Origin of the sequence: Saccharopolyspora sp. NPDC002686 (genome assembly GCF_040295745.1) — a bacterium.
In the GTDB taxonomy this organism is placed as follows: Bacteria; Actinomycetota; Actinomycetes; order Mycobacteriales; family Pseudonocardiaceae; genus Saccharopolyspora; species Saccharopolyspora oryzae.
This window is the reverse complement of the sequence record NZ_JBEOVY010000012.1, coordinates 1-46,857: the sequence shown is the minus strand read 5'-3', so window position 1 is coordinate 46,857 and position 46,857 is coordinate 1. Positions and strand designations below refer to the sequence as shown.

43 protein-coding genes, 2 tRNA genes and 1 pseudogene are annotated in these 46,857 nt (G+C 69.5%); 16 read left to right on the top strand and 30 right to left on the bottom strand.

Going from position 1 to position 46,857, the window contains the following annotated elements; genetic code table 11:
• Positions 1-163 precede the first annotated feature (163 nt).
• Positions 164-319 (bottom strand): hypothetical protein, encoded by a 156-nt coding sequence (locus ABTZ89_RS03310; RefSeq protein WP_270952017.1) that lies wholly within the window; start codon positions 317-319, stop codon positions 164-166.
• Positions 319-1,140: a class E sortase gene (locus tag ABTZ89_RS03305; protein ID WP_351039516.1), complete on the bottom strand. Its 822-nt coding sequence runs from the start codon at positions 1,138-1,140 to the stop codon at positions 319-321. The genes ABTZ89_RS03310 and ABTZ89_RS03305 overlap by 1 nt, the downstream gene beginning before the upstream one ends.
• A gap of 196 nt (positions 1,141-1,336) precedes the next feature.
• Between ABTZ89_RS03305 and crgA the strand changes: the two genes are divergently transcribed.
• Positions 1,337-1,603: a cell division protein CrgA gene (gene crgA / locus ABTZ89_RS03300; protein ID WP_270952019.1), complete on the top strand. Its 267-nt coding sequence runs from the start codon at positions 1,337-1,339 to the stop codon at positions 1,601-1,603.
• Between the two features lie 161 nt (positions 1,604-1,764).
• Entirely contained in the window at positions 1,765-2,172 is a 408-nt protein-coding gene (locus ABTZ89_RS03295; RefSeq protein WP_351039512.1) for a PH domain-containing protein, read from the top strand.
• A gap of 63 nt (positions 2,173-2,235) precedes the next feature.
• Here ABTZ89_RS03295 and ABTZ89_RS03290 read toward each other — a convergent pair whose 3' ends face one another.
• Together ABTZ89_RS03290 and ABTZ89_RS03285 are read right to left on the bottom strand one after the other, a co-directional pair.
• A complete protein-coding gene (locus tag ABTZ89_RS03290) occupies positions 2,236-3,165 on the bottom strand; it encodes a rhomboid family intramembrane serine protease (RefSeq protein ID WP_270952022.1) in 930 nt (309 codons plus the stop codon).
• Between the two features lie 34 nt (positions 3,166-3,199).
• Positions 3,200-3,748, bottom strand: coding sequence for a peptidylprolyl isomerase (locus tag ABTZ89_RS03285; protein WP_270952023.1), 549 nt, complete (start codon positions 3,746-3,748; stop codon positions 3,200-3,202).
• Positions 3,749-3,851: 103 nt separating this feature from the next.
• On the opposite strand from ABTZ89_RS03285, the gene ABTZ89_RS03280 reads away from it, so the two are divergent.
• Entirely contained in the window at positions 3,852-4,421 is a 570-nt protein-coding gene (locus ABTZ89_RS03280) for a BAR domain-containing protein (RefSeq protein WP_270952024.1), read from the top strand.
• A 118-nt stretch (positions 4,422-4,539) separates the two neighbouring features.
• Positions 4,540-5,034: an SRPBCC family protein gene (locus ABTZ89_RS03275; RefSeq protein WP_351039507.1), complete on the top strand. Its 495-nt coding sequence runs from the start codon at positions 4,540-4,542 to the stop codon at positions 5,032-5,034.
• A gap of 7 nt (positions 5,035-5,041) precedes the next feature.
• On the opposite strand, the gene ABTZ89_RS03270 is transcribed toward ABTZ89_RS03275, so the two are convergent.
• From ABTZ89_RS03270 to dnaA, 12 genes and pseudogenes are all read right to left on the bottom strand, one after another.
• Complete coding sequence (locus tag ABTZ89_RS03270) at positions 5,042-6,289, bottom strand: MFS transporter (RefSeq protein WP_351039504.1); 1,248 nt, start codon at positions 6,287-6,289, stop codon at positions 5,042-5,044.
• Positions 6,290-6,697: 408 nt separating this feature from the next.
• A tRNA-Ala gene (locus tag ABTZ89_RS03265) sits at positions 6,698-6,770 on the bottom strand.
• A 110-nt stretch (positions 6,771-6,880) separates the two neighbouring features.
• A pseudogene (locus ABTZ89_RS03260) lies at positions 6,881-6,988 on the bottom strand (DLW-39 family protein); the annotation flags it as partial.
• Between the two features lie 66 nt (positions 6,989-7,054).
• A tRNA-Ile gene (locus ABTZ89_RS03255) sits at positions 7,055-7,128 on the bottom strand.
• A 115-nt stretch (positions 7,129-7,243) separates the two neighbouring features.
• Positions 7,244-8,011, bottom strand: a complete 768-nt coding sequence (locus tag ABTZ89_RS03250; protein ID WP_270951505.1) for a DUF3566 domain-containing protein — start codon at positions 8,009-8,011, stop codon at positions 7,244-7,246.
• A 51-nt stretch (positions 8,012-8,062) separates the two neighbouring features.
• On the bottom strand, positions 8,063-10,558 hold the full coding sequence (gene gyrA, locus ABTZ89_RS03245) for a DNA gyrase subunit A (protein ID WP_351039500.1): 2,496 nt from the start codon (positions 10,556-10,558) through the stop codon (positions 8,063-8,065).
• Positions 10,559-10,608: 50 nt separating this feature from the next.
• Positions 10,609-12,582 carry a DNA topoisomerase (ATP-hydrolyzing) subunit B gene (gene gyrB, locus ABTZ89_RS03240; protein ID WP_351039497.1) on the bottom strand — a complete coding sequence of 658 codons (1,974 nt, stop codon included), beginning with the start codon at positions 12,580-12,582 and terminating at the stop codon, positions 10,609-10,611.
• Positions 12,583-13,020: 438 nt separating this feature from the next.
• On the bottom strand, positions 13,021-13,569 hold the full coding sequence (locus ABTZ89_RS03235) for a DciA family protein (RefSeq protein ID WP_270951507.1): 549 nt from the start codon (positions 13,567-13,569) through the stop codon (positions 13,021-13,023).
• A gap of 91 nt (positions 13,570-13,660) precedes the next feature.
• Complete coding sequence (recF, locus tag ABTZ89_RS03230; protein WP_270951502.1) at positions 13,661-14,836, bottom strand: DNA replication/repair protein RecF; 1,176 nt, start codon at positions 14,834-14,836, stop codon at positions 13,661-13,663.
• A 251-nt stretch (positions 14,837-15,087) separates the two neighbouring features.
• Positions 15,088-15,981, bottom strand: coding sequence for a phosphogluconate dehydrogenase (NAD(+)-dependent, decarboxylating) (gene gnd, locus ABTZ89_RS03225; RefSeq protein ID WP_270951501.1), 894 nt, complete (start codon positions 15,979-15,981; stop codon positions 15,088-15,090).
• A 169-nt stretch (positions 15,982-16,150) separates the two neighbouring features.
• Positions 16,151-17,275 carry a DNA polymerase III subunit beta gene (gene dnaN / locus ABTZ89_RS03220; protein ID WP_270951500.1) on the bottom strand — a complete coding sequence of 375 codons (1,125 nt, stop codon included), beginning with the start codon at positions 17,273-17,275 and terminating at the stop codon, positions 16,151-16,153.
• A 1,372-nt stretch (positions 17,276-18,647) separates the two neighbouring features.
• A complete protein-coding gene (gene dnaA, locus ABTZ89_RS03215; RefSeq protein WP_270951499.1) occupies positions 18,648-20,432 on the bottom strand; it encodes a chromosomal replication initiator protein DnaA in 1,785 nt (594 codons plus the stop codon).
• Between the two features lie 643 nt (positions 20,433-21,075).
• On the opposite strand from dnaA, the gene rpmH reads away from it, so the two are divergent.
• The 8 genes from rpmH to ABTZ89_RS03175 all read left to right on the top strand — a co-directional run bounded on the left by rpmH (position 21,076) and on the right by ABTZ89_RS03175 (position 26,583).
• A complete protein-coding gene (gene rpmH, locus ABTZ89_RS03210) occupies positions 21,076-21,219 on the top strand; it encodes a 50S ribosomal protein L34 (RefSeq protein WP_270951498.1) in 144 nt (47 codons plus the stop codon).
• A gap of 12 nt (positions 21,220-21,231) precedes the next feature.
• Positions 21,232-21,675 carry a ribonuclease P protein component gene (gene rnpA, locus ABTZ89_RS03205; protein WP_351039489.1) on the top strand — a complete coding sequence of 148 codons (444 nt, stop codon included), beginning with the start codon at positions 21,232-21,234 and terminating at the stop codon, positions 21,673-21,675.
• Positions 21,675-22,004, top strand: coding sequence for a membrane protein insertion efficiency factor YidD (gene yidD / locus ABTZ89_RS03200; RefSeq protein ID WP_270951496.1), 330 nt, complete (start codon positions 21,675-21,677; stop codon positions 22,002-22,004). Before rnpA ends, yidD begins: the two co-directional genes overlap by 1 nt.
• Before the next feature lie 5 nt (positions 22,005-22,009).
• Positions 22,010-22,954, top strand: coding sequence for a membrane protein insertase YidC (gene yidC, locus ABTZ89_RS03195; RefSeq protein WP_270951495.1), 945 nt, complete (start codon positions 22,010-22,012; stop codon positions 22,952-22,954).
• Positions 22,955-22,986: 32 nt separating this feature from the next.
• A complete protein-coding gene (locus ABTZ89_RS03190) occupies positions 22,987-23,520 on the top strand; it encodes a Jag family protein (protein WP_270951494.1) in 534 nt (177 codons plus the stop codon).
• Between the two features lie 440 nt (positions 23,521-23,960).
• Positions 23,961-24,584: a 16S rRNA (guanine(527)-N(7))-methyltransferase RsmG gene (gene rsmG, locus ABTZ89_RS03185; protein ID WP_351039519.1), complete on the top strand. Its 624-nt coding sequence runs from the start codon at positions 23,961-23,963 to the stop codon at positions 24,582-24,584.
• Between the two features lie 101 nt (positions 24,585-24,685).
• Entirely contained in the window at positions 24,686-25,582 is an 897-nt protein-coding gene (locus ABTZ89_RS03180) for a ParA family protein (protein WP_270951493.1), read from the top strand.
• A complete protein-coding gene (locus ABTZ89_RS03175; protein ID WP_270951492.1) occupies positions 25,579-26,583 on the top strand; it encodes a ParB/RepB/Spo0J family partition protein in 1,005 nt (334 codons plus the stop codon). The genes ABTZ89_RS03180 and ABTZ89_RS03175 overlap by 4 nt, the downstream gene beginning before the upstream one ends.
• 110 nt (positions 26,584-26,693) lie before the next feature.
• Here the strand turns inward: ABTZ89_RS03175 and ABTZ89_RS03170 are convergent, their stop codons facing one another.
• A complete protein-coding gene (locus ABTZ89_RS03170) occupies positions 26,694-27,644 on the bottom strand; it encodes a D-alanine--D-alanine ligase family protein (RefSeq protein WP_270951491.1) in 951 nt (316 codons plus the stop codon).
• Between the two features lie 82 nt (positions 27,645-27,726).
• Entirely contained in the window at positions 27,727-29,052 is a 1,326-nt protein-coding gene (locus ABTZ89_RS03165) for an aminotransferase-like domain-containing protein (protein WP_270951490.1), read from the bottom strand.
• 260 nt (positions 29,053-29,312) lie between these two features.
• Here ABTZ89_RS03165 and ABTZ89_RS03160 point away from each other — a divergent pair, with 260 nt between their 5' ends.
• Positions 29,313-29,939, top strand: coding sequence for a GNAT family N-acetyltransferase (locus ABTZ89_RS03160; protein WP_270951489.1), 627 nt, complete (start codon positions 29,313-29,315; stop codon positions 29,937-29,939).
• 132 nt (positions 29,940-30,071) lie between these two features.
• On the opposite strand, the gene ABTZ89_RS03155 is transcribed toward ABTZ89_RS03160, so the two are convergent.
• The 9 genes from ABTZ89_RS03155 to ABTZ89_RS03115 all read right to left on the bottom strand — a co-directional run bounded on the left by ABTZ89_RS03155 (position 30,072) and on the right by ABTZ89_RS03115 (position 40,925).
• On the bottom strand, positions 30,072-31,220 hold the full coding sequence (locus tag ABTZ89_RS03155; RefSeq protein WP_270951488.1) for an N-acetylmuramoyl-L-alanine amidase: 1,149 nt from the start codon (positions 31,218-31,220) through the stop codon (positions 30,072-30,074).
• 289 nt (positions 31,221-31,509) lie between these two features.
• Positions 31,510-31,836 carry a thioredoxin gene (gene trxA, locus ABTZ89_RS03150; RefSeq protein WP_270951487.1) on the bottom strand — a complete coding sequence of 109 codons (327 nt, stop codon included), beginning with the start codon at positions 31,834-31,836 and terminating at the stop codon, positions 31,510-31,512.
• Positions 31,837-31,866: 30 nt separating this feature from the next.
• Positions 31,867-32,853 carry a thioredoxin-disulfide reductase gene (gene trxB / locus ABTZ89_RS03145; RefSeq protein WP_351039479.1) on the bottom strand — a complete coding sequence of 329 codons (987 nt, stop codon included), beginning with the start codon at positions 32,851-32,853 and terminating at the stop codon, positions 31,867-31,869.
• Between the two features lie 182 nt (positions 32,854-33,035).
• The gene (locus ABTZ89_RS03140; RefSeq protein ID WP_351039476.1) at positions 33,036-33,827 is read right to left on the bottom strand and encodes an RsmA family anti-sigma factor; all 792 of its coding nucleotides are present in this window, start codon (positions 33,825-33,827) and stop codon (positions 33,036-33,038) included.
• Entirely contained in the window at positions 33,824-34,432 is a 609-nt protein-coding gene (gene sigM / locus ABTZ89_RS03135) for an RNA polymerase sigma factor SigM (protein ID WP_270951484.1), read from the bottom strand. Before sigM ends, ABTZ89_RS03140 begins: the two co-directional genes overlap by 4 nt.
• A 63-nt stretch (positions 34,433-34,495) precedes the next feature.
• Positions 34,496-36,070: a protein kinase family protein gene (locus ABTZ89_RS03130; protein WP_270951483.1), complete on the bottom strand. Its 1,575-nt coding sequence runs from the start codon at positions 36,068-36,070 to the stop codon at positions 34,496-34,498.
• A gap of 99 nt (positions 36,071-36,169) precedes the next feature.
• On the bottom strand, positions 36,170-38,032 hold the full coding sequence (gene murJ / locus ABTZ89_RS03125) for a murein biosynthesis integral membrane protein MurJ (RefSeq protein ID WP_351039471.1): 1,863 nt from the start codon (positions 38,030-38,032) through the stop codon (positions 36,170-36,172).
• A 101-nt stretch (positions 38,033-38,133) separates the two neighbouring features.
• On the bottom strand, positions 38,134-40,371 hold the full coding sequence (locus tag ABTZ89_RS03120; RefSeq protein ID WP_270951481.1) for a DUF6049 family protein: 2,238 nt from the start codon (positions 40,369-40,371) through the stop codon (positions 38,134-38,136).
• Positions 40,368-40,925 carry an NUDIX hydrolase gene (locus ABTZ89_RS03115; RefSeq protein ID WP_270951480.1) on the bottom strand — a complete coding sequence of 186 codons (558 nt, stop codon included), beginning with the start codon at positions 40,923-40,925 and terminating at the stop codon, positions 40,368-40,370. Before ABTZ89_RS03115 ends, ABTZ89_RS03120 begins: the two co-directional genes overlap by 4 nt.
• 266 nt (positions 40,926-41,191) lie before the next feature.
• On the opposite strand from ABTZ89_RS03115, the gene ABTZ89_RS03110 reads away from it, so the two are divergent.
• Together ABTZ89_RS03110 and ABTZ89_RS03105 are read left to right on the top strand one after the other, a co-directional pair.
• Positions 41,192-42,682, top strand: coding sequence for a CCA tRNA nucleotidyltransferase (locus tag ABTZ89_RS03110; protein ID WP_270951479.1), 1,491 nt, complete (start codon positions 41,192-41,194; stop codon positions 42,680-42,682).
• Between the two features lie 139 nt (positions 42,683-42,821).
• Positions 42,822-43,394 (top strand): YqgE/AlgH family protein, encoded by a 573-nt coding sequence (locus tag ABTZ89_RS03105; protein WP_270951478.1) that lies wholly within the window; start codon positions 42,822-42,824, stop codon positions 43,392-43,394.
• 101 nt (positions 43,395-43,495) lie between these two features.
• Here the strand turns inward: ABTZ89_RS03105 and ABTZ89_RS03100 are convergent, their stop codons facing one another.
• Complete coding sequence (locus ABTZ89_RS03100; protein ID WP_351039466.1) at positions 43,496-44,461, bottom strand: magnesium and cobalt transport protein CorA; 966 nt, start codon at positions 44,459-44,461, stop codon at positions 43,496-43,498.
• A gap of 58 nt (positions 44,462-44,519) precedes the next feature.
• Positions 44,520-44,933 carry an SdpI family protein gene (locus tag ABTZ89_RS03095; RefSeq protein WP_270951476.1) on the bottom strand — a complete coding sequence of 138 codons (414 nt, stop codon included), beginning with the start codon at positions 44,931-44,933 and terminating at the stop codon, positions 44,520-44,522.
• A gap of 221 nt (positions 44,934-45,154) precedes the next feature.
• On the opposite strand from ABTZ89_RS03095, the gene ABTZ89_RS03090 reads away from it, so the two are divergent.
• Positions 45,155-46,222, top strand: coding sequence for an esterase-like activity of phytase family protein (locus tag ABTZ89_RS03090; RefSeq protein WP_351039462.1), 1,068 nt, complete (start codon positions 45,155-45,157; stop codon positions 46,220-46,222).
• A 1-nt stretch (position 46,223) separates the two neighbouring features.
• Here the strand turns inward: ABTZ89_RS03090 and ABTZ89_RS03085 are convergent.
• Positions 46,224-46,857, bottom strand: a 634-nt coding sequence (locus ABTZ89_RS03085; protein ID WP_351039459.1) for a restriction endonuclease subunit S, incomplete at its 5' end; no start/stop codon positions are given.

Genomic DNA, 46,857 nt, shown 5'->3' with positions numbered 1-46,857 from the left:
CACCCCCGCAGCTTGCACCGCCGCGGGTTCTCAGCGTTCGCCTGGCGAGGACGGCCCGACTGCCGTGTATTGGCATACATAAAGTCGGGCACCCGCAGACCAGGCGGGCGCTGAGGTTCCGCTACTTGCACCGCCACGCAAAACGAGTGCTTCAGACAGGCGCCTACTGCGTGGTCACGTCGTTGAACGGCAGCAGCGGGTCGATCCACGGGAACACCACGAACAGCAGCAGCGCGACGGCCGCGACCACCAGCAGCAGGGCCTGCACCGCCTTCGCGGCAGTGCCGCCGGGCAGGTGCCGCCAGATCCACCCGTACATCAGCGTTCCTCCAGCTCAGCGGGCCGCAGCTCCGGGTGCGCCGGGTCCTTCGGGTACTCCGTGGTGAGCACGCCGTGCACGATCAGCCGCTGCTCGGCGGAGAACTCCGGGTGGCAGGTGGTCAGCGTGATCAGCCTGGTGCGCTGGTCCGGGGGCAGCAGGTCGACCGGCTGGCCGGGAACCGGGTGGATCACCTCGCCCTGCGTCGGCAGCACGATGCGCCGGCCGTGCACCTGCTCGTACGGCCCGCCGATCGGCGCCACGCCCTGGCAGCGCTGGTCACCGCCGTGCCCGTTCCACCCGGCGACCTCGTCGGCCATCGGCAGCACCCGGTAGACGTACCAGCGGGTCGCGGTCTCCACCACGATCGGATCGCACGAGTCGAGCTTGTCCAGGTCGTTGAACGGGGCGCCCTTGCCGATCCGGTGCCCGGCCACCGCGAAGTTGCCCTGCTCGCCGGGCCAGGCGGTGCCGACGTAGTGGCCCGGACCGGCGGAGAGCGTCTCGCCGTCGGTGCCTTCCAGCACCGCGAACCGGAAGTCCGGCCCGAACTCCGGCAGGTACAGCTGGGCGAAGCCCTCACCGGTGCTGGGCGGCGGTGGCGGCGCGGCCGGTGCCGGCTGCTCCCACCGGGTCTGCAGCTGGTCGGTGGCCTCGGCCTGCTTGCGGGCGGTGGACCAGTCGGTCACGTAGACCGCGTAGAACACGAAGAGCAGCAGCACCAGGCCCGCGGTGATCAGCAGCTCGCCGACCACGCGCAGCGCGGAGCGGACGCGTCGACGATCCGGCGGCGGGGCCTCCGGGTGCTCGGGGGATGCCACGGTTGCGCTCTCCGTCACGGCTCGTTCGCGGGGTCCGGGTGGTCTCCGGGCAAAATGATCACGGCCGGGCTCTAGATCGGCTCTGTGATTACGTTAACGTGGTACCTGGAACAACGAGCCGATCCGCAGCTGGTTTCGCGGGTCTGCCACGCCCGAGCACGCGGCTCCCGCGGCCGCACCACCTGGCGAGGACACCATGCCCAAGTCCAAGGTCCGCAAGAAGGACTCACCCACCCCGGTGACCGATCGCCGCACGCCGGTGAAGGCGAAGGCGCTCGGCCCATCACACCCCATCTACGTCGCAGTGATGCTGGGGATGATGATCATCGGGCTGCTGTGGCTGGTGGTCAACTACATCGCGGGCGAGAAGATCCCGTTCATGACCGACCTCGGCGGCTGGAACTTCGCCGTCGGGTTCGCCTTCATGATCGTCGGCCTGCTGATGACGATGCGTTGGCGCTGACCCACCGCAGCGATTCGCGTGGAGGCCCGGAGGGCGCAATCCCTTCGGGCCTCACTCATCCCGATGGCGGATTGACTCCGGGTCGTCGAACGACATGGGTGTAACTCATCCCCAGTGGGGATAACTCCTGTGGATAACTCATCGGTAGCGGGTGGATAACGGTGGACGAGGCGAACGAATCGCAGCAGTGGGCCACCCCGGTGGGACTGGTGGTGGTCGGCTGGGTGCTCACCGCAGCGGCCGTCACCTGGTGGTTCGCCACCGAGTCCCCGGTGGACGGCCTGTTCGTCGGCGTCCTGGTGCTCGCCCTCGCCGCTGCCTCCGCGCACGCCACCATCTGCCGCCCGCGCCTGAGCGCGAACCGCGACGGCGTCACCATCCGGAGCCTGCGCGGCCGACGGCACTGGCCTTGGCCGGCCGTGGCGATCAGGGTCCGCGAGCACCACCGCTTCGGCCGCGAGGTGCAGTCCCTCGAGCTCGACGCGGACGTCCTGGTCATCCTGACGCGCCTGGACCTGGGCGCGGACCCGCAGGACGTCGCCGACGCCCTGCGCACCTGGCGGAGCTGAGCAGGAATCAGCCCCGGCGCAGTCGTAGCCGGGGCTGATCGAAGTCCTTGCTACTACTCGCTATTACGATCCGAGCACTCCGCAGCGCGCCTGCGAACCGGAGCCGAAGCACACCAGGTTGCCGAACTGCGCGTCCCGCGTGACCAGCACGGCGACCAGCACCACCAGCAGCGCGGCCAGCGCACCGGCCTGGATCAGCGCCTGCCGGTTCCGGGGCGCGTAGACCAGCGCACCGGTCGCGAGCACGCCGAGCACCAGCCCACCGAGGTGGCCGAGCAGCGAGATCCCGGGGATCACCACGCTGGCGGCGATGTTCAGCCCGATGACCAGCAGCACCGGCCGCAGGCTCACCTTCAGCCGCAGCGCGGCGATGGCGATCCCGCCCATCAGCCCGTACACGGCGCCGGACGCGCCAGCCACCGGGGCGATCTCCTCGCCGAACAGGAACACTGCGGCGCCGCCGCCGAGCAGCGACAGCACGTACACCGCGGCGAACCGCCAGCGCCCGAGCAACAGCTCCAGGTCACGGCCGATCACCCACAGGGCGATCATGTTCATCGCCAGGTGCAGCAGCCCGATGTGCAGGAACCCGGAGGTCACCAGCCGGTACCACTGCCCGCCTGCGACCAGGATCGGCCACAGCGCGAACTCGTCGAAGAGCGGCGCCGTGAAGTTCGCGCCGATGCTGCCGGCCTGGATCGCGGTGATCGCGAAGACCACCACGTTGACCGCGATCAGCAGCGGCACCAGGATCGGCTTGTCGGACAGCTTGGCACCGGCGACCGTCACGGCCTGCCGCTGCCCGCGCTGCCCCTCCGCGACGCAGTCCACGCAGTGCTGGCCGACGGAGGCGTCGCGCAGGCATTCCGGGCACGCCGGACGCTCGCACCGGGTGCAGCGCAGCCCGGTGGGGCGGTCCGGGTGCCGGACGCAAGTCGGCAGCTGCGGCGGCGCTCCGTCCGCCCCTGGCTGGGATCCGGGCGGAACAGTCACGTGTGGGACCTGCTCCCTGCTCGGTTGGCGGGTCTCAACCGCGCTCGATCGAGACCTTCTCGATGATGATGTCGTTGACCGGGCGGTCGCCCTGTCCGGTCGCAGTCGTCGCGATCGTGTCGACCACGTCGCGGGACGCCTGGTCGGCGACCTCGCCGAAGATGGTGTGCTTGTAGTTCAACCAGCTGGTCGCAGCCACCGTGATGAAGAACTGCGAACCGTTGGTGCCGGGCCCGGCGTTGGCCATGGCCAGCAGGTACGGGCGGTCGAACTGCAGGGTCGGGTGGAACTCGTCGCCGAACTTGTAGCCCGGGCCACCGCGGCCGGTGCCGGTCGGGTCACCGGTCTGGGCCATGAAGCCCTCGATGACGCGGTGGAAGATCACGCCGTCGTAGAACGGGCCGGACTTCTCGCCCTTCGCGTTCGGCTCGGTGTATTCCTGGGTGCCTTCGGCAAGACCGACGAAGTTCTTCACGGTCTTGGGCGCCTGGTCGGGGAACAGGTTGATCCGGATGTCTCCCTGCGAGGTGTGCAGGGTCGCGGTCACCGTCGTCCCAACGAGCGATCCATTGTCTTCAGCCACCCGACCATCCTGCCATCGAACAGGCCGATACCGGTTTCTGGGTGCAATATGGGCCACGACGCGGCCCAGAAGTCGACCGGTGAAAGCCCGGCCCAGGAGGCAGATGATGGACGAGGTGAAGGCGATGGCCCGAGCTGGCGAGAGCGTGGGCAAGGCGGTGGGGACCGGTATCAAGTCCGCCCGTCGCGGCGCGAAACGTGCGAGCGAGGTGGGCGTGGCGTTCTCCAAGCACGCCGCCACGCTGGCCGAGCAGGAACTCGCCAACCGGGGCATTTCGACCGACGAGCTGCAGGAGAAGATCGCGCAGCGCACCACCGGGATGTCCCGCAAGGAGCTCTCCAAGCGCAGTCGCAAGGCGCGCAAGCAGTGGGAGAAGAAGGCCGCCGAGTCCCGCAAGCAGCTCGCCAAGAACACGGTGGCGGCCCGCAAGGAGCTGGCCGAGCGGATCAGCCCGAAGCCGAAGCGCCGCAAGTGGCCTTGGGTCCTGCTGATCCTGGGCGGTCTGGCCGCGGCAGCCGCGGTCGCGTTCTCCCGCCGCCCGGAAGAGCTCCCCGTGGCTTCCGCGGAGAGCGACTTCTCCCGGCGCGACACCCCGGCCCGCCACCGCGCGGACCACTACGAGGTGCCGTCCCAGTCCGACCACCAGCACCCCGCGGCTGAGCGCTCCCACTGAGGTAGATCACCCGAACGCGTGAAGGGCATCTTCGACCGGCCAGGTCGAAGATGCCCTTCACTTTGGGGTGGTCCGCATCACAGAGTGGGAGACCGGTTCGCGGGGCGAGGATGCTGACATGACTGAACCGACGAGTTTCGATTTGCACGCCACCGCCGAGGTGGCCGCGACCGCGGACGTGGTGTACCGGGTCGCCAGCGACATCACGCGCATGGGCGAGTGGAGCCCGGAGTGCACCGGCGGCGAGTGGACGACCGGAGAACCGGGTGCGGTCGGCGCCCACTTCAAGGGGCACAACCGGTTCCGCGACGACACCTGGACCACCGAGTGCGAGGTGGTCGCGGCCGAGCCGGGGCGCCGGTTCGCCTGGGCGGTGCTCGCCCAGCCCGACCCCTCGGAGAACCCGGTGTGGTCCTTCGAGATCGAGCCGACCGCCGACGGCTGCCGGCTGACCCAGCGCTTCGTGATGACGTCCCCGCCGAGTCGGCTGCTGGCGATCCGGGACAGCCTGCCGCCGGAGAAGGCCGCGACGTTCCTGGAGTTCCGCCGCGGCCGCCTCCAGGAGGCCATGCAGCAGACGGTGGACCGGATCAAGGCAGCCGTCGAGGGCTGAGCCGCAGCTAGGCGTGCTGGGAGTTGTCGGCGTTGAGCTCCTGCTCCTGCACGACCCCGGGTTTCCCGACCATCGCGGCCCCGACAGCTCCCAGCGCGCCGACCGCGGCGAAGGCGTAGAAGCCCCACGGGTAGGCGATGCCCGCCGTGAGCATCGCGCCGCCGAGCAGCGGACCGCAGATCGCACCGATGCGCCCGATCCCGGCGGACCAGCCGAGCCCGGTGGCCCGGTTCGCCGCCGGGTACACGCGGCCGATGTAGGCGTACACGAGCACCTGCGAGCTGAACACGAAGCAGCCGGCGATCAGCACCGCGACGTACACGCCGATGCCGGGCAGCTTGATGCTCAGTGCGGCCAGGAACACCGCGGAGGCGGCGAACCAGGCGATCGTCGACGGCCGCGGCCCGATCCGGTCGGCGACCGCACCGGCGACCAGCAGCCCGATCACCGCACCGATGTTCAGCGTCAGCAACAACCCCAGCGCGGCTCCGAGCGGGTACCCGGCGGACTTCATGATCTGCGGCAACCAGGTGTTGAGCCCGTAGACGAGCAGCAACCCCATGAAGGACGTGACCCAGAAGGCGATGGTGGCCCGGCCGAGCCCACCGCGGAACAGCGAAGCAACGGCCTCTGCCCCACCGCGCGAACCGCGTTCGGCCTTGACCTGCTCGAAGGACTCCGATTCGGGCAGGTACCGGAGCATCAGCGGCACGAGCACCAGCGCGGGCGCGGCCCCGATGACGAACATCGCCCGCCACCCCAGGCCGGGCAGAACCGCGATCCCGAGCAGCGCGGTCAACACGGCCCCGACGTGGTACCCGGTCATGATCGACGTGGTGGCGCTACCGCTCTTCCCGGCCCGAGCGTGCTCGGTGACCAGCGCGATCGCGGTCGGCAAACACCCACCAAGACCCAACCCGGCGAGGAACCGCAGCACCCCGAAGACGAACACCGAAGGCGCCACAGCGCACAGCGCGGTCAGCAGGGAAAAGCTGGTCACGGCGAAGATCAAGGCCTTGCGCCGCCCGATGACATCGGTAACGGTCCCGATCGCCAACGCCCCGATGGTCATCCCGACCAACCCGACGGTCGAAACGACGGAAGCACTAGCAGGAGTCAACCCCCACTGCTGCGTCTCGAGCAGCACGGGCAGCACGGACCCGAGCACAACGAGGTCGAACCCGTCCAGCAGAACGGCGGTCCAGCACAACCCGAGCGCCCAACCCCCACGCCCGCCAAACCCAACCCCACCCATAAAACCTCCCTGCAAAGCTGCAAAAACCAACCCCAACAGCAGAAGCAAGGATGCTCACCCAACAACCCCCAAACCCCACCAAACCCCCTTCCACCCAGCGAAAACCCAACCAAGACCCCGAAAACCCGAGAAGGAGGAGGAAAAACGAGCAGCAAAACGCCGAACCCGAGCAAGCTCGAGGTGCGAACAGCCATAACTCAAGGGGCAAGAGACGCGGGCGGAGCACCGAGCCGCAAGCCCCCGGAGGGCTGGTGGGTGAGCAGGCCCGGAAGGCTCCCCACCGCAAGGAGCAGATACAAAAAAGACCCCCGCACCGTAGGGGGGCTTGGGGGGAGTCGCTTCCCCCAAAATAATGACGAGAAGTTCAGGCCAACGCCTTCCGTTGGCACACCTCGCCCAAACTTCGAGTGGAGACGAGGGGAATCGAACCCCTAACCCCCGCCTTGCAAAGGCGGTGCTCTGCCAATTGAGCTACGTCCCCTGGTCGTCGCCGCTCCGGGTCAGCTGACCGGTGGGGCTGGCGACGAGAACAGCCCGGCGCGGCGAACCGGACCGGGCTGGTTCAAGAACTTCGCCGGAGGATCAGGCCTCGGCGGTGGCCTCGCGCCACAGGTCGGCCTCGGCCTTGGCGGCACGGTTGCGCCGGACGACGAACAGGACGACTCCAGCAACTGCGGCGAGTGCGAGCAGCTTCTTCACTTCCGGTCGCCTCCTTGCACGCGGCGCTCGGGCCCGTGACGTCTCGGGTATTGAAAGGGTTACCAGTGGGCCTAGAAGGACTTGAACCTTCGACCTCTTCGTTATCAGCGAAGCGCTCTAACCGCCTGAGCTATAGGCCCTTGTTGTGATTCAAAGACTACAGGACGCCTTCCGGCGTCTGAACGGGGGGGTGGCTTCTGGGCCGGAGGACGTGGCGATTCCGGCCTGCTGGACCGGAATCGCCACGTCAGCGGCTCACTCCCGCTCGGACAGGGTGATCTCGACGCCGCCGGCGAAGTCGGCGGCCACGTTGTAGATGAACGCGGCCACCGTCGCCAGCGCGGTCACCAGCACGATGTTGATCGCGCCGATGATCGATGCGACCCCGAACACCCTGGCGGCGCTGATCAACGGCTCGGCGGCCGCGTCGTCGGGCTGGGTCAGCTCGCTGAAGGTGCCGTTGAGCTGCTCCCACACGCCCATGCCGTCGAGCACGCCGTAGAGCACCGCCACCGCGATCATCCAGACGAAGAACAGCGCCACGCTGAGCACCAGCGCGAGCTTCAGCACCGACCACGGGTCGACCCGCTTGACCTGCAGGCTGGCCCGGCGCGGTCCCCGGCTGGGGCGTCGCGCCGACGGGGTCGACGCGTTGCGCGCGCTGCTCCCGGACCCGGCGCCGGCCCCGGTGAACGACACCGTGGTCCGGGCCGACTGCGGCACCTTGGTGCGCACGGTCTCCTGGTCCGCGAACTGCTTCGGGATGGTCTGCGTGTCGTCGACGTCCGGCACCGGGGTGCCCGGGGTGGAATCGGTGCCTTCCGCCCCGGACGCCGACGCCGACGCGCGCTGCCACGGCGGCGGCGTTTCCGTGCCGTTCAGCTCCTCACCGCTGGCGGCCTCCGCGGCCGCCGAGCCGGATTCGGTGTCCGCCTCGGCGGTGCTGTCGACTGTCTGCGTGCTGACCGAAGCCTGGTCCGCGTCCTGCGGGCCCGAGGACTCCGGCTTCTCGGAAGATGTCACGAGCGATCCTTCGGTGATCGTCGGCGGTGTGCGGCGTGGTCTCCCACAGTGTTACTTCTGCTGCTCCGGCCCCGCAGCGTCCGGGTCGACGGCTTCGTCGGCGTTGCGCGCGATGGCCACCAACGCGGAACCCTCGTCGAGGTTCATCAGACGAACCCCCTTCGTCTGCCTGCCGGCCTTGCGCACCTCCTTGGCGGTGGTGCGGATGACCCCACCGCTCGAGGTGATCGCGTAGAGCTCGTCGTCGAGTTCGACGATGAGCGCCCCCACCAGCCTGCCACGCTTGTTGTCGTGCTGGAGAGTCAGCACACCCTTTCCGCCGCGGCCCTGCACCGGGTAGTCGTCGATCTGGGTGCGCTTGGCGTAGCCCCGATCGGTGGCGACCAGCACGTACCGGTCCTCGCGCACGACGCCCATGGCCAGCAGCTCGTCGCCGTCGTTGAACCGCATGCCCAGCACACCCGAGGTGGCGCGGCCCATCGGGCGCAGCGCGTCGTCGGTGGCGTGGAACCGGATCGACTGGCCTTCGGCGGATACCAGCAGCAGGTCGTCGTCGGAGGAGCACAGCACCGCGCCGACCAGCTCGTCGTCCTCCTTCAGGTTGACGCCGATGAGACCACCCGATCGGTTGGAATCGAAATCGGTCAGCCTGGACTTCTTGACGAGCCCCTTCTTGGTGGCCAGCACCAGGTACGGGGCCGCGGTGTAGTCCTTGATCTGCATGACCTGGGCGATCTGCTCGTCCGGCTGGAACGCCAGCAGGTTCGCCACGTGCTGGCCGCGGGCCGTGCGGTTGGCCTCCGGCAGCTCGTAGGCCTTCGCCCGGTAGACCCGGCCCTTGTTGGTGAAGAACAGGATCCAGTCGTGGGTCGAGCAGACGAAGAAGTGCGACACGATGTCGTCCTGCTTCAGCGCCGCCCCCTGCACGCCCTTGCCGCCGCGCTTCTGCGCCCGGTACAGGTCGGTGCGGGTCCGCTTCGCGTACCCGGTGCGGGTGATGGTGACGACCACGTCCTCTTCGGCGATGAGGTCTTCCATGGAGACCTCGCCCTCGAACGGGACGATCTTGGTGCGCCGGTCCTCGCCGTACTTGTCGACGATCTCCATCAGCTCGTCGCGGATGATCTGCCGCTGGCGCTCGGGCTTGGCGAGGATGTCCTTGAGGTCCTCGATCTCCCGCTCGATCTCGGCCAGCTGGTCGATGATCTTCTGGCGCTCCAGGGCGGCCAGGCGGCGCAGCTGCATCTCCAGGATCGCGTTGGCCTGGATCTCGTCGACGTCGAGCAGCTCGATCAGGCCGGTGCGCGCGTCGTCCACCGTGGGCGAGCGCCGGATCAGGGCGATGACCTCGTCCAGCATGTCCAGCGCCTTGACCAGACCGCGCAGGATGTGGGCGCGCTCCTCGGCCTTCTTCAGCCGGTACTTGGTGCGCCGGACGATGACCTCGACCTGGTGCTTGACGTAGTACCGGATCGTCTGGTCGAGCCGCAGCGTGCGCGGCACGCCGTCGACCAGGGCCAGCATGTTGACGCCGAAGGTCGTCTGCAGCTGGGTGTGCTTGTAGAGGTTGTTCAGCACCACCTTCGGGATCGCGTCGCGCTTGAGCGTGACGACGATCCGCATGCCGCGGCGGCTGTTGGACTCGTCGGCGATGTCCGAGATGCCGGTGATCTTGCCTTCCCGGTGCATCGAGGCGATGTTCTCGATGAGGTTGTCCGGGTTGACCTGGTAGGGCAGCTCGGTGACGACCAGCGTGGTGCGCCCCTTGCTGTCCTCCTCGATGGTGACGACGGCCCGCATCTTGATGGAGCCGCGGCCGGTGCGGTAGGCGTCCGCGATGGCGTTGGTGCCCAGGATCTGGGCGTGGGTCGGGAAGTCCGGCCCCTTGATCCGCGCCATCAGGGCCTCGAGCAGCTGCTCGTCGTCGGCCTCGGGGTTCTCCAGCGCCCAGACGACGCCGTCGGCGACCTCGCGCAGGTTGTGCGGCGGGATGTTGGTCGCCATTCCGACCGCGATCCCGCCACCGCCGTTGACCAGCAGGTTCGGGAACCGCGACGGCAGCACGTCGGGCTCCTGGGTGCGCCCGTCGTAGTTGTCGGAGAAGTCGACGGTGTCCTCTTCGATGTCGGCGAGCATGTGCATCGCCAACGGGGCCAGCCGCGACTCGGTGTACCGCATGGCCGCGGCCGGGTCGTTGCCGGGCGAACCGAAGTTGCCCTGCCCGTCGATCAGCGGGTGGCGCATCGACCACGGCTGGGCCAGGCGGACCAGGGTGTCGTAGATCGCCGAGTCGCCGTGCGGGTGGTAGTTGCCCATCACGTCGCCGACGACGCGGGAGCACTTCACGTACCCGCGGTCCGGGCGGAAGCCCGAGTCGTACATCGCGTACAGCACGCGCCGGTGCACCGGCTTGAGCCCGTCGCGCACGTCCGGGAGGGCGCGCGCGACGATGACGCTCATCGCGTAGTTGATGTAGGAGTTCTGCATCTCCTGCTGGAGTTCGACCGGTTCGATCCGGCCGTGTTCCGGCGGCAGGATTTCCGTCATGCTCGTCCCTTGCTATTCGGAGAGTTCGGTGGTTGGCCTGCGCGTCGGCGTCACACGTCGAGGAAGCCGGCGTCCTTGGCGTTGCGGGTGATGAACGAGCGCCGGGCTTCGACGTCCTCGCCCATCAGCACGCTGAACAGCTCGTCCGCGGTCGCCGCGTCGTCCAGCGAGACCTGCAGCAGCAGCCGGGTCTCCGGGTTCATCGTGGTGTCCCACAGCTCGTCGGCGTTCATCTCGCCGAGACCCTTGTAGCGCTGGATGCCGTCGTCCTTCGGCAGCTTGCGGCCGGCGGCGGCACCTGCCTCGAGCAGCGCGTCGCGCTCGCGGTCGCTGTAGGCGTACTCCGGCTCCGAGCGCGGCCACTTGATCTTGTACAGCGGCGGCTGCGCCAGGAAGACGTGGCCGTTCTCGATCAGCGGGCGCATGAAGCGGAACAGCAGGGTGAGCAGCAGGGTCCGGATGTGCTGGCCGTCGACGTCGGCGTCGGCCATCAGCACGATCTTGTGGTACCGCAGCTTGGACAGGTCGAACTCGTCGTGGATGCCGGTGCCCAGCGCGGTGATGATCGCCTGGACCTCGTTGTTCTTGAGGACCTTGTCGATCCGCGACTTCTCCACGTTGATGATCTTGCCGCGCAGCGGCAGGATCGCCTGGAAGCGCGACTCGCGGCCTTCCTTGGCCGAGCCACCCGCGGAGTCGCCCTCCACGATGTAGAGCTCGCACTCCTCCGGGCTGTTGGACTGGCAGTCCTTCAGCTTGCCCGGCAGGCCGCCGATGTCCATCGCGCTCTTGCGGCGCACCAGCTCCTTGGCCTTGCGCGCGGCCATCCGCGCCTGCGCCGAGGAGACCGCCTTGTTGACGATGACCTTGGCCTCGGCCGGGTTGCGCTCGAACCAGTCGGTCAGCCACTCGAACGCGGTGGTCTGCACGAACGACTTGACCTCGGTGTTGCCCAGCTTGGTCTTGGTCTGGCCCTCGAACTGCGGCTCGCGGACCTTCACCGACACGATCGCGGCCAAGCCCTCGCGGACGTCGTCACCGGTGAGGTTGCCGTCCTTCTCCTTGATGAGCTTCTTGTCCCGCGCGTAGGCGTTGACCACGCGGGTCAGCGCGGAGCGGAAGCCCTCCTCGTGGGTGCCGCCCTCGTGCGTGTTGATGGTGTTCGCGAAGGTGTAGACCGACTGGTTGTAGCCGGAGTTCCACTGCATCGCGATCTCGAGCTCGTGCCCGTTCCCGGACGCGGTGAAGGCCACCACCTTCTTGTGGATCGGCTCCTTGGTGGCGTTGATGTGCCGGACGAAGTCCTCCAGACCGCCCGGGTAGTGGAAGGTCCGCTCCTTGGCGCGGGCGGTGGTGCCGCTGGCGTCCTCGCCTGCCGCGTCCTCCTCCTCGACCCGCTCGTCGCGCAGGATGATGGTCAGGCCCTTGTTCAGGAAGGCCATCTCCTGCAGGCGGCGCGAGATCGTCTCGGCGTTGTACCGGGTGGTCTCGAAGATGTTCGGGTCGGCCCAGAAGGTGATGCTGGTGCCGGACTTGTCGGTCTTCTCCCCGCGCTCGATCTCCGAGACGGGCTTGGAGTCCTCGTAGCGCTGCCGCCACACGGTGCCGCCGGTGTGGATCTCCGCTTCCAGCGCGGTGGACAACGCGTTGACCACCGAGACGCCGACGCCGTGCAGACCACCGGAGACCGCGTACGCGTCGCTGTCGAACTTGCCGCCCGCGTGCAGCACGGTCAGCACGACTTCCAGGGTCGGCTTCTTCTCCACCGGGTGGATGTCGACCGGGATTCCTCGGCCGTCGTCGACCACGCGCACACCGCCGTCGGGGAGCAAGGTCACCTCGACGGTGGTCGCGTACCCGGCCATCGCCTCGTCGACCGAGTTGTCCACGACCTCCCACACCAGGTGGTGCAGACCGCGTTCACCGGTCGAACCGATGTACATGCCCGGACGCTTGCGGACGGCCTCAAGGCCCTCAAGAACGGTGATGGACGAAGCGTTGTATTCGCTCTTCTTCGGTGCCACGGGCCTCGATTTCTCCTTGAGCCGACTGTGCTGTCAGGGTGATCGGTCGATGCCGGTTCGAACGCGCCACGTCCCGCACCGCTGACCACTTCGGGGCGACTCTCGTCTGCTGGCGCCGCACCGGCCGGTCGGCCGGTTCCGCGCACCACACCGATGCGCTGTCTGGTGGACGCCTCGGCCACACCCGGTTTGATTCTACTGGTCTCCCCGGACAGAAGTGGGGCAAGGACACCCCTGACTTGCTCACAGAGCGAAGAACTCGAATCAATCCACCATCCGAGAGCCGCGAGCGGCGCCTGTGGGATCTCGGCGGCGATCGGCCGCCCGTCCGGCCGCTCCGGCGCTGGGGCCCGCTCCCCGCCCCCGGCGATCGCGCCGGAACCGGGCGTCGCCACCGCCCCAGCAGCGCGATCACCTGCACCTCCGGCGCTGACCGGATCAACCGTAGGTGTCTCGCGGGCCGCGGCCGGGGACGTGCCGCGGGCCGTGTCGCCAGCTGGGCGCCGCCGGTCCCTGCACCTTGATGCGGCGGACCACGTCGCGGCCGACTCCGTCGCTGATCCGCTTCAGGATCTGCCGCTGCAGCAGCCGCAGCTGGGTGGCCCAGGCGGTGGACTGGGCTTGGACGGTGAGCTCGCCGTCCTTGAGCGCCACCGGTTTGGTGTGCTCGGCGACGTCGGCGCCGACCAGCGAGGACCACTTCGCGAACACTTGGCCCCCGGAGAGGTGCTCGGTCCAGCCGTGCTCGGAGGCGATGCGGGCCGCCAGCCGACCCAGCGGCTGCGGATCCCGATCGTCCGGACCGGGCCCCGACCAGCCACGACGTCGACGCGGGCGGATCTTGCCGCCCTTCTTCTTGAGCGCCTTGCGGCGGGCCGCGGACTGCTCGCGGGCAGCCTGCAACGCGGCACGCGCCAGATCGGGGCCACTCAACCCGGGACCATCCCCGGCTCCGGCGGCCTCGCCCGGTGGCGTCGAGTTATCCACACCATCCACAGAGTTATCCCCAGGTGTGGGTAGATCCGTGGACCGAGTGGTGTCCTCGGTCACGCTGGGTGCACCGGCAGATCGCGCGCGGTCACTGGACACGTCGCACCTCGCCTTCGCGGACGTCGTATCGCACGCCGGCGAGCTCCGGCGGCACGTCCTCGGCGACCGCCGCGGTCACCAGCACCTGCTCGGCCCCGGCGACCAGCTCGGCCAGCCGGGACCGCCGGCGCCGGTCCAGTTCGGCGAAGACGTCGTCCAGGATCAGCACCGGTTCGGCGCCATCCTCGGTGAGCAGGTGGTAGGAAGCCAGCCGCAACGCCAGTACGAAGGACCACGATTCGCCGTGGCTGGCGTAGCCCTTGGCGGGCAGCTCGCCGAGCAGCAGCTCCAGGTCGTCGCGGTGCGGACCGACCAGCGACACGCCGCGCTCGATCTCCTGCGGCCGGACCCGCGCCAGCTCCTCCAGCAGCGCGGCCTCCAGCACCTCGACGTCGGCTTCCTTGCCCATCGGCTCGCCGTAGCCCTCGGGCAGCGAGGCGCCGAGGCTGCTGCGGTAGCGCAGGGAAGCGACCCGGCTCGACGGCATGGTGGCCTCGTCGGTCGCAGCGACGTTGGCGTAAGCGCTGGTCACGTGGGGTGCGATGGCAGCGACGAGGTCCAACCGACCGGCCAGCAGCTCCGCGCCGTAGCGCGCCAGGTGCCCGTCCCAGACCTCCAGCGTCCGCAGATCCGCTTTGGCCCCGCCGCGCTTCGCAGCCCCCGCGGACTTCAGCAGCGCGCTGCGCTGCTTGAGCACCCGCTCGTAGTCGGAGCGCACGCCCGCGAACCGCGGCGCGCGGGAGACCAGCAGCTCGTCGAGGAACCGGCGGCGTTCGCCCGGGTCGCCGCGGACGATCGACAGGTCTTCCGGCGCGAACAGCACGGTGCGCAGGATCCCCAGCACGTCGCGGGGCTTGGCGGCAGCGCCGCGGTTGATCCGGGCGCGGTTGGCCTTGCCCGGCGTGATCTCCAGTTCGACCAGCAGCTCGCGACCGCCGTTGACCACCGCAGCGCGCACCACCGCGCGCCCCGCACCCTCGCGGACCAGCGGCGCATCGCTGGCGACGCGGTGCGAACCGAGGGTGGCGACGTAGCCGACGGCCTCGACCAGGTTCGTCTTGCCCTGCCCGTTGGACCCGACGAGCGCGGTGATCCCCGGCTCCAGGGCCAGGTCGGCGTGCGGCCAGGACCGGAAGTCGGTCACCTGCAAATGACGGACGTACACGACGATCCAACTTAGTGGTCGGCCGATCCAGCCCGAGACCGATTCACGTTCTCCGGTTGGTTCGGTGGGGTGGAGCGAACGGCCTGTCCGCCACGCTCTACGAGGTGAACGGTCCGTTCGCAACGCAGCACCGGGCCGCGGGATGTGAGGTGAACAGGCCGTTCGCTCCCTCAAGAGGGGTGAACGGTCCGTTCGCCCGAACTCCGGTGTTGGGTCGATTTGTCGACAAAGCGACCCAACACCGGGTGTGCTCAGCTCTCCGAGTCGGACTTCTGGACGGCGTGGCCGCCGAACTGGTTGCGCAGCGCCGAGACCGCCTTCATGGCGGGCGAGTCCTCCTGGCGGGAGGCGAAGCGGGCGAACAGCGACGCGGTGATCACCGGGGTCGGGACCGCGTTGTTGATCGACTCCTCGACCGTCCAGCGCCCCTCGCCGGAGTCGTTGACGTACCCGCGCAGCTCGGTCAGCTCCGGGTCCTCGTCCAGCGCCCGGACCAGCAGGTCCAGCAGCCAGGAGCGGACCACGGTGCCGCGGCTCCACGCCTTGATCGTCTCGGGCACGTTGGTGACCACGTCCGAGGCGGACAGCAGCTCGAAGCCCTCGGCGTAGGCCTGCATCAGGCCGTACTCGATGCCGTTGTGCACCATCTTCGCGTAGTGCCCGGCACCGACCGGGCCGGCGTGCGCGAAGCCCTCCTCGCGCGGACCCTCCGGACGCAGCGCGTCGAAGATCGGCATGGCGCGCTCGATGTCCTCGGCGTCGCCACCGGCCATCAGGCCGTAGCCGTTCTTGGCGCCCCAAACACCGCCGGACACACCGACGTCGGCGTACTTGATCCCGTTCTCGGCGAGCAGCGCGGCGTTGGCCTGGTCGTCGGTGAACTTCGAGTTGCCGCCCTCGATCACCAGGTCACCGGCGGACAGCAGCCCGGCCAGCTCCTCGACGGTCTGACGGGTCGGGTCGCCGTGCGGAACCATGATCCACACGATCCGCGGGCCGGTCAGCTTCTGCACCAGCTCCGCGACCGAGGCGACGTCGCTGACGTCGGGATTGCGGTCGTAACCGACGACGTCGTGACCAGCGGCGCGCAGCCGCTCACGCATGTTGAAACCCATTCGGCCGAGACCGACAAGTCCGAGTTGCACCGGATCTCCTCTGCGAGCTGTGTTTCCACTGGGTTGGTCGGCGCGCGAGGTGGGACCGCACCAGCTGAATCGATCTGACCGGAGCCTAACCGCCGACGGCGCAGGCCCCGGCCGGACCGGGCTTCGGATGTGATCCAGCCCCATCGGCGGGGCTGCGGGAGTGCTGAGATCAGCCCGGGAGGCGGACTGGCATCAGCAAGTAGAGGTAGCCCTCCGCCACGTTGCCATCCTCGTCGACCGGCTTGATGAGCGCCGGGCGGTTGGAGGTCGTGAACTGCAGCTGGGCGCGCTCGGTCTTCATCGCACCGAGGCCGTCGAGCAGGTAGGCCGGGTTGAACGCGATGGTCAGCGGCTCACCGGCGAGCTCCACCGCGAGCTCTTCCTCGGCGCTTCCCTCGTCGTCGCCACCAGCGGTCAGGCGCAGCACGCGGTCGGAGAACTCCAGGCGCACCTGGGTGCCGCGCTCCGCGACCAGCGACACGCGCTTGATGGCCTCGATCAGCGGGCCGACGTGGATGTTGGCCGTCACCGCGCTCTCGGCGGGCAGCAGCTGGCGGTACTTCGGGAACTCCGCGTCCAGCAGTCGCGTGGTGTTGCGGCGCTTGGTGCCGGACAGGCCGAGCAGTCCGTCACCGGAGGCCAGCGAGATCTCGACCTTGCTCGCGCCGGCGCCGAGGGTCTTCGCCGAGTCGGCCAGCGTCTTGGCCGGGACCAGCACCGCGGTGTCCTCGATGGTGGTGCCCGGCTCCCAGGTGATCTCGCGCATCGCCAGCCGGAACCGGTCGGTGGCGACCATGGTCAGCTTGTCGGCGTTGATCTCCATCCGGATGCCGGTGAGCATCGGCAGCGTCTCGTCCTTGCCCGCCGCGACCGCGACCTGGCCGACCGCCTCGCCGAACAGGTCGGTGGGCACCGAGCCGGCGTGCTCCGGCATCGCGGGCAGCTCGGGGTAGTCCTCGACCGGCATGGTCGGCAGGCTGAACTTGGAGCTGCCGCAGGTGATGGTGACGCGCGAGCCGTCGACGGTGAGCTCCACCGGACGCGCCGGCAGCGCCTTGGTGATGTCGGCCAGCAGCCGCCCGGAGACCAGCGTCTTGCCGCTGGCGTCGATCGAGGCGTCGATGGTGACCTGTGCGGAGACCTCGTAGTCGAAGCCGGAGATGGTCAGCGCCTCCCCGGAGCTCGCATCGAGCAGAACCCCGCCCAGCACCGGAACCGGTGGCCGCGACGGAAGGCTGCGCGCGACCCAAGCGACGGCGTCGGCGAGACCGTCACGTTCCACGCGGATCTTCATGGGTGTCCTTTCGGTTTCAGCCATGCGCAGGCTGCCGAGAACTGTGTCCGAGCTCCAGAGCTCATTACGGGTCGTGGTGCTCCGGCCCCGCCGCACGGGGTGGAGCGGTCCCCGCACGGACGCCCCGGGAGGCACCGGACCGCCTGACCCTCAGCCAGGGCAACGGCGCGAAGTTCGCCGGGACTGCCTCCGCGGGAGTTCCACCGTAGAGCGTGCGCCGCGATCTCCGCATCCGGGTCCGAGCAGTTCGTCGGCCCGCCCAGGCCCGTCGAGCGGAGTTGTCCACTTATCCACCGGCCCTTACTTCTCTTTTCTTTTTTCTTTTAGAAGAACAAATGAGAGCAGTAGTAGTAAGGGCTGTGAGTTGTGGGGACAAGTGCTGTTTGGGCTGGTCGGGTGGCGTGGCCGGATGTGGATGAGCACGGGATGTAACCGGGGACTACGACGACCGGGTGGTGGACAACTTCGACCCTCCCCCAGTTAGTCCACAGCTGTCCCCAGTTGTCCACACCTCCATCCACAGTTGGACCCCCCGGTTGTACCCACCCCCTGTGGTTTTCGGCGGTTCCACCGGTCAGGTTGTGGGCAAACCTGTGAGAGGTCTGTGGTCAACCCCCGCCCGGGCTGTGGGCAGACGGCGACAACCTGTGCACAGCTTGTGGATGGTTTGGGGAAAACTCCAGGTCGCGCCTGGGGATTCAGGAGATGTGGACAGCTCGGCCCTCCGTGGACTTTTCTGTTGACCAGGTGAGGCCAAGCCCACCCCGCCTCCCAGAAAAGTCAGCGCCCGCAACGCCTTCCGCGTGCGCGGAGCGCGCTCGACCAAGCGCGGAACGTGCTTATTTCCGCCCGGGATGCCCTCCGATCCCCGTGCCGGAGTGCCGTCGGGGCCTCCGGAGCCGTCGGTGAGCGGTCGAAGTTTTCTGTCGGAGGGGGTGTTTCGGGGTCAGGTGCCCCAGCAGAAAGGTTCGCGCGCTCGTCGGCGGGCTCCCGCCGCCGCCCAGATTGGCCCGCGGACCATCGCGGCGGCCGAGGAACGGCGCTCCGCTGCGCGTCCGATCGGCGCTCGGCCTACCCCGGGCACCCGCGCGTCGAGGCGGGATCTTTCTGCTGGAGGGGGTGTCTCACGCGAGGGTGGTCAGGCAGAAAAGATGCGCGATGCGGGCCGAGGGTCAGCACACCGGAGGGCTGGAGATCGCCCGGCAGCGGCCGACGCGGAAATCGGCCCTGAGAAGCCGTCTGGCGCCATCAACTCCGCCACCGCAGGGTCGATGCGGCACGGGGAGAGCGGCGAAGAGGTCGTGCGCGGATTTGCGGAGCCGGATGATCCGGGCGGGTCCGCAGCGCGAACCAGCCGACGAGCAGCCAAGTCCTACCGGGACTGCTGCTTGATCCGGGCGGTCAGCTCCTGAACGTGCTCGTAGACGCGGCGCCGCTCGGCCATCTCCTTGCGGATCTTCTTGTCCGCGTACATCACCGTGGTGTGGTCGCGGCCGCCGAAGTACTGGCCGATCTTGGGCAGCGAGGAGTCGGTCAGCTCGCGGCACAGGTACATCGCGATCTGCCGCGCCTGGGCCAGCGCCTTCGTCTTGCCCGGACCGCACAGGTCGTCCATCGTCACGCCGAAGTAGTCGGCGGTGACCGCCATGATCGTCGGCGCGGTGATCTCCGGGGTCTGCGAGTCCGGGATGAGGTCGCGCAGCACGATCTCGGCGAGCTGCAGGTCGACCGGCTGCCGGTTCAGCGACGCGAACGCCGTGACCCGGATCAGCGCGCCTTCCAGCTCGCGGATGTTGCGCTCGATGCGGGACGCGATGAACTCGAGCACGTCGGCCGGCGCGTTCATCCGGTCCTGCGCGGCCTTCTTCCGCAGGATCGCGATGCGGGTCTCCAGCTCGGGCGGCTGGATGTCGGTGATCAGACCCCACTCGAAGCGGGTGCGCAGCCGGTCCTCCAGCGTGCGCAGCCCCTTCGGCGGCCGGTCGGAGGACACCACGATCTGCTTGTTCGAGTTGTGCAGCGTGTTGAAGGTGTGGAAGAACTCCTCCTGGGTTCCTTCCTTGCCCTCCAAGAACTGGATGTCGTCGACCAGCAGCACGTCGACGTCGCGGTACCGCCGCTGGAACGCGACCTGGCGGTCGTCCCGCAGCGAGTTGATGAAGTCGTTGGTGAATTCCTCGGTCGAGACGTAGCGAACCCGCATCCCGGGGAACAGGCGCTGGGTGTAGTGCCCGACCGCGTGCAGCAGGTGCGTCTTGCCGAGACCGGACTCGCCCCAGATGAACAGCGGGTTGTACGCGCGGGCCGGCGCTTCGGCGGCAGCCACCGCGGCGGCGTGCGCGAACCGGTTCGACGAGCCGATGACGAACGTGTCGAAGGTGTACTTCGCGTTCAGCCTGGTCTGCGAGGTCGGCGGCGCGTGCTTCGGCGCGGTGAACGGCTGGCCCGGCTGGGGCTCGGCCGTCGGTTGCCCGCCGCGGCCGAAGGTCGGCCAGTTCTCGCCGCCGGTCTCCTCCGACTCGGGTTCCTCGGGTTCCGGCTCGGGCTCTTCGGCCTCGACCTCGGACTCCAGCGGCTGCGGGATCTCGCCGCCCGGCCACTTGAACTCGGCGGTCGGGAAGTCGATCTCGGGTGCCTGCGCGGGCTCGGGAGCGGCGTGCCGACCCGGCGCGTCCCCGCTGGGGACGACCGGGATCGAGCCGGTGTGCGCGGTGTTGCCGAAGCTCTCCGGCGGCCGGAAGCTCTCGGCCGCGGTGAAGTTCTCCGGGGCGCGTCCCAAACCGGGCGTGGAGAAGTAAGGAGCCGCGGTCGCGGGCTGCTCGCCGGTGGAGCTGCGGTTGCCGGTCCACTGCTCGGTCGGAGCGGGCGCGGCGACCGGTCGGGTCGGCGCCGGGACCGCGGTGTCCACCTTCACCGCCAGCGACACGTCCCGGCCGAGGCGGCGGGACAGGGCGTCGGTGATGGGATCGCGCAGCGCGCGCTCGATGGCTTCCTTGGCGAAGTCGCTCGGCGCGGCGAGCAGCGCAGTCCCGTCCAGCAGTCCGATCGGGCGGGTCACGCGCATCCACGCGCGCTGCTGGGGAGACAGGGTGCCGGAGGACAGCTCCTGCACCACCTCGCTCCAAACTCGTACGAGATCGGCCTGGTGGTCGGACACCGCCTTGCTCCCCTCCCCTCGTTCACGCAGCCCCAGGTCGTTGTCCCGAGGGCTGTTCCCAGAGTGCTCGGGCGCGGCGATATCACGCCGACGGCGGGGCCGAACTCCGGGGATCACCTGCACGGGTTAGATCTCCACAGAGTTGTCCACAACTTGTGTATGAAGGTACGGCAGTCCGCCGCGGTGTTCCCCCCTGGGGCCGTCGTACCCCTGCGACCGAGGTCGGAACGCCTCCGAGGCCGGTCTCCCACCTGCCGGCCGCGCATCGCAGAGGGGCAACCTAACAAGCTCGTGCAGCGGTTCACAAGCAAGTCCCGGAGGTTCCACCAAGATCGGGGTGTGGCAGCCTGTTCCCGGACCGGCCGCGCCCGCACCGCCGCCTGGAGTCGCCTCGGGGAGGCGATTCGGCGGCTTAGACCCACCCCGGTAGTGCGGCCCCGGAAGTCACTGCGTACCCTCGTACAGTCCCCGCTTTCCTGAGCGGGCATGTCACTGCGCCGGGAAATCGGCGTCGTGCGCCGCTCGGTACCGCCGATCTTCGCACGAATTGGCGACCGAGGCTCGGGAACGAACCCAGGGACACCTTGACCGAACCGTGGTTCACCGTGGCCATCGGTGCCTGTAGTAACCGGGAGATCCGACCGTGAGCAAGGGCAAGCGCACTTTCCAGCCGAACAACCGCCGTCGTGCACGGAAGCACGGCTTCCGGCTGCGCATGCGCACTCGCGCCGGCCGGGCCATCGTGGCCTCGCGCCGTCGCCAGGGCCGCGCGCGTCTTTCTGCCTGATCGCGTCCGGCCGTGCTTCCCGCGGCAGCCCGGCTGACCAGGAGCCAGGAGTTCCGCCTGGTGGTCCGTCGTGGACGCCGATCCGGGCGGTCCCGGCTCGTGGTCCACGCATTGCGTCCGGACCAGTCGCTGGAGTCCGCTCGGCACCGCGGCGAGGCCTTACCGGAAGCCGAGGCGAATACGGCACCCACCCGGAATTCGACAGGATCGACCCGGGTGGGTTTTGTCGTGAGCAAGGCCGTGGGCACGGCGGTGATCCGACACCGGGTCTCGCGCCGGCTGCGGCACCTGATGCGTGACCGCCTGGCGGCGCTGCCCGCTGGCACACTGGTGGTGGTCCGAGCCCTACCAGCGGCGGCCGATGCGTCCAGCCGCGAACTCGGCGCGGACTTGGACGCGGCGATGCGCAAGCTCCGCGTCCTCGCCCCCGATGGTCCGGCGACAGGTTCCAGGTGATGGCTCAGGACCAGCAGCACGACGAACGGCTCCGCGCGCCCGCACGGCGCCCGAGCCCGTTCGCCTGGGTGCTGCTCGGTCCGGTGCACGTCTACCGCAAGGTGATCTCACCGCTGCTGCCGCCGATGTGCCGCTTCTACCCGAGCTGCAGCGCCTACGCGGTCGAGGCGTTGACCACGCACGGCCTGCTCCGCGGTGGTTGGCTCACCCTGCGCAGGCTTGTGCGCTGCGGTCCCTGGCACCCTGGAGGGATCGACCCGGTGCCGCCACCTCGTGAGCGCACCGCGCGAACCCCTGCCCGAGCACCCGAGAAACCTGCCGAGGAGTAGCCCGCGTGCTGGACTTCATCTACTACCCGGTGTCGGCCATCCTGTGGTTCTGGCACAAGGTTTTCGGTTTCGTGCTCGACCCGGCCAGCGGTTACGCCTGGGCGCTGTCGGTCATCTTCCTCGTCTTCACGCTGCGCGCGCTGCTGTTCAAGCCGTTCGTGCACCAGGTGCGGTCGATGAAGAAGATGCAGGAGTTCGCGCCGCAGATCCGCGAGCTGCAGGCCAAGCACGGCGATGACCGGCAGAAGCTCGCGGCGGAGATGCAGAAGCTCCAGGCCGAGCAGGGTTTCAACCCGCTCAGCGGCTGCCTGCCGGTCCTGGTCCAGGTGCCGGTGTTCATCGGTCTGTTCCACGTGCTCAACGGCTTCAAGCCGGGGGCGCCGTCGAACTTCATCTTCGACGCCAAGGACGTGGAGTCCTTCGTGGCCGCGGACTTCTTCGGCGCGAAGCTGTCCAACACGATCAGCCAGGCCCCGGACGTTCTCGCGGCCTTCGGCACCGACCGCGTCGAGATGATGCTGGTGGGCGTGCCGCTGATGATCGCGGCCGCGATCGCCACCCACTTCACCGCGCGCCACAACGTGCAGCGGCAGACCGCTGACGCGGCGGCCCAGCCGCAGGCGGCCATGATGAACCGGATGACGCTGTGGATCTTCCCGATGTTCGCCATCATCGGTGGTCCGTTCCTGCCGCTGGCGATCCTGATCTACTGGCTGGCCAACAACTTCTGGACGCTGGCCCAGCAGCGCGTGGTGTACAGCCGGATCGACCGCGAGGAGGCAGCGCAGGCAGGCGCGCCCGCGGTCGTCGAGTCCACGGTCGTGGACGGCAGTCCCTCGGTGGACGCCGACAGCCGCAACGAGGACACGACGAAGGACCAACCCGGTGAGATCCCCGGGGTGATCGAAGACCGTTCTCGCGACACGGACAAGCCGGGCGAGACCCGGTGAGTCTGGCGCGAACCCTGGAGAGGAGACACCCAGTGTCCGAAACCGTGCAGGAGTCGAGCCCGGCAACGTCCGAAACCGCCGGCGACGAAGCTCCGTCCAACACCGAAGCCCTGCTGGTGCAGGAGGGCGACATCGCGGGTGACTACCTGGAGCGGCTGCTCGACCTGCTGGACTACGACGGGGACATCGACCTCGACGTGGAGGCCGGCCGCGCGATCGTGAGCATCGACGGCGGCGAAGACCTGGAGAAGCTCGTCGGCGGCCGCGGCCAGGTGCTGGAGGCGCTGCAGGAGCTGACCCGCCTCGCGGTGCAGCAGGAGACTGGCGTGCGCAGCCGCCTCATGCTGGACGTCGCGGGCTGGCGCGCCGGTCGCCGCCAGGAGCTGACCGACCTCGGTCGCTCCACCGCCGAGGAAGTCCTGTCGAGCGGCAAGGAAGCTCGCATGCGTCCGATGACGCCGTTCGAGCGGAAGATCATCCACGACGCGGTCGCGGCGATCGACGGCGTCCACAGCGAGAGCGAGGGCGAGGAGCCCAACCGCAAGGTGGTCGTCTTCAAGAGCTGACCGCTCCCCTCCCGCGACCCAATGCCCCCGTCCCGCCGGACGGGGGCATTGTTGTTTTTCGGGGCCGGATGGTGTTCGGTTGCCTTCTCCGGTCGTGTTTCACGTGAAACGGCTCCGGAGACAAAACGTCACCGTGACATAAATCGTCGGTGTGGATGGATGCGGAAATCTGGTTGGATTTGAAGCTCTCTCCCCTGCCTGCCGGAGCGGGGCTCGTAGCGGCATCACGCGGGCCGTCGCTGTCGGCGCCCCGGAGTCACCGATCGGCATCCCCGGACGCGCCGGAAGGGGTTGTTGGTGATTGCGGAGTGCTATCCGGCAGGCTTGGTCGGAGATTCCTTGGTTCCACGTGAAACATCGGGGTGAATGCTTTGACCGAGCCTGCGGCGGCGCGGGTCGTGTTCGGTGATCGGCTGGACTTGGCCGAGCGGTTCCACGAGATGCTCCAGGAGCACGGGATCCGCCGCGGACTCATCGGTCCGCGCGAATTGGACCGGCTTTGGGAAAGACATCTGTTGAACTCTGCGGTTGTTGCGGAGTTGCTCCCCCCGGATTGCCGGGTGTTGGACGTAGGCTCTGGGGCAGGGTTGCCGGGCATCCCGCTGGCGATCGCCCGCCCGGATCTCAACCTGACCCTGTTGGAGCCGATGGCTCGACGGGTGGCGTGGTTGCAGGAAGTCATCACCGAGTTGGAGCTCAACGTCGAGGTGGTGCGCGGACGTGCCGAGGAGGGTCCGGTGCGCGAACGACTGGCCGATCAGGACGTCGTGACCGCGCGTGCCGTCGCTCCGATGGAACGGCTCGCGAAGTGGTGCCTCCCCCTGCTGCGGCAGGGCGGCCGGCTGCTCGCCATGAAGGGCGAGAGCGCGGCCGAGGAGCTGGAGCGGGATGCCGCGGCGATCGCCGCGGTCGGTGGCGGTCGCGGCGAAGTGGTGTCGTGCGGTGTCGGTGCGCTCGAGGTGCCGACGACCGTCGTCGTGGTGGAGCGGGTCGCGGCGACCCGAAAAGCGTCCGGTCGGCGTCGTGACGATGCACGTCGAACGAGAAAGGATCGTGGACGGTGAATCCGGAGTCAAACGGAGCGGGTCGTGTTTCACGTGAAACGAAGGGCCGTGCAGTGGGCGGCATGCGGTTCCCCGCCGCGACAACGGGTGGCGATCCCGCGATGAGCTTCGGGAAGGACGACATCGGCTGGACCCCGATCATGGAGGAAGCCCAGCGGGCGACCCGGGTGCTGCACCCGGAGACGCTGGACCTCCCCCGGCCCAGCCACCGGCGTGTCATCACCGTCGCCAACCAGAAGGGCGGCGTCGGCAAGACGACCAGCACGGTGAACCTCGCGGCCGGTCTCGCGCTGCACGGTCTCAAGGTGCTCGTGGTCGACCTCGACCCGCAGGGCAACGCCAGCACCGCGCTCGGCGTCGACCACCGCTCCGGCAGCCCGTCGGTCTACGAGGTGCTGCTGGGCGAGATCAGCCTGTCCGACGCGGCTGCGCAGAGCAACCAGTCGCCGAACCTCTGGTGCGTGCCGGCGACCATCGACCTGGCCGGTTCGGAGATCGAGCTGGTGACGATGGTGGCGCGGGAAGGCCGGCTGAAGGAGGCGCTGAACTCCGAGGCGGTCAACGAGCTCGGGTTCGACTACATCTTCATCGACTGCCCGCCGTCGCTGGGCCTGCTCACGGTGAACGCGATGGTGGCCGCGCACGAGGTGCTGATCCCGATCCAGTGCGAGTACTACGCGCTGGAGGGCCTCGGGCAGCTGCTCAACAACATCGAGCTGGTGCAGGCGCACCTGAACCCCGCGCTGTGGGTCTCGACGATCCTGCTGACCATGTACGACGGCCGCACCAAGCTGGCCGACCAGGTCGCGGCCGAGGTGCGCGACCACTTCGGGGAGCTGGCCCTGCGCACGGTGATCCCGCGCAGCGTGAAGATCTCCGAGGCGCCGGGCTTCGGCCAGACGGTGCTGACCTACGACCCGGGCTCGCGCGGCTCGATGAGCTACCTGGACGCGGCCCGGGAAATCGCGGAACGGGGCGTCGAGAGGACGACGGAATGAGCGAGCGTCGAGGTGGTCTGGGACGCGGCATCGCCGCGCTGATCCCCAGCGGTCCCCCAGCGGGACCGGCGGGGACGGACGGCGCCGCGCTGCGCGGCACCAGGGTGCGCGGTGGTTCGGCATTCACGCCGCCGGAGCCGCCCGCTCCCGAGGTTTCACGTGAAACCAGCGGTGGTGAGGTCGCCGGCGCGGTCTACCGCGAGATCGCCATCTCCTCGATCACGCCGAACCCGAAGCAGCCGCGGCAGGTGTTCGACGAGGAGGCGCTGCACGAGCTGCAGCACTCCATCCGCGAGTTCGGCCTGATGCAGCCGATCGTCGTGCGGGAGCTGGAGACCGACCAGTTCGAGCTCATCATGGGCGAGCGCCGGTGGCGCGCTTCGCAGCTGGCCGGGCTGGAGTTCATCCCGGCGATCGTCCGCAAGACGCAGGACGACGCGATGCTGCGGGACGCCCTGCTGGAGAACATCCACCGGGTGCAGCTCAACCCGCTCGAAGAGGCGGCGGCCTACCAGCAGCTGCTGGACGAGTTCGGCGTGACGCACGACGAGCTGGCGGACCGGATCGGCCGCAGCCGTCCGGTCATCACCAACACCATCCGGCTGCTGAAGCTGCCGCTCGAGGTGCAGCGGCGGGTGGCCGTCGGCGTGCTCTCGGCCGGGCACGCCCGCGCCTTGCTGAGCCTGGACGACGTCGGGCAGCAGGAGGAGCTGGCGAAGCGGATCGTCGCGGAAGGGCTCTCGGTCCGGGCGACCGAGGAGCAGGTGACGCTCCTCAAGCGGGAGGCTCCGAAGAAGAAGACCGAGGCGAAGAAGCCGATCCAGTCCCCCGGCTTCGACCGGCTCGCCAACCGGTTGGCCGACCACTTCGACACGCGGGTCAAGGTCGAGCGCGGACGCCGGAAGGGGCGGATCGTCGTGGAGTTCGGCTCCGTGGACGACCTCGAGCGGGTCGCGGAGTTGATCTTGGGTGAACAGGCCCGCGGACTCAAAGAGGAATGACACCGGGGTCTTTTGTCACGGTGACGATCACATTCCGTGACTGAAGAGCGCGACAAGAAGGGCCGGTCTCCTGCGGGAGACCGGCCCTTTGTTTCACGTGAAACAGCGACTCATCGAGCTCGCGCGATCGCCCGCTCGACGAGTCCGGCGAAGACCTCCCCCAACGACCGGCCGGCGGCCTCGACCGCCATCGGCAGCAGCGAGGTCTCGGTCAGGCCGGGCGACACGTTGACTTCCAGGAAGTGCGGCGTGCCGTCGCGGTCGATGATCGCGTCGGTCCGGGAGACGTCGCGGAGGCCGAGCAGCCGGTGCGCGGCGATCGCGAGCTCGCCCGCGGCCGCCGCCGCTTCCGGCGAGATCTCGGCGGGCGCGTGGTAGCTCGTGAGACCGGCGGTGTAGCGAGCGGTGTAGTCGTAGACGCCGTCGGCCGGCTCGATCTGAACCGCGGGCAGCGCCTCCGGTCCGTCCGGCCCGTCGATGACGGTGATCGCCACCTCGGTCCCCTCGACGAACCGCTCGACGAGCACGGTGTCGCCGTAGGACAGCGCGCCCACCATCGCCGACGGCAGCTCGGCGGCGTCGCGCACCACCTGCGCGCCCAGCGCCGAACCGCCCTGGTCCGGCTTGAGCATCAGCGGCAGGCCCAGCTTGGCCACGAGAGCGTCCAGGACGGCCTGAGCGCCCAGCTCGCGGAAGGTGGAGTGCGGCAGCGACACCCAGTCCGGAGTGGCCAGACCAGCGCGGGCGAGCTCCGCCTTGGCGGTCGGCTTGTCCCACGCCCGGCGGCACGCGTGCGGGCCGGTGCCCACGTACGGGACGTCGAGCATCTCCAGCACGGCCTGCACCGCACCGTTCTCGCCTTCACCGCCGTGCAGCGCGACCACGACGGCGTCCGGCCGCTCCTGCTCGATGCGGGACAGCAGTCGGGCGTCGGCGTCCCACTCCGCCACGGTCAGGCCGACCGAGCGCAGCGCCGCCGACAGCCGGCGCCCGGAGCGCAACGAAACCTCGCGCTCGTGCGAAAGCCCACCTGCGAGCACGGCGACCCAGCGATCAGACACTCAACACACCCCTGGAAAGTAGTAGTCCACTGTGCACGGCGGAAATCCCGTGCACAGTGGACTGTACGGAAAACGGGAAGTACTAGGCGGTATCGGGCGACGGCGCTTGCGGACCCGGCACGCTGCGCTGCGGCACCGAACCGAAGGTGCGGACCAGCTCCATCTCCTCGGTCAGCGTGTTGGCCAAGCGGCGCACGCCCTCCCGGATGCGCTCCGGCGTCGGGTAGCAGAACGACAGCCGCATCTGGCGGCTGCCGAACCCACCGCGGTAGAAGCCGGTGCCGGAGACGTAAGCGACCCGCTGGGTCACCGCCCGCGGCAGCATCGCCTTGGTGTCCACGCCCTCCGGCACGGTCAGCCAGACGAAGAAGCCGCCGTCCGGACGCGTCCACGTGCACCCCGGCGGCATGTACTGCTCCAGGGCGCTGAGCATCGCATCGCGGCGCTCCCGGTACTGCTCCTGGAAGATCTTGATCTGGCCCTGCCAGTCGTGCGTGCTCAGGTAGCGCGACACGATCATCTGGTTCAGCGTGGGCGGGCACAGCGTCGCGGACTCGGCGGTCAGCACCAGCTTCTCGCGGATCGCGTGCGGCGCGAGGACCCAGCCGACGCGCAGACCGGAGGCGAAGGTCTTGGAGAACGAGCCGAGGTAGACCACGTTGTCGGCGTCCATGCTGCGCAGCGCGGGCAGCGCCTTCCCGTCGAAGCCGAGCAGGCCGTACGGGTTGTCCTCCACCACGAGGATGCCGTGCTCGGCGCAGATCTCCAGGACCTCCGAGCGCCGCGGCACGGCCAGCGTGATGCCGCCCGGGTTGTGGAAGTTCGGGATCGTGTAGAGGAACTTGATCCGCTTGCCCTGCGCGGTCACGTCCGCGATCGCCTGGCGCAGCGCGGCCGGGTCGAGGCCGTCGTCGTCCATCGCCACGTGGACCACCTCGGCCTGGTAGGCCGCGAAGGAGCCCAGCGCGCCGACGTAGGACGGGCCCTCGGCGAGGATGACGTCACCCGGGTCGCAGAAGATCCGGGTGACCATGTCCAGGGCCATCTGGGAGCCCGCGGTGACCATCACGTCGTCCGGGTGCGCGGAGATGCCCTCCAGCGCCATCACGTCGCAGATCTGCTCGCGCAGCTCCGGCACGCCGTGGGCGGAGCCGTACTGCAGCGCCACCTGCCCGTCCTCGGCCACCAGCCGCGCCACCTCGGCGGCCAGCGAGTCCAGCGGGAGCGCCGCCAGGTTCGGCATGCCGCCGGCCAGCGAGACCACCTCGGGGCGGCTGGCGACGGCGAAGAGAGCTCGGATCTCGGAAGCGGTCATCCCTGCGGTCCGCTCGGCGTAGTGCGCCCGGTACGCGTCGAGGTTGCGTGCGGGCTTGTCCGGCGGGGTCGGCTGACTTCCGTGATCCGTCATATCGCGCTCCGATTTCGGTTGTGCGCACTGTTCGTCCTGGTCGGGCCAGAAACGATTCCGGCGATTCTATAGGTCCTATCGCTCCGACCCACCCCGGATGTAACCCAGACCTCTCACAAACTGACTCGTCGGTAACTCATCTCACCCCATCGAGTCGCTGTCCGTGCTCGGCGGAGCTTCCGGTGTCGGGGCGCGGGCGCTTATCCTGGCCACATTCCCGCCTGCGGTGCGGGTTCGTGCGGGTCTTTCCAGGAGGTCAGGTGTCGCGACGCGTCGTCGGCGTCACGCTGGACAACCTCGACCACCTGCCCAAGCGGTGTCGTCGGTGCGTCTTCTGGGAACTCGCGCCGCACATCCGGGAGCAGGCGGAGGAGTTCGGCGAGACCGAACTGGAGAAGGAGGCCTGGGTCTCCAGCGTGCTGCTGGAGTGGGGCTCCTGCGGACGGATCATCTACGTCGACGGCGTTCCGGCCGGTTATGCGATGTACGCCCCGCCGGCCGCGGTGCCGCGCGCTGCGGCGTTCCCCACCGCGCCGGTCAGCGCGGACGCCGTGCTGATGACCGCGCTGCGCGTGCTGCCGGAGTTCGAGCACAGCGGCCTCGGCCGGGTCCTGGTGCAGAACGTCGCGAAAGATCTGACCCGACGCGGGGTCAAGGCCGTCGAGGCCTTCGGCGACCTCCAGGGAGCCGCTGAGAGCTGCGTGATCCCCGCCGGGTTCCTGCAGCAGGTCGGGTTCAAGACGGTCCGCCAGCACCCCAAGTGGCCCCGGATGCGGCTGGAGCTGCGCACGGCGATCTCCTGGAAGGAAGACGTCGAAGCAGCCCTCGAGCGCCTCCTCAGCTCGGTCACCATCAAGACGGCGGAACCGGTGATCGGCGGAGCCTGACCCGTCGGCAGATCACCAAGTCGACAAATCCCCACCCGAAACTTCCGTCATGCGGAAATCGGCTCTCATCGGGTGCAAATTCAATGGAAATCAGATGTCCAATTTCCATTGAATTTGCGTCGAACCAGGGGGTCAGGCGCCTTCGGCTCGGGCGAGCTCGTGGCGGAGGAGGTCGTCGAAGGTGAAGGTGCCCGTCGGCTGGTCGTCCTTGCCGAGCAGGTAGAGGCGCTTCACCGCGACCAGCAGGCCCTCCGCGATCACGTCGCGGAACGCCGGGTCGAGCAGGCGGGAGCGGTCGCGGGCGTTGGTCAGGTAGCCCAGCTCCATCCGCACCGCAGGCATCCGGGTCAGCCGCAGCACCTCCCAGGTCTTGGCCTGGGTGTGGCAGTCCTGCAGGCCCGTGCGGGCGACGATCTCGCGCTGCAGGAAGCCCGCCAGGGCCTCCCCCACGGTCGACGTCGTGCCGTTGCCGGTGCCGAAGTGGAAGCTCGCCACGCCCTCGGCCAGCGGCGAGGGGTTGGCGTCGATGTGCAGGGACAGGAACATGTCCGCCCCGGCCTCGTTGGCGAACAGGGCGCGATCGGCGTCCGGCGGGCAGGCGTTGGGCCCGCGGGTGATCAGCGCTTCCATCCCGGTGGCCACCATCCGGCCCTCCAGCCGGCGGGCCAGGTCCCAGGTCAGGTCGGCCTCGCACACGTCGCCGATGCAGGCGCCGCGGTCGGCACCGCCGTGGCCCGGGTCGATCACGATGCGCTTGCCGCGCAGCCGCGGCCCGGCGCGCCGGACCTTCTCCTGCTCGCGCAGGTACACCGGCCGCCCGCCGCGGACCTTCGGCGCCAGCTGGCGCAGCGCGCGCAGCGTGCCCGGGCCGCAGATGCCGTCCGGGTTCAGGCCGTACTCGCGCTGGAAGCTGCGCAGCGCCTGCTCGGTCTCGCGGCCGAAGATGCCGTCCGGGCGGCCCGCGTCGAAGCCCAGCTCCAGCAGCCGCTCCTGCAGCGCGAACACGTCGTCGCCGCTGATCGGCTTGGACACCAGGAAGGCCAGCGACCGGTCGCCGAGCCGCCAGCGGGCCTCGGTGAGCGCGCGGTAGGTCGCCGGGCCCACGATGCCGTCGGTGATCAGGCCGCGTTGTTGCTGGAAGACCCGGACCGCCTGTTCCACCGCGTCGTCGAACAGCGCCGGATCCGTCCGGCCGTTGGCCGCCAGCAGACCCAGCGCTGCAAGGGTGTTCCTGATCTCGGCAACGGCCGGACCGACGTCACCGCGGTGGAGCAGCTGCATGCACTCCTCGCTCGATTCAGGCGCCGGTCGGACCGGCGCGGAGGATGGTCGGGTGCAACCCGATTTCGGCCTTCGCGTGGCGGGCCGTTCCAGACGAACCCGTCGAGTAATTGTGCCTTGTGTGCCCGGACTCGGCGCTGCGGCCCAGTGCCACCGGGCGGACGTGCGACAACGGTCCGTGGGTGCGCGATCTCTCCTGGTGCGCAAAAACACGATCCCGCCGTCCTGAACGTCATATCGACAGGACGGCGGGACCGCGTTATTCGGTTGCGTCAGATGGAGTCCGAATTCACAGGACGTCGGACAGGTCGGACAGCAGCGCGGCCTTCGGCTTGGCGCCGACGATCTGCTTGACCGGCTGGCCGTTCTGGAACAGGATCAGCGTCGGAACGGACATCACCTGGAAGTCGCGCGCCACGCTCGGGTTCTTGTCGATGTCGAGCTTGGCGACGGTCAGCTTGTCGCTGTTCTCGGAGGCGATCTCCTCGAGGACCGGGGCGACCATCTTGCACGGGCCGCACCAGGTGGCCCAGAAGTCCACCAGGACGGGCTTGTCGCTGTCCAGGACGGTGCTCTTGAAGCTGTCGGCGTCCACGGTCACGGTGTTGTCGGCCATGTCATCTCCCTCGGGGGTCGGTCTGCTGGGTCAGTGGGCCGAGCCGTAGCCGCCGCCGACGAGCTCGGTGGCGACCTCAGCGGTCGGCGTGTCGTGTTCGGCGAGCCAGCGCTCGGCGTCGATCGCCGCGGCGCAGCCCGACCCGGCGGCGGTGATGGCCTGCCGGTAGGTGTGGTCCACCAGGTCGCCCGCGGCGAACACGCCGGGCACGCCGGTGTGCGTGGTGGGCTGCTGGACCTGCACGTAGCCCTCGTCGTCGACGGTGACCTGGTCGCGCACCAGCTGGCTGCGCGGGTCGTGGCCGATGGCGACGAACATGCCGGTCACGTCCAGGTCGGAGGTCTCACCGGTGACGGTGTCGCGCAGCTTGAGGCCGCTGACGCTGCCGTCGCCGACGACCTCGGTGACCGCCTTGTTGGTCAGCCACTTGATCTTGTCGTTGGCGCGGGCGCGCTCCAGCATGATCCGCGAGGCGCGGAACTCGTCGCGGCGGTGGATGATCGTCACCGACCGCGCGAAGCGGGTCAGGAACGTGGCCTCCTCCATCGCGGAGTCGCCACCGCCGATCACGGCGATGTCCTGGTCGCGGAAGAAGAACCCGTCGCAGGTCGCGCAGGCGGAGACGCCGTGGCCCAGGAGCTTCTCCTCACCCGGGACGTTCAGGTAGCGAGCAGCGGCGCCCATGGCCAGGATGACGGCCTTCGCGCGGTACTCCACGCCGTTGGCCAGCACCGTCTTGATCTCGCCCTCGAGGTCGAGGCGCTCGACGTCCTCGGCGCGCAGCTCGGCGCCGAAGCGCTCGGCCTGGGAACGCATCTGCTCCATCAGGTCGGGACCCATGATCCCTTCCTTGAAGCCCGGGAAGTTCTCCACATCGGTGGTGGTCATCAGCGCACCACCGAACTGGGTTCCCTCGAAGACCAGTGGTTCGAGCTCCGCCCTCGCCGCGTACACCGCTGCGGTGTACCCGGCCGGGCCGGAGCCCACGATGATCACGTTGCGGACGTCGCCAGTCACCGCGCCCCTTCCGTCGTAGCGTTCCCGCCGCGCTCGGCGCGCGACCGTATCCGGCTCAACGCGATCCTATTCGGCTCTGTTCCCGATCACGGGACGCCGTGCCCCAGGGCACACGAGCACGGCGAAGAGGACCACGGTTCCAGCGGGAATCGTGGTCCTCGCGCACATGCCGATCTACGCGGTCAGCCGCCGAAGGTGCTGTCGGAGATCTTGGCCGGGTTGTCCGGACCGCAGTCCGGGGCGACCGCTAAAAGCCGGAACTTGCCCGTTTCGCCGCCTGGTAGGACCAGCAGCTGGGCGGGCTTGCCGTCGAGCGTGATCTCCCGCGCGCCGAGCGGTTTCCCGCTGCTCACGCCGTTCGCCTGCAAGCAGCCGAGCAGTTGCTGCGGGTCGTTCAGCGCGCCTTGGTACTGGCGGCTGGAGAACACCTCGGCGAACTGCTGGCCGTTGAGGTGGACCTGGTCGCCCTGCAGCGCCAGCGGCGGCTTCTCGCCGGGCGCGGAGGACGTCGGTGGTTGTGCTTGCGGCGTCCCGACCTCGGTGCTGCTCGGCATCGCCGCGAACACCACGGCAGCGGCTGCCGCAGCGACGCCGACGAGTCCGGCGCCGAGCGTGAAGCGCCGCCTGCGGCGCTGCTTGGCCGCCGCGAAGTCGATCACCTGAGCGCCCTGCTCGGCAGCCGGTGCAGCAGCGTGCTGCTGCTGTTCGGCCCACGCCCGGACCTCGTTCTCGAGCGCGGCATCGATGCGGGCCGACACGTCGTCCGGGATCGTCAGCGGCGGCAGCTCGGCGAGGTCCTCGCTGGTGGCGTCCAACGCCGCCAGGATCTCCCTGGCCTCCGGGTCGTCCTGGACCTGGCTGCGGAGCTCATCGGCGGTCTGCTCGTCCAGCACCCCGGCGTGGAGATCGGCTAGCAAGTCCAGGGACCACGGTGGACCCTGCGGCGCCCCCGTGCGCCGGTCTTCGCCACTCATCGTCCCTCCCGTCGACGCATGGCCATCGCGTCATCTGGGACGTTCGCATCTGCACTTGGGTTCCGCAGGTGTCCCAGAAGTTTGGCGAGCTTGCCCCGCCCCCTAGCGCACCGGCTCTTCACGGTGCCTTCGGCAATGCCCAGGATCGACGCGGTCTCGGACACCGAGTAGCCCTCGACGTCCACCAGCACGATCGCCGACCGCTGGTCCTCGGGGAGCTCGGCGAGGGCGTCCTGGACGGCCATCTTGGTGTCCTGCTCGGCGATGGCGTCGCGGGGCACCGCCGGTTCGGCGGGACCGGTCTCGGGCAGCGGCACGGTCGGGCGGGCCTGCCTGCGCCTGATGCGGTCCAGGCAGGCGTTCACCACGATCCGGTGCAACCAGGTGGTCACCTGGGATTCGGCTCGGAACGACGAGGCGTTTCGGAAGGCCGAGATCATCGCGTCCTGAAGGGCGTCGGCGGCGTCTTCGTGGTCGCGCATGGTGCGCAGCGCAACAGCCCACAGCCGATCCCGATGCCGGCGGAAGAGCTCGGAGAACGCGTGCGGATCTCCGCTGGTATGCGCCGCGATGAGTTCGGCGTCCGATCTCACGGGGACAGACACGGTTCAGCACTTTACTGATCGTGAGTTCGAACGTGGGCCGCAACCCGTGTTCCGGCTCACGGATCAGCCCGCGCTGCCGTTGGCCTTCACCTCGTTGATCTGGGCGACGAACTGACCGCCGTTGGATGGCAGCTGGGTGATCAGCACCAGGATCTCCGACGACGGGGAGTCCGGCTGGAGCTTGATCGTGGTCTCCCCCGCCTTCAGGTTCCCGGAACCGATCACCTTGGTGTCGTTCAGGTTCTGCGTGCCGTTGACCTGCCGGACCTCGACCTTGGCGCCCGCGCTCGGCGAGTCGATGACCAGGTCCTGCAGCACCGACGGGTGCGCCAGCGTGAGCACCGCGCCGGTGCCGTCGCTGATGCCGCCCGGGCCGAGCTGCTGCCGGTAGTTCGACGTCGCCCAGTAGGTGCCCGGGTCGCCGTCGAACAGGTACGGGATGCGGCTCGGGGTGTCCGGGGTGCCGTTGGTGTTGTACGGGACCGCGTTGGTGATCTGCACCGGGGTCGCCGGCGGCGGTGGCGGCGGCTGCTCGCTGCCCGGGTGGTTGCCGGACTCGCCGATGACCTCGCCGGTGCCGCTGTTGCGGTTGGACTCGGTGAAGATGCCGATCAGCGAGGTCGCGATCCAGGCGACCACCAGCAGGGTGGCCACCGCGAGCACGCCGACGCTGATCATCAGCTTCCTGCGCTTCTCCGCGTCCGGCTTGGGGTCCTCGCGCCGCCAGACCTCGTTGTTCTCGCTGCTGCTCGAACCGTTCTGCCCGGCGGTGCTGGGAGTTTCGAAGGTGGCGTGCTGCTCCAGGACGCGCAGCACCGCGGCACCGGTGCGGACACCGCCGGTGGTGCCGGTGGAATCCGGATTGCCCAGAGCGCGCACCGCCACAGTGGACAGCTCGAGCGGCACGGTCGGGCGCAGCGTGCGCGGCGCGACCATCGTGCCGTCCGGTCCGGTCGGGGCGACCGGCAGTCCTTCCGGCGCGCCGTCGAGCGCCCACCGGCCGGTGAGCAGCAGGTACAGCGCGGCACCGAGGCCGCGCACGTCGTCGCTGGAGGTGGCCTGGGCCATCGGGCCGGGGAAGGCCATCCGGATCTCGCCGTCCGGCGTCACCCGGATCCGCTGCGGGTGGTCGGCACCGAGCACCAGACCGGCGTGGTGCGCCGCTTCGACGGCGGCGGCCAGCGGCTGCAGCAGGCGGGCCGCGGTGCCGGGCGGCAGCGGGCCTTCGGCGACCAGGTCGAGCAGGTCGGTGCCGTGCGTCCACTCGGCGATCACGATGCCGAGGACGCCGTCCGGGTCGTTCGAGTTCTGCGTGACGACGTCGAGGACGCGGGCCACGCCCATGTGGTTGAACGTGCTGGCGTGCATCGCGCGTTCCAGGGTGCGCCGCGCGTTGGACGCCGCTTCGGCGTCCGAGCGGTCGCCGACCAGGATGGTCAGCGCGACGTCGCGACCCAGCACGCCGTCCTTGGCGCGCCACAGCTGCGCGTTGCAGCGGTTGTCGGTACCGACCTGGGAAAGGAGTCGGTACCGGCCGTGGTCCAGCACGCGACCCGGGGTCAGCTCCTGCTCGGCCGAACCCTCGTCGCCGGAATCGTCGCGGTCCGCAGCGATCTGCTCGGTGGGTTTGCTGGTCACCTTCCCTCTCCCGCTCCTCCCGGTCCGCAAGGGGGTGCGTACCACCCCTCTTCCCCGCACAGGAGGAGACTTCGACTCCGAGGGTACGTGACGCGAAAGTCAGCGACGACGCAGCAAACCGGTGAGCCGCCCGATGGCGGGCTGGAGTTCGGCCACTCGCAGCACCGACATCAGGCCGAAGATCGCCGCGAAACCGACCACTGTGCCCACCAGGAGCTGCAGCCATCCGGTGCCGGCGCCGGCTTCCCCGGGGATCAGCGCGTCCACGCCGACCACGCTGCCCCAGCAGAGCAGTCCACCCGCGACGGAGGCGGTCAGCGTCTTCGCCAGCGTCTTGAGGAATCGGCGGCTGCCCAGCGGGCCGAGCCGGTTCCGCAGCCAGATCTCGCCGACCAGCCAACCGACGATGAAGGTGAACGAGTTCACGAAGGTAAGCCCGAACACCACCTGGTCGGGGGCCAGGAACACCGGCAGTGCGAAGGCCATCAGCACCTTGGCGGCGGTCATCACGACCATGATCAGCGTCGGCGTTCGCGCGTCGCTCAGCGCGTTGAACGTGCGCATCTGCATCATCGTCAGCGCGTAGGGCAGGACGCCGAACGCGGAGACGGCCAGCGCGAGACCGAGCGTGTTGGCCTGACCGGACATGTCGGACTTCACCGCGAACAGCGCCAGCGACAGCGGCACGCCGAGCGCGGTCATCACCGCGCTGACCGGCAGAAGGGTCACAGTGGACAGTCGGTTGCCCAGCGAGAGGTCGTCGATGACCCGCTGGTGGTCGCCGTCCGCGGCGGCGGCGCTCATCCGCGGCAGGATCGCGGTCATGATCGAGAAACCGATCACGCCGTAGGGCAGCTGCAACAACATCCACACGTAGCTGTACGTCGACCAGGCGCCCTGGGCGTTCGCGGTGGCCACCCGGCTGAGTGCGACCAGACCGATCTGGCTGATCGCGACGTAGCCGAGCATCCACAGCGCGAGGCCGCCGAACTCGGAGAGCCGTCGGTCCCAGCCCCAGCGCCAGCGCATCCGGAACCCGGTGCGGCGCAGCGCGGGCAGCTGCACCAGCGCCTGGCAGACCACGCCGAGGGTGACGCCGACGCCCAGCACGAGCACCTGCGGGTCGGTCATCGAGACCGGGTTCAGCGAGATCTCGCCCGGCATCAGCGCGAGCGCGCCGATGGTGGCGATGACCACCAGGTTGTTCACCACCGGCGCCCAGGCCGGCGGGCTGAAGATCTGCTTGGCCTGCAGGATCGCGCCGACCAGGGCGCTGATCCCGTAGAAGAAGATCTGCGGCAGCAGCAGGTAGGCGAACGCGGTGACCAGGTCCCGGTTCGAAGCGTCGGAGTCGGAGACCAGCGCCACGGTCAGCAGCGGCGCGGCGATCATCGCCAGCAGCGTGCCGGCGGCCAGCACCACGGCCGCCAGCGTCATCAGCTGCTGCACGAACCGCTCGCCACCGTCGGAGTCGCCCTTGCGGGCGCGCACCAGGACCGGCACCACGACGCTGGTCAGCACGCCGCCGATGAGCAGCTCGAAGAGCATGTTCGGCAGCGTGTTGGCCACGTTGAACGAGTCGTTCTCGATGCCGAAGCCGATCACGCCGGCCAGCATCAGCTTCCACAGGAAGCCGGTGATCCGGCTGGTCAGGGTCGCGACGGCCATCGAACCGCTGGCCTTGAGCAGCGACGGCTTGCCCTTGCCCGGCGAGACCGGGCGGATCACCTGGGTCTGCTCGGTGGCCTGCTCCGCGGCCTGGTCCATGCCGGGTTCCGGCGGGATCGCCGCGATCGGCTGGGTCTCGGCGACGTGCCAGCCGCGGCGAGTGTTCTGCGGGGGCGCCATCGGCGGTGCGGGGCGCGGCTGGGCGGTGTCCGGTCGCCGGATCGGCACGGTGGGGTGCGCCCCGGGCTGCGGTGCGCGATCGCCCGGCCGCCCGGCATCCCTGTTTCGGTTCACTGCCTCAAATCCTTCGCCCGCGCGGAGTGGCCCCGCCCGTCCTGTCGACTTCTCGGCACGCCACCCCGAAAGTGTGACGGGATGGCGCACCGACCAGGATCTCAGCTCGGGTTTCGATCACCGTCGGTGGTGGCGATCTGCGCGGTCTCGGGCGTGTCCGGGGGTGCTTCCTCCGATCGGGACTCCGCGCCGGACCGCTCCGCCGCCTGGCGCTGCTGCCTGGCCCGGAACCGCTTGAAGATCCGCCGCCCGGACATGAGCACCAGCAGCGCGGCGGCGGCCCCGGTGATGATCAGGATCAGCGGTCCGTAGTTGCCCGAGCTGTACGGCAGCCGCTTCGTGCTGCCGAACTGGGTGCCGTCCTTGGTGGTCACCGTGACGTCGAGGGTGAACGTGCCGGCGCGCTGCGCCGTGGTCTGCAGCCAGAACACCCGCCGCCCGTTCGCCGGGATGGTGGCCACGTCGCCGAAGTCGTGCTGCACCTGGACGCCCGGCACCGGCGGGATGCGGAACACCACGCCGACAGTGACCGGCAGGTCGTTGACCACGGTCAGCGGGGTCGGGCTGTCCGGGGAGGCGCCGACCAGCCTGGTCTGGGACTCCTCGATGCGGACCTTGCCGAAGATCTCCCCGACGGTGCGCCCGGCCAGGTTCACCCAGTGCTCCGCGCCGTTCGCGTCGCCGCGCCACGCGCTGGACGCGCCGCGCAGCAGCCCGTTGGCCAGCGGCGTGGTGATCCGCCCCGGCTCGACGTCGATGGACGGATCGCGCTGGGAGGACCGGAACAGGTCGCCGACCTTGAAGTTCTGCGCGGCCAGCTGCTGCAGCACCGGCTGCGCCACCTCGGACGAACCGGACTCGACCGGGTAGTTGAGGTCGGCCTCGGGCAGCGTCGCCGGGTTCGGCTCGGGCAGCGCCTTGGGGTGGATCAGCCCGGCGTCGGCGAGGCCCTGCATGCCGTCGAGCAGGCTGCGGAGGTCGTCGCCGCGGACGTCCCAGCGACGCGGCGGCACCATCACCGAGGTCGCGTCGCCGACGGAGCCCTGCGTCGCCCGGAAGGCGAGCGCGCCGAGCGCGTTCTGCGTCGATTCCCACGGCGCGTTCGGCGGCGAGAGGGCGGTGGTCTTCTTCCCGGTGTCGTGCAGCGGGTCGAGCGCGCTGGTCAGCAGCGGGTCGACCGGGACAGCGGTCATGTCGCGGCCGCGGATGCGCACCGGGTCCAGCGAGCCGGCCGGGGTGTTCAGCGCCTGCGGTTCCAGCAGCGCGGTGCGGGGCAGGTTGCCGCTCGGCGGATCGGCCAGCGCGCCCTCGACGGGCCAGAGCACGCTGCGCGGTTCGACGCCCAGCGTGTTCTTGTCCTTGAGCAGATTGGCGCCGTCCATCGCCAGGTTGACCAGGTCCGGCAGGCCCGCGCGCCCCAGCGCCACCACGTCGGCGTCGGCGTAGGGCAGCGCGATCACGCAACGACCGGAGGTGGCCTCCTTCAGCTTGGTCAGCCACAGGTTCGCGGCGCCGGTGCCGATGCCGTCGGCGAGCGAGCCGTCCGGCTGGCGCACCTGGTAGGGCACCTGCATGGCGCGGACGGTGATCAGCAGGTCCGGGTCGATGGCGAAGCACAGCGAGCTGCCCAGCGGCGAACCCGACGGCGCGCTGTCGGTCACGGCCTGCACCAGGTCGTACAGCCGGCCGCCGGGGGCCAGCGAGGTGGACAGCGCGTCGTCGACCAGCACCGGGCGCATGCCGGGCAGCGCCTCCCGCTCGAGCCGCGGGTAGTCGACGACCGGCACCAGCATGCTGACGTCGGTGGGGTGCGGGGGCGGCGGCGCCGGCTTGCCCGGGGTGCTGAGCACCGGCAGCAGGAAGCGCGACTCGGCGATCCGCGCCCGGCCGCCCGATGCGGACACGCCGTTGACGTTGACCAGCAGCGGGTAGGTGCCGGGCTCGGTGAGCTGCAGCGAGTTCGGGCCGGTCAGCGGGATGCGCATCTCGACGTCGGCCTGCTGCCCCGGCGCCAGGCCGTCCGCGATCGGGCTGAAGGCCGGTTCGGTGACCGTCGGCGTGGCGCTGCGCATGGCGCGCTGCACGGCGGGCTCGGAGGTGGCGGCGTTGCCGCGCTGGACGCGGGCCTCGATGTCGTTGATCTGGCTGTCGCCGGTGTTGGTCAACCGGCCGGTGATGACGACCTCGCCGGGGCCGCCGTCCGAAACCACGGAGGGCGTGATCTTGGTCACGTCCAGTTGGACGGGGTTGTCGCCCTGAGCCGCGCCCTGCGGGGCCCAGACCGCCGGAAGCCCCGCTATCACCAGCACCGCGACCACCGCGGCCAGCAGATACCTCAACCCGGCTCCGTCCCGCTACCTCGCACCGGACGGGCCCTGAACCGATCGCTCGTCCCGTCCGCACCGTCGCCGCGCAAGCTCAGCGCGCGGCGCACCAGCCGACGCTCGTCGGCGTAGGCCAGCACCTCGTCCAGCTCACCAAGCGGCACCCACGCCACCTCGGTGACCTCCACGTCCTCGTCGGAAAGCTCACCGCCCACCGCATCCAGCAGGAAGTGGTGCACGGTCTTGTGTATGCGCCGGTTGCCCGCGACGAACCAGTAGTCGATGGTGCCGATCGGGGTCACGACGCGACCGATGATCCCGGTCTCCTCGGCGACCTCGCGCACCGCGGTCTGCTCCGGGGTCTCACCGGCCTCGATGTGCCCCTTCGGCAGCGACCACAGGAGTCGTCCCTTGCGGTCCAGCCTCCCGATGATCGCAGCGAGCCCCTCGGTGCCGTTCACCACCAGCCCACCGGCGGACGTCTCGTCGACGGTCCGCAGCCTGCGCCGTCGGCGCCGGTTCCGACGCCCCGGCTGAGCACCGCCGGAGCGGCCGGGCGACGGGGGCATGCAGCCGATGGTAGTGCGATCAGACTTCGGCAGTGGAGTAGGTCGCTCTGCCGATCCGCCCCCCAGCACCTGCTGCTCGTAGTCCGGCCCGGGGAGCGTTTTTGCCTGGCTGGGGGCCGTGAGTCTTTTGAGCTGCCATGGCGACTCAAAGGACTCACGGGTATTTACCAGGCAAAACGGGCTGCTGGGGCTGTGGTGTCGGTGGCTGGGGCGTTGGGTGCGGAGGGGTGATTGAGTGGGGGGTGCGGCCGATATCCTGGTAAATCGTGTCCTCTCCTTCGCACCACGACTCCACCTCGTCCGCCGAGCTGCAGGCGCGGGAACGCCAAGCGCAGCGCAATGCAGTGGTCGAGCTGGTGCGGGTCGCGCCCGTCGCGGAGGAGCTGGCCGAGCGCTTCGCCGCCGCCGGACACCGGCTGTTCCTGGTCGGCGGCAGCGTGCGGGACGCGCTGCTCGGGCGGCTGGGCACCGATCTGGACTTCACCACCGAGGCGCGGCCGGAGCAGGTCCGCGAACTGCTGAGCGGCTGGGCCGAGACGATCTGGGACACCGGGATCGAGTTCGGCACGCTCGGCGCCTTCCGGCACGGCACGACGGTGGAGATCACCACCTTCCGCGCCGACACCTACGACCGGGTGGGCCGCAACCCCGACGTCGCCTTCGGCGACACCATCGAGGGCGACCTGGTGCGCCGCGACTTCACCGTCAACGCGATGGCCATCGAGCTGCCCGGCCGGTCGTTCGTCGACCTGCACGACGGGATGGCCGACCTGGCCGCGCGGCGGCTGGACACCCCGGCCGCCCCGGAGGACTCCTTCGCCGACGACCCGCTGCGCATGCTGCGCGCCGCCCGGTTCGTCTCCCAGCTCGGGTTCACCGCCAGCGACCGGGTGGTCCAGGCGATGACCGACATGGCCACCGAGATCACCCGGATCACCCCGGAGCGGATCCAGGTCGAGCTGTCCAAGCTGCTGTGCGGCGAGCACCCGCGGCGCGGCGTCGAGCTGCTGGTGGACACCGGGCTGGCCGACCACGTGCTGCCCGAGGTGCCCGCGATGAAGCTGGAGATCGACGAGCACCACCAGCACAAGGACGTCTACCGGCACTCGCTGACCGTGCTGGACCAGGCGATCGACCTGGAGCGCGCGGAGGACCCGGACGGCGAGCCGGACCTGGTGCTGCGGTTGGCCGCGCTGCTGCACGACATCGGCAAGCCGGGCACCCGGCGCTTCGAGTCCGGCGGCGGCGTGAGCTTCCACCACCACGAGGTGGTCGGCGCGAAGATGACCCGCAAGCGGCTGCGCGCGCTGCGCTACCCCAAGGACGTGATCAACCAGGTCGCCGATCTGGTGTTCCTGCACCTGCGGTTCCACGGCTACAGCGACGGCCACTGGACCGACTCGGCGGTGCGCCGCTACGTCAACGACGCGGGCCCGCTGCTGTCCCGGCTGCACAAGCTGGTGCGCGCGGACTGCACGACCCGCAACAAGCGCAAGGCGGCGTCGCTGCAGCGCTCCTACGACGACCTGGAGGAGCGCATCGCCCGGATCGCGGCGGAGGAGGACCTGGCGAAGGTCCGGCCCGATCTGGACGGCAACGAGATCATGCGGCTGCTCGGCGTCGACCCCGGACCGGTGGTCGGCAAGGCTTGGAAGCACCTCAAGGAGCTGCGCCTCGACCGCGGACCGATGTCCCACGAGGAGGCCGTCGAGGAGCTCAAGATCTGGGCTCGTGAGCAGGGCATCGACGTTCCCTGAATCCTGGAATCGCAGGTCAGAGGGTTAGTAGTAATAGTGTGTGCTACTTCACGATGATATCCGCGATTTTTGAACAATCACCGTTATTGATCCCGCTGACCTCTGTCCGCGCCCGGGCAACCAGTGAGATCATGCGTTGGTGGGATCAGACGCGGACGTGGAACCGGGGACGCTGCTCGTCGCCGCTCCGCAGCTGGCGGACCGGAACTTCCGGCGAACCGTCGTGTACGTCATTCACCACCGCGCCGAGGGCACCCTGGGCGTCGTGCTGAACCGGCCGAGCGAGGTCACGGTGCACGAGGTGCTGCCGAAGTGGGGGCAGCACGCGACCGAGCCGCAGTCGCTGTTCGTCGGCGGACCCGTCGAGCAGCGCACCGCGATCTGCTTGGCGACCCTGCGCGCGGGCGAGGACACCGGGGCGATCACGGGCATGGTCGGCGTGCGCGGCCCGGTCGGTCTGGTCGACCTCGACGGCGATCCCGACGCCCTGGTGCCGAAGACGCGGGGCCTCCGGTTCTTCGCGGGCTACGCGGGCTGGGAGCCGGGGCAGCTGGCGGGCGAGATCGAGCGCGGCGACTGGATCGTGGTCCCGGCGCTTCCGGACGACGTCATTGCCGACCCCGGCGCTGAGCTGTGGGGCCGGGTGCTGCGCCGCCAGGGACCGCCGCTGGCCTTCCTCGCCACACATCCCGGAGACGTCCGCCTCAACTGACAACCCGCTGGTCAGCGCGTTGCGCGGGTGCCTTGTCCACCTGCTGTCCCCAAGTTATCCACAGTTGTCCACAGGGTTGTGCACAGCTTCCTGTGGACAACTCAGAGCCAGCGGTTGTGGCGGAGGGCCGCGTACAGGCCGGTGCAGGCCCCGATGATCACCAGGATCGCCAGCGGGTAGCCGAACGACCAGTGCAGTTCGGGCATGTTCTCGAAGTTCATCCCGTAGATCCCGCCCACGATGGTGGGCACCAGCGCGATGGCGGCCCAGGCCGAGATCTTGCGCATGTCCTCGTTCTGCCAGAGCCCGGCCCGGGAGAACTGGGCGTCCAGCACCGAGGTGAGCAGCTCGTCGCAGGAGCTCAGATCGCGGCCGACCCGCAGCAGGTGGTTGGCCACGTCGCGGAAGTGGTGCCGGAGCGGACCGGCCTCGCCGTTGTTCGGCTGGACCAGCCGGTGCGCCACCGGCAGCAGCGGCTCGACGGCGTCGCGGGCCTCCAGCACCTCCCGCTTCAGCGAGTACAGGTCCGGGGTCACGTCGTCCCGGCCGGGCGCGAAGACGCGCTGCTCCAGCTCGGTGAGATCGCCGCGGAGCTGGTCGGCGGCGGAGAGGTAGGCGTTGACGACCGTGTCGGTGACCAGGTAGGCCGCTGCGCGCGGGCCGCTGTCGAGCAGTTCCGGGAGGTCAGCGGCCCGGCGCCGCGCCTCGGCGGTCGGGTCCTCGGTGCCGTGCACGACGGTGATCAGCGCGTTCGGGGTCAGGAACAGGACCACGTCGCCGGTGCTGATCTGCGAGGTGGACTCGGTGTAGCTGAGGACCTTGAGGACCAGGTAGACGCAGTTCGGGTACTGCTCGATCCTGGCGCGCTGGTGGGGGTGCGCCGCGTTGTCCACGGCCAGCTGCGGGAGTTCCAGCACGCGGGCCGCGTCGTGCAGCAGGTCCAGCCGGGCCGGCGACAGCGCCAGCCACACGAAGCTGTCCTCCGGCACGCCCCGCAGGGAGTCGAGCACGTCGTCCTCGGCGATCTCCGAAGACCCGCCGGCGTGGAAGCGAGTACACCTCAGCATGCCGCCACGTTGCCACGTGCGGCCTCGGTCGGAGGGGGTATCGCGGGTCGTGTCCCGATCAGTCGCGCGGGAGCGAGCTGCAGCAGCCGCCGGCGCAGCCACCGCAACCACCGGCGGGCGCCGGGGCGGGCACCGCCTCGGCCGCGCGGTTGCCGACCACGCCGCCCGCGGTCATCAGCGCGAACGCCCCGACCAGACCGAACACCGAGATCATCACCACGGAGAACGTCGAGGCCAGCACCGGCAGCGACGCACCGGCCAGCACGGCCGCCGCGCCACCGGCCAGCATCGCGGGCGCGGCCGCGCGGTTGGCGACGTCGAAGGCCTCGTCGCTGCTCATGGCGGCGGGGGTGCGGACACCGACGTAGCGGTTGCGGGGCAGCTGCCCGCGCAGCCCCCGGAAGCCGAGCAGCAGCAGAGCCGCCCCGCCGAGGACCAAGATCGCGCAGAGGATCACCTGAACAGCGAGCACTGCACCAGCGTAGGAGAACACCCGACTTGACCTGCATCACGGTGCACTTACGCCCGCTCGCAGTACACCCGTCCGGGGCTCCGGTGAATCCGCAGTTTCAATTGAAACTGCGCACGCCAGGCACGGGGAATCGCAGTTTCAATTGAAACTGTGGTCCTGGTGGGAGCGAGGGGTCACCTGATCGACACCTGGTGGACACCCTGATCGGGTGTGCTTCGGGCATGGTGAGGACAACTGCGCTGAGCGGGGTGCTGGCCTCCGCGCTGCTGGTCGCGGCGGCGGCTCCGGCGGGAGCCGGGACCGACCGGGTCGAGCTGGTCGGCGAGACGACGTTGCCGCACGCGATGCAGTTCGAGGGGACCACGGTCGGCGGGTTGTCCGGGCTGGACTACGACCCCAGGACCGGGGAGTGGGTGCTGATCAGCGACGACCGCTCCGACAAGCAGCCGGCGCGGATCTACACCGGCCGCTTCGACGGGAGCGAGTTCCGGCTGACCGGCACGAAGCCGCTGCTGCGCCCGGACGGCACGACCTACCCGAAGGGCACCGTCGACCCGGAGGACGTGCGCTGGGACCCGTGGACCGGCGAGATCTGGTGGACCAGCGAGGGCGAGCGCGCCCAGCAGCTGATCGACCCGACGATCCGCCGCGCGAGCGCCGACGGCGCCTTCACCGGCGATCTGCCGATCCCGGACAACCTGCGGATGCGGCCGGAGACCGGGCCGAAGCAGAACGAGGTGCTGGAGGGCCTCACGCTGGCCGACGGCGGCACCCGGGTGGTCACCGCGATGGAAGGCCCGCTGGTCCAGGACGGCGAGTCGCCGACCACCGAGCACGGCGCCCTGTCCCGGATCAGCGTGCAGAGCCGCGGCGGTCACGTCCTCGGCCAGTACGCCTACCCGCTGGACCCGGTGTTCGCCGAGTCGCCGACCGGCGGTTTCAGCAACAACGGGGTCAGCGCGGTCCTGGCCGACCGAGGTGGCCAGTACCTGGTGATGGAGCGCTCCTTCGTCACCGGCGTCGGCAACTCGATCCGCATCTACCGCGTCGACCTGCGCGGCGCCACGGACGTCCGCGACGTCGACTCGCTGACCGGCGCGAACGTCCGCCCGCTCCGCAAGGAGCTGCTGGTCGACCTGTCCGACCTGGACCTGAGCACGATCGACAACGTCGAGGGCATGACCTGGGGCCCGCGCCTGCCGGACGGCCGCCGCACCCTGACCCTCGTCAGCGACGACAACTTCTCCCCCGCCCAGACCACCCAATTGATCACCCTCGCGATCCGCTGAACTAGTGGCGCAGCGGGAAGTCGCCGGCGCCGATGAGCTGACCGAGCTGGTGTTTAAGCCGCTCGGTGGCGTCGGCGACTTCATCCCGCAGAGCCAGCTGCTCGTCGAGACTGGACATGACCTCGACAATCGCCTCCTGTTGCTCCCGCGGCGGCAGCAAGATCGGCATCTCACGCATGGTCTTCGCGCTAAGACTCGGAATCGTGGTTCTTGCACAGTGCGCGTTCATCCAGTCCTGCGCTTGCTCAGTCGCGAGGTAGTGGAGCAAGTAGTGATTGCTTAGCTCTGGTTCGCTCGGCCGCAGTCGCAGGAACCCGGGACCGAACAGCGCTCCCTCGTGCTCGGTGGTCACGAGCGCGGCTCGGCCGATGGTTCCGGTGCGAGAGCACAGGACATCGTTGGTTTCGAGCAGGTAGCGAGCTAGCTTTTCGTGTGCGATCAGGTCCACGTGCTCGACCTTTTCCTGGACGAGCCGGTTCCGGCGCAGGTTGCGAGGGCTCAGCACAGGTATCCCGCGCTCGTCCGCAGGGATCTCGCGGAGCATGCCGCTCGGTCCGGCGAGCACGTCGCAGACCTCGCCGAGCGGAACGGTCCGCGAGGTCGGATGTTCGTTCGCCGATCCTGGGCCCGCCAGC

Coding starts and splice junctions, on each gene's coding strand:
- ABTZ89_RS03270 (WP_351039504.1), bottom strand. CDS start 6,289: ATGGGTGGGGTTGGGTTTGGCGGGCGTGGGGGTTGGGCGCTCGGGTTG.
- dnaN (WP_270951500.1), bottom strand. CDS start 17,275: ATGAAGATCCGCGTGGAACGTGACGGTCTCGCCGACGCCGTCGCTTGG.
- ABTZ89_RS03275 (WP_351039507.1), top strand. CDS start 4,540: ATGACTGAACCGACGAGTTTCGATTTGCACGCCACCGCCGAGGTGGCC.
- trxA (WP_270951487.1), bottom strand. CDS start 31,836: ATGGCCGACAACACCGTGACCGTGGACGCCGACAGCTTCAAGAGCACC.
- rsmG (WP_351039519.1), top strand. CDS start 23,961: ATGCTCCAGGAGCACGGGATCCGCCGCGGACTCATCGGTCCGCGCGAA.
- ABTZ89_RS03090 (WP_351039462.1), top strand. CDS start 45,155: ATGGTGAGGACAACTGCGCTGAGCGGGGTGCTGGCCTCCGCGCTGCTG.
- gyrA (WP_351039500.1), bottom strand. CDS start 10,558: ATGACGGAAATCCTGCCGCCGGAACACGGCCGGATCGAACCGGTCGAA.
- crgA (WP_270952019.1), top strand. CDS start 1,337: ATGCCCAAGTCCAAGGTCCGCAAGAAGGACTCACCCACCCCGGTGACC.
- ABTZ89_RS03310 (WP_270952017.1), bottom strand. CDS start 319: ATGTACGGGTGGATCTGGCGGCACCTGCCCGGCGGCACTGCCGCGAAG.
- ABTZ89_RS03280 (WP_270952024.1), top strand. CDS start 3,852: ATGATGGACGAGGTGAAGGCGATGGCCCGAGCTGGCGAGAGCGTGGGC.
- ABTZ89_RS03165 (WP_270951490.1), bottom strand. CDS start 29,052: ATGACGGATCACGGAAGTCAGCCGACCCCGCCGGACAAGCCCGCACGC.
- ABTZ89_RS03140 (WP_351039476.1), bottom strand. CDS start 33,827: ATGAGTGGCGAAGACCGGCGCACGGGGGCGCCGCAGGGTCCACCGTGG.
- ABTZ89_RS03180 (WP_270951493.1), top strand. CDS start 24,686: ATGAGCTTCGGGAAGGACGACATCGGCTGGACCCCGATCATGGAGGAA.
- ABTZ89_RS03155 (WP_270951488.1), bottom strand. CDS start 31,220: ATGCAGCTGCTCCACCGCGGTGACGTCGGTCCGGCCGTTGCCGAGATC.
- yidD (WP_270951496.1), top strand. CDS start 21,675: ATGGCTCAGGACCAGCAGCACGACGAACGGCTCCGCGCGCCCGCACGG.
- ABTZ89_RS03115 (WP_270951480.1), bottom strand. CDS start 40,925: ATGCCCCCGTCGCCCGGCCGCTCCGGCGGTGCTCAGCCGGGGCGTCGG.
- ABTZ89_RS03175 (WP_270951492.1), top strand. CDS start 25,579: ATGAGCGAGCGTCGAGGTGGTCTGGGACGCGGCATCGCCGCGCTGATC.
- ABTZ89_RS03100 (WP_351039466.1), bottom strand. CDS start 44,461: ATGCTGAGGTGTACTCGCTTCCACGCCGGCGGGTCTTCGGAGATCGCC.